At 41.3% G+C, this 57,671-nt stretch carries 55 protein-coding genes; 20 read left to right on the top strand and 35 right to left on the bottom strand.

Going from position 1 to position 57,671, the window contains the following annotated elements:
* Positions 1-12 precede the first annotated feature (12 nt).
* The 6 genes from Q4574_RS16550 to Q4574_RS16525 all read right to left on the bottom strand — a co-directional run bounded on the left by Q4574_RS16550 (position 13) and on the right by Q4574_RS16525 (position 4,758).
* Positions 13-540 (bottom strand): hypothetical protein, encoded by a 528-nt coding sequence (locus Q4574_RS16550; protein ID WP_303475472.1) that lies wholly within the window; start codon positions 538-540, stop codon positions 13-15.
* A 104-nt stretch (positions 541-644) separates the two neighbouring features.
* Complete coding sequence (locus Q4574_RS16545; protein ID WP_303475469.1) at positions 645-1,166, bottom strand: lipocalin family protein; 522 nt, start codon at positions 1,164-1,166, stop codon at positions 645-647.
* A 97-nt stretch (positions 1,167-1,263) separates the two neighbouring features.
* A complete protein-coding gene (locus Q4574_RS16540; protein ID WP_368411648.1) occupies positions 1,264-1,725 on the bottom strand; it encodes an N-acetyltransferase family protein in 462 nt (153 codons plus the stop codon).
* A 60-nt stretch (positions 1,726-1,785) separates the two neighbouring features.
* Complete coding sequence (locus Q4574_RS16535) at positions 1,786-2,649, bottom strand: S9 family peptidase (RefSeq protein WP_303475467.1); 864 nt, start codon at positions 2,647-2,649, stop codon at positions 1,786-1,788.
* A 75-nt stretch (positions 2,650-2,724) separates the two neighbouring features.
* On the bottom strand, positions 2,725-3,753 hold the full coding sequence (locus Q4574_RS16530) for a methionine synthase (protein ID WP_303475465.1): 1,029 nt from the start codon (positions 3,751-3,753) through the stop codon (positions 2,725-2,727).
* Between the two features lie 30 nt (positions 3,754-3,783).
* Positions 3,784-4,758, bottom strand: a complete 975-nt coding sequence (locus Q4574_RS16525) for a DUF1852 domain-containing protein (RefSeq protein WP_303475462.1) — start codon at positions 4,756-4,758, stop codon at positions 3,784-3,786.
* Positions 4,759-5,327: 569 nt separating this feature from the next.
* Between Q4574_RS16525 and Q4574_RS16520 the strand changes: the two genes are divergently transcribed.
* The 6 genes from Q4574_RS16520 (at position 5,328) to Q4574_RS16495 (ending at position 11,975) form a co-directional block, all read left to right on the top strand.
* Positions 5,328-5,873, top strand: coding sequence for a GbsR/MarR family transcriptional regulator (locus tag Q4574_RS16520; protein WP_303475459.1), 546 nt, complete (start codon positions 5,328-5,330; stop codon positions 5,871-5,873).
* A 109-nt stretch (positions 5,874-5,982) separates the two neighbouring features.
* Positions 5,983-7,347, top strand: a complete 1,365-nt coding sequence (locus tag Q4574_RS16515) for a cytochrome ubiquinol oxidase subunit I (protein WP_303475457.1) — start codon at positions 5,983-5,985, stop codon at positions 7,345-7,347.
* Positions 7,344-8,342, top strand: a complete 999-nt coding sequence (cydB, locus tag Q4574_RS16510; protein ID WP_303475455.1) for a cytochrome d ubiquinol oxidase subunit II — start codon at positions 7,344-7,346, stop codon at positions 8,340-8,342. Before Q4574_RS16515 ends, cydB begins: the two co-directional genes overlap by 4 nt.
* Before the next feature lie 113 nt (positions 8,343-8,455).
* Positions 8,456-9,427 carry an aldo/keto reductase family oxidoreductase gene (locus Q4574_RS16505; RefSeq protein WP_303475452.1) on the top strand — a complete coding sequence of 324 codons (972 nt, stop codon included), beginning with the start codon at positions 8,456-8,458 and terminating at the stop codon, positions 9,425-9,427.
* A gap of 18 nt (positions 9,428-9,445) precedes the next feature.
* Positions 9,446-11,560, top strand: coding sequence for an alpha-amylase family glycosyl hydrolase (locus Q4574_RS16500; protein WP_303475450.1), 2,115 nt, complete (start codon positions 9,446-9,448; stop codon positions 11,558-11,560).
* Positions 11,561-11,576: 16 nt separating this feature from the next.
* A complete protein-coding gene (locus Q4574_RS16495) occupies positions 11,577-11,975 on the top strand; it encodes a VOC family protein (protein WP_303475447.1) in 399 nt (132 codons plus the stop codon).
* Positions 11,976-12,051: 76 nt separating this feature from the next.
* On the opposite strand, the gene Q4574_RS16490 is transcribed toward Q4574_RS16495, so the two are convergent.
* The gene (locus Q4574_RS16490; RefSeq protein ID WP_303475445.1) at positions 12,052-12,474 is read right to left on the bottom strand and encodes a VOC family protein; all 423 of its coding nucleotides are present in this window, start codon (positions 12,472-12,474) and stop codon (positions 12,052-12,054) included.
* Positions 12,475-12,746: 272 nt separating this feature from the next.
* Between Q4574_RS16490 and soxR the strand changes: the two genes are divergently transcribed.
* Positions 12,747-13,184, top strand: coding sequence for a redox-sensitive transcriptional activator SoxR (gene soxR / locus Q4574_RS16485; RefSeq protein ID WP_303475443.1), 438 nt, complete (start codon positions 12,747-12,749; stop codon positions 13,182-13,184).
* A gap of 162 nt (positions 13,185-13,346) precedes the next feature.
* Here soxR and Q4574_RS16480 read toward each other — a convergent pair whose 3' ends face one another.
* The gene (locus tag Q4574_RS16480; RefSeq protein ID WP_303475441.1) at positions 13,347-13,982 is read right to left on the bottom strand and encodes a LysE family translocator; all 636 of its coding nucleotides are present in this window, start codon (positions 13,980-13,982) and stop codon (positions 13,347-13,349) included.
* Positions 13,983-14,241: 259 nt separating this feature from the next.
* On the opposite strand from Q4574_RS16480, the gene Q4574_RS16475 reads away from it, so the two are divergent.
* Both Q4574_RS16475 and Q4574_RS16470 read left to right on the top strand, forming a co-directional pair.
* A complete protein-coding gene (locus Q4574_RS16475) occupies positions 14,242-14,430 on the top strand; it encodes a hypothetical protein (RefSeq protein ID WP_303475439.1) in 189 nt (62 codons plus the stop codon).
* A 53-nt stretch (positions 14,431-14,483) separates the two neighbouring features.
* Positions 14,484-14,807 (top strand): hypothetical protein, encoded by a 324-nt coding sequence (locus tag Q4574_RS16470; RefSeq protein WP_303475436.1) that lies wholly within the window; start codon positions 14,484-14,486, stop codon positions 14,805-14,807.
* A 13-nt stretch (positions 14,808-14,820) separates the two neighbouring features.
* Here the strand turns inward: Q4574_RS16470 and Q4574_RS16465 are convergent, their stop codons facing one another.
* Both Q4574_RS16465 and Q4574_RS16460 read right to left on the bottom strand, forming a co-directional pair.
* Positions 14,821-16,014 (bottom strand): tetratricopeptide repeat protein, encoded by a 1,194-nt coding sequence (locus Q4574_RS16465; RefSeq protein WP_303475434.1) that lies wholly within the window; start codon positions 16,012-16,014, stop codon positions 14,821-14,823.
* Positions 16,015-16,064: 50 nt separating this feature from the next.
* Entirely contained in the window at positions 16,065-16,814 is a 750-nt protein-coding gene (locus tag Q4574_RS16460) for a ferredoxin--NADP reductase (protein ID WP_303475432.1), read from the bottom strand.
* A gap of 176 nt (positions 16,815-16,990) precedes the next feature.
* On the opposite strand from Q4574_RS16460, the gene Q4574_RS16455 reads away from it, so the two are divergent.
* Together Q4574_RS16455 and Q4574_RS16450 are read left to right on the top strand one after the other, a co-directional pair.
* Positions 16,991-18,055, top strand: coding sequence for an agmatine deiminase family protein (locus tag Q4574_RS16455; protein ID WP_303475430.1), 1,065 nt, complete (start codon positions 16,991-16,993; stop codon positions 18,053-18,055).
* 1 nt (position 18,056) lies between these two features.
* Positions 18,057-18,950, top strand: coding sequence for a carbon-nitrogen hydrolase (locus Q4574_RS16450; RefSeq protein WP_303475428.1), 894 nt, complete (start codon positions 18,057-18,059; stop codon positions 18,948-18,950).
* Between the two features lie 77 nt (positions 18,951-19,027).
* Here the strand turns inward: Q4574_RS16450 and Q4574_RS16445 are convergent, their stop codons facing one another.
* From Q4574_RS16445 to Q4574_RS16425, 5 genes are all read right to left on the bottom strand, one after another.
* Positions 19,028-19,636, bottom strand: coding sequence for a glutathione S-transferase family protein (locus Q4574_RS16445; RefSeq protein WP_303475426.1), 609 nt, complete (start codon positions 19,634-19,636; stop codon positions 19,028-19,030).
* Positions 19,623-20,057 (bottom strand): DUF4112 domain-containing protein, encoded by a 435-nt coding sequence (locus Q4574_RS16440; protein ID WP_303475423.1) that lies wholly within the window; start codon positions 20,055-20,057, stop codon positions 19,623-19,625. The genes Q4574_RS16445 and Q4574_RS16440 overlap by 14 nt, the downstream gene beginning before the upstream one ends.
* The gene (gene hemH / locus Q4574_RS16435) at positions 20,054-21,133 is read right to left on the bottom strand and encodes a ferrochelatase (protein WP_303475528.1); all 1,080 of its coding nucleotides are present in this window, start codon (positions 21,131-21,133) and stop codon (positions 20,054-20,056) included. The genes Q4574_RS16440 and hemH overlap by 4 nt, the downstream gene beginning before the upstream one ends.
* Before the next feature lie 99 nt (positions 21,134-21,232).
* A complete protein-coding gene (locus Q4574_RS16430; protein WP_303475419.1) occupies positions 21,233-22,831 on the bottom strand; it encodes an AbgT family transporter in 1,599 nt (532 codons plus the stop codon).
* A gap of 122 nt (positions 22,832-22,953) precedes the next feature.
* Positions 22,954-24,981, bottom strand: a complete 2,028-nt coding sequence (locus Q4574_RS16425) for a methyl-accepting chemotaxis protein (protein WP_303475417.1) — start codon at positions 24,979-24,981, stop codon at positions 22,954-22,956.
* Positions 24,982-25,241: 260 nt separating this feature from the next.
* Between Q4574_RS16425 and Q4574_RS16420 the strand changes: the two genes are divergently transcribed.
* Genes Q4574_RS16420 through Q4574_RS16405 form a run of 4 tightly spaced genes read left to right on the top strand, consistent with a single transcriptional unit; the run spans position 25,242 to position 30,221 of the window.
* Positions 25,242-25,790: a hypothetical protein gene (locus tag Q4574_RS16420; protein ID WP_303475416.1), complete on the top strand. Its 549-nt coding sequence runs from the start codon at positions 25,242-25,244 to the stop codon at positions 25,788-25,790.
* Between the two features lie 11 nt (positions 25,791-25,801).
* Positions 25,802-27,571: an OmpA family protein gene (locus Q4574_RS16415; protein WP_303475415.1), complete on the top strand. Its 1,770-nt coding sequence runs from the start codon at positions 25,802-25,804 to the stop codon at positions 27,569-27,571.
* Between the two features lie 20 nt (positions 27,572-27,591).
* On the top strand, positions 27,592-28,083 hold the full coding sequence (locus tag Q4574_RS16410; RefSeq protein WP_303475414.1) for a Rab family GTPase: 492 nt from the start codon (positions 27,592-27,594) through the stop codon (positions 28,081-28,083).
* A gap of 5 nt (positions 28,084-28,088) precedes the next feature.
* Positions 28,089-30,221, top strand: a complete 2,133-nt coding sequence (locus Q4574_RS16405; protein WP_303475413.1) for a bifunctional diguanylate cyclase/phosphodiesterase — start codon at positions 28,089-28,091, stop codon at positions 30,219-30,221.
* Between the two features lie 499 nt (positions 30,222-30,720).
* On the opposite strand, the gene Q4574_RS16400 is transcribed toward Q4574_RS16405, so the two are convergent.
* The 16 genes from Q4574_RS16400 to Q4574_RS16325 form a co-directional block, all read right to left on the bottom strand.
* Complete coding sequence (locus tag Q4574_RS16400; protein ID WP_303475411.1) at positions 30,721-32,274, bottom strand: hypothetical protein; 1,554 nt, start codon at positions 32,272-32,274, stop codon at positions 30,721-30,723.
* 504 nt (positions 32,275-32,778) lie between these two features.
* On the bottom strand, positions 32,779-33,042 hold the full coding sequence (locus Q4574_RS16395; RefSeq protein WP_303475410.1) for a Txe/YoeB family addiction module toxin: 264 nt from the start codon (positions 33,040-33,042) through the stop codon (positions 32,779-32,781).
* On the bottom strand, positions 33,035-33,289 hold the full coding sequence (locus tag Q4574_RS16390) for a type II toxin-antitoxin system Phd/YefM family antitoxin (protein ID WP_303475408.1): 255 nt from the start codon (positions 33,287-33,289) through the stop codon (positions 33,035-33,037). Before Q4574_RS16390 ends, Q4574_RS16395 begins: the two co-directional genes overlap by 8 nt.
* A gap of 206 nt (positions 33,290-33,495) precedes the next feature.
* On the bottom strand, positions 33,496-36,246 hold the full coding sequence (locus Q4574_RS16385; RefSeq protein WP_303475406.1) for a TrlF family AAA-like ATPase: 2,751 nt from the start codon (positions 36,244-36,246) through the stop codon (positions 33,496-33,498).
* 121 nt (positions 36,247-36,367) lie between these two features.
* A complete protein-coding gene (locus tag Q4574_RS16380) occupies positions 36,368-36,646 on the bottom strand; it encodes a hypothetical protein (RefSeq protein ID WP_303475404.1) in 279 nt (92 codons plus the stop codon).
* A gap of 382 nt (positions 36,647-37,028) precedes the next feature.
* Complete coding sequence (locus Q4574_RS16375) at positions 37,029-38,198, bottom strand: acyl-CoA dehydrogenase (RefSeq protein ID WP_303475402.1); 1,170 nt, start codon at positions 38,196-38,198, stop codon at positions 37,029-37,031.
* Positions 38,199-38,219: 21 nt separating this feature from the next.
* Entirely contained in the window at positions 38,220-38,738 is a 519-nt protein-coding gene (locus Q4574_RS16370) for a GNAT family N-acetyltransferase (protein ID WP_303475400.1), read from the bottom strand.
* Between the two features lie 75 nt (positions 38,739-38,813).
* Positions 38,814-39,698, bottom strand: coding sequence for a protease modulator HflC (hflC, locus tag Q4574_RS16365; protein ID WP_303475399.1), 885 nt, complete (start codon positions 39,696-39,698; stop codon positions 38,814-38,816).
* 2 nt (positions 39,699-39,700) lie between these two features.
* Positions 39,701-40,858 (bottom strand): FtsH protease activity modulator HflK, encoded by a 1,158-nt coding sequence (gene hflK / locus Q4574_RS16360; RefSeq protein ID WP_216049835.1) that lies wholly within the window; start codon positions 40,856-40,858, stop codon positions 39,701-39,703.
* A 77-nt stretch (positions 40,859-40,935) separates the two neighbouring features.
* Complete coding sequence (hflX, locus tag Q4574_RS16355) at positions 40,936-42,225, bottom strand: ribosome rescue GTPase HflX (protein ID WP_303475398.1); 1,290 nt, start codon at positions 42,223-42,225, stop codon at positions 40,936-40,938.
* A gap of 19 nt (positions 42,226-42,244) precedes the next feature.
* Positions 42,245-42,493: an RNA chaperone Hfq gene (gene hfq / locus Q4574_RS16350; RefSeq protein ID WP_008843456.1), complete on the bottom strand. Its 249-nt coding sequence runs from the start codon at positions 42,491-42,493 to the stop codon at positions 42,245-42,247.
* A gap of 86 nt (positions 42,494-42,579) precedes the next feature.
* A complete protein-coding gene (gene miaA, locus Q4574_RS16345; protein WP_303475396.1) occupies positions 42,580-43,524 on the bottom strand; it encodes a tRNA (adenosine(37)-N6)-dimethylallyltransferase MiaA in 945 nt (314 codons plus the stop codon).
* Entirely contained in the window at positions 43,517-45,394 is a 1,878-nt protein-coding gene (gene mutL, locus Q4574_RS16340) for a DNA mismatch repair endonuclease MutL (protein WP_303475394.1), read from the bottom strand. The genes miaA and mutL overlap by 8 nt, the downstream gene beginning before the upstream one ends.
* A gap of 42 nt (positions 45,395-45,436) precedes the next feature.
* Positions 45,437-46,726 carry an N-acetylmuramoyl-L-alanine amidase gene (locus Q4574_RS16335; protein ID WP_303475392.1) on the bottom strand — a complete coding sequence of 430 codons (1,290 nt, stop codon included), beginning with the start codon at positions 46,724-46,726 and terminating at the stop codon, positions 45,437-45,439.
* A gap of 53 nt (positions 46,727-46,779) precedes the next feature.
* Positions 46,780-47,238 (bottom strand): tRNA (adenosine(37)-N6)-threonylcarbamoyltransferase complex ATPase subunit type 1 TsaE, encoded by a 459-nt coding sequence (gene tsaE / locus Q4574_RS16330; protein ID WP_303475391.1) that lies wholly within the window; start codon positions 47,236-47,238, stop codon positions 46,780-46,782.
* Positions 47,235-48,752, bottom strand: coding sequence for an NAD(P)H-hydrate dehydratase (locus Q4574_RS16325; protein WP_303475389.1), 1,518 nt, complete (start codon positions 48,750-48,752; stop codon positions 47,235-47,237). The genes tsaE and Q4574_RS16325 overlap by 4 nt, the downstream gene beginning before the upstream one ends.
* Here Q4574_RS16325 and queG point away from each other — a divergent pair.
* Positions 48,746-49,900, top strand: coding sequence for a tRNA epoxyqueuosine(34) reductase QueG (queG, locus tag Q4574_RS16320; RefSeq protein ID WP_303475387.1), 1,155 nt, complete (start codon positions 48,746-48,748; stop codon positions 49,898-49,900). The genes Q4574_RS16325 and queG overlap by 7 nt on opposite strands.
* Before the next feature lie 15 nt (positions 49,901-49,915).
* Here queG and Q4574_RS16315 read toward each other — a convergent pair whose 3' ends face one another.
* The 3 genes from Q4574_RS16315 to nudC all read right to left on the bottom strand — a co-directional run bounded on the left by Q4574_RS16315 (position 49,916) and on the right by nudC (position 52,756).
* Positions 49,916-50,554, bottom strand: coding sequence for a hypothetical protein (locus Q4574_RS16315; RefSeq protein ID WP_303475385.1), 639 nt, complete (start codon positions 50,552-50,554; stop codon positions 49,916-49,918).
* A complete protein-coding gene (gene hemE / locus Q4574_RS16310) occupies positions 50,554-51,627 on the bottom strand; it encodes a uroporphyrinogen decarboxylase (RefSeq protein ID WP_303475526.1) in 1,074 nt (357 codons plus the stop codon). Before hemE ends, Q4574_RS16315 begins: the two co-directional genes overlap by 1 nt.
* 307 nt (positions 51,628-51,934) lie before the next feature.
* Positions 51,935-52,756 (bottom strand): NAD(+) diphosphatase, encoded by an 822-nt coding sequence (nudC, locus tag Q4574_RS16305; protein WP_303475384.1) that lies wholly within the window; start codon positions 52,754-52,756, stop codon positions 51,935-51,937.
* A 219-nt stretch (positions 52,757-52,975) separates the two neighbouring features.
* Between nudC and rsd the strand changes: the two genes are divergently transcribed.
* The 4 genes from rsd (at position 52,976) to Q4574_RS16285 (ending at position 55,842) form a co-directional block, all read left to right on the top strand.
* A complete protein-coding gene (rsd, locus tag Q4574_RS16300; RefSeq protein WP_303475383.1) occupies positions 52,976-53,437 on the top strand; it encodes a sigma D regulator in 462 nt (153 codons plus the stop codon).
* Positions 53,438-53,457: 20 nt separating this feature from the next.
* Positions 53,458-53,889, top strand: coding sequence for a transcriptional repressor (locus Q4574_RS16295; protein WP_303475382.1), 432 nt, complete (start codon positions 53,458-53,460; stop codon positions 53,887-53,889).
* 254 nt (positions 53,890-54,143) lie between these two features.
* Positions 54,144-54,575 carry a secondary thiamine-phosphate synthase enzyme YjbQ gene (locus Q4574_RS16290; protein WP_303475380.1) on the top strand — a complete coding sequence of 144 codons (432 nt, stop codon included), beginning with the start codon at positions 54,144-54,146 and terminating at the stop codon, positions 54,573-54,575.
* A gap of 85 nt (positions 54,576-54,660) precedes the next feature.
* On the top strand, positions 54,661-55,842 hold the full coding sequence (locus Q4574_RS16285) for an OmpA family protein (RefSeq protein ID WP_303475378.1): 1,182 nt from the start codon (positions 54,661-54,663) through the stop codon (positions 55,840-55,842).
* A gap of 403 nt (positions 55,843-56,245) precedes the next feature.
* On the opposite strand, the gene dnaB is transcribed toward Q4574_RS16285, so the two are convergent.
* A complete protein-coding gene (dnaB, locus tag Q4574_RS16280) occupies positions 56,246-57,634 on the bottom strand; it encodes a replicative DNA helicase (protein WP_303475377.1) in 1,389 nt (462 codons plus the stop codon).
* Positions 57,635-57,671 lie beyond the last annotated feature (37 nt).

Genomic DNA, 57,671 nt, shown 5'->3' with positions numbered 1-57,671 from the left:
TTTTAGAAGGATTTATGGATTGGCAACCGACACTTTACCCGCCTTTTCTCGCTGAAAACTGATGGTGGCAGGAGCGACGCCAAAGTTTTCAGGCGTTGTGTTACCTCTTAAAGATTGAATCACATTGAGTAACGAAAAATGATGAATAGCATGGCTTGATATAAACATTAACTCTCTGGCGAGCGTAGAGTGCACGTTTACCTTTTCGACCTTATTAGCATTCACTTCACTGCTTACCTGCAAATCCACATTGAGATCTTGTTGGCAAACATGAACTAGCCAGTTTTCAATTTCCTGCCATTGCTTTAATGCAGCTTGAGGGCAACTTTCAGATTCCGTATATCGGTTCCGCTTATCGTAATCAATAAGCTTATGGCTGATACCATTTTTTAAAGCTAAATAATGATCAAGAATGTGCCGCATATGCATACCCGCGCTTCCGGATAAATGGGGTTTCAAAATCTCCTGATAATCCTTATTATCAGTTTCTATTAAAAATTGCTTGGCTTGGCGCACAACTTCAAGCTGACTTTCGAGCATGTTTTTCCATCCGCGTTTTACTAGTTTCGAGTTTGCTTTTTAGCTAAGACCTTCATACATAAATATTAATTTCATTATTTATGCACGAAACCTCATATCTTTGACTAGTTATGGTCAACGAAAATTAACTTGGAAGTATCAAAACCGGCGTCACTGGCCTCTTGAATCAACATCTCTACAGTTGATTTTGGCAGTTCTTGTTCTCTACTGAGGATCCACAAATAATCTCGGTTTGGACCACTGACTAGAGCATACTCATAGCCAGTTTGATCAAGGAAAAATATGATGTAGCTGGCATAAAATGGACCAAAAAATGATACTTTTAAATGCCCCGTTGATTCCTCTCCAACAAAATAGGCCTTGCCTTCCGCTTCTTTCCACTCATTATTTTCTGGATTAAAACCACGATTAGTCACCCTCACTCCACCATCATCAAGCAGAGTGTATTCGGCAGTCACTCGCTCTAAACCTTCTTCAAAGCTGTGGTCAAAACGAGCAATTTCGTACCAAGTACCCAAATATTTATTTAAATCAAAGTTATTAACTGGCTCAATCCCTTTAGGAATTGAAGTACATGAGGCAACTAAAAAACTGACCACCAAAAGAAACAGAAGTTTTAATTTCATAAATCGTAAACCCAATAAACTAAACAAATCTATTTGTTATAACGTATAAATTGCGGTTTTGTATCACTTATTTAAACAATTTTTAGACTAAGCTACTCTACAGATTCAGCTTCATTTCATAGGTGGATTCAGCAAATCCGGCTTTTCTATAGGCTTTAATAGCCGATTCATTGGTGGCATAAACATCTAGGTAAAAATCACTCAAATTCTGCTCTTTACCCCAGGTAACTAGCCTTTGCATAATTTGTTTGTTAATTCCTAAACCACGATACTCTTGAGCTACAAACATAAAACCTAAATAAACATGATAATCATGTCTATGGGCAATCTTAGACTCACGTATTTGAGCATAGCCAGTGGCGATAATCTCACCATCAATTTCCGCTACAGCCAAATGCGAAGACTTGCTGGTAATTAAACTTTCGATATCGTAGTAAATAGCATCTTTTGTTTTTAATATGGAATTGAAAGGACGCTCAGCGGCAATCAGCTTCTGTTCTAATTCTCTTAATTTTTCAAGATCGTCTATTGTTGCTTTTCTTATACTTATATTTTCCAACGGTTAAATTCACCTAGTTTATTTTGGTTAAGTGTGCGTAATGAAACGAATAACATGAATTTAATGTAACTTTTCTAGTAACCATTGCAAGGTAATTTTTAGCAAAACCTCGTCTTCATGGGCGGCTGAGTCTAGAACATTAAATATATGGTCGGCCCCTTTGAGCACCACCGCTTGGCCATCTTCGGAGCCTACGCCTTGAATTAACCGAACTGAGGAGATTGGATCAACTATGTCATCAGCGCCACCAGCAATGGCTAAAGTGGGCCCAGTATAGTTCGCCAATTCAGTTAACGATTTTTGTTTTTTGACCTGCTCGAACCATTGCAAACTCAAACTCAAGGGGCCTCGCCAGTCAAAGGTTAATTGGGCGAAACCGTTATCTAAGGCGTTTGGGTATTTAGCTTGGAATAGACTTAAAAACGCCTCATTGCCATCACCAACCACTGATGACCAAGTTACCAAAGCAGCAAGTTCTGGATGCTCTATCACTAACAATTGAGCAATCAACCCACCTTGACTAAATCCAAGCACGGCGATGGCGTCGCTATCTATTTGTGGTTGTTCAGTTAAAAACAACCGTGCCATATTTGCATCAGCAACTGCACTGTCTAAAGTGTACTTCAGGTAATCTACTTCGCTATCGCCAGTACCAGCAAAATCGATTCTAATGGATGCGATATTATGCTCTCTTAGCTGTTTGGCAAATACTGCATATAAATCTCCCACTTCATTTTTATTCGATGCCGTTCCGTGCAATAAAATGACAGCCGGATAATTCCCGGGGCTGGAGGGGGTAGAGTAGATTGCAGGGATTTTATAAGCGCCATTATCCAATAATAATGAGGTCTCCCCACTAAAGGCATCTGTTGCTAAGAACACATACAAGCACAGCAAATACTTAATCAAATTCACAGAAGTCACGTCCACAGTCTTTTTTACTATTTAAGTAGATTAAACTGCAGACGTTAAGTTTTCCATGTTTAAACTTGAGTGTTATTAGTTTTTAAGCTCGCTTCGCAGTAATTCAGTGCCCGCGGATAATGCGGATAATTTGGCGCGAGCCACCTGTTGCGGCAAAGGAGCCATACCACAGTTGGTCGATGGGTATAGTTTGTCAGCATCGACAAACTCAAGGGCCTTTCGCAAGGTATTAGCGACTTCCTCAGGAGTCTCTACTTTATTAGTTGCCACATCAATGGCCCCTACCATCACTTTTTTACCTCTAAGAAGTTCAATAAGATCCATAGGAACTCGAGAGTTTTGACATTCCAATGAAACTATATCGATATTCGATGTTTGCAATTTGGGAAAGGCTTTTTCATATTGCCGCCACTCTGAGCCCAAGGTCTTTTTCCAATCCGTATTGGCTTTTATGCCATAACCATAACAAATGTGTACCGCAGTTTGACATTTGAGCCCTTCAATTGCCCGTTCCAAAGTAGCGATACCCCAATCATTTACCTCATCAAAAAACACATTAAAGGCGGGCTCGTCGAATTGAATAATATCAACCCCGGCCGCCTCTAACTCTTTGGCTTCTTGATTAAGAATTTTAGCGAACTCCCAAGCTAATTTTTCGCGACTTTTATAATGATCATCAAACAAGGTATCAATCATCGTCATCGGCCCGGGAAGCGCCCATTTAATGGGTTGTTTGGTTTGCTTTCGTAAAAATTTAGCATCTTCAACAAAAACTGTTTTTTGACGAGCAACAGCACCAACCACTGTGGGTACGCTGGCATCATAGCGATCGCGAATTTTCACAGTCTTACGCTTTTCAAAATCAACCCCATCAAGGTGTTCAATAAAAGTAGTTACAAAATGCTGGCGGGTTTGTTCACCATCACTGACGATATCAATCCCAGCTTGTTGCTGATCTTGAAGTGATAGACGTAACGCATCTCGCTTGCCTTCAATTAGCTCTTCATCTTGCAATTTCCATGGTGACCAAAGTGTCTCAGGTTGTGCAAGCCATGCAGGTTTAGGCAGACTGCCCGCAGTTGAGGTAGGTAGTAGTGTTTTCATAATGAATAAAATCTTATATTAGGTTGATGATTAAGCGTAATTAGCAGACCACTGTTCAAGGACACGTTGGTAAGGTTTGATGAAATGCTCTTCAGCGAATTTTCCTTGCTCATTTGCCAACTGGCTGCGCTCTTCCCGGTCATACACAATTTGAGTAATTGAATGATCCTGATTTTGTAAATTCGGTTGATAACACTGGCCAGCAACGGCATTGGCGTTATAAATCTCTGGTCGATAGATTTTTTGGAAGGTTTCCATAGTGCTAATGGTGCTGATCAGCTCTAGTGCTGTGTAATCATTTAGCAAATCTCCACAGGAATAAAAAGCCAGTGGCGCTACGCTATTCGGCGGCATAAAATAGCGTACCTGCAAGCCCATTTTTTTGAAATAGAGTTCCGTCAAAGATGAATCGCTTGCCTGATATTCAACACCTAATATGGGATGTTGATTTTCTGTCCGATAATAGGTTTTGTTATCCGAAACACTGAGACAAATAACAGGTAGCTTTGTAAAATGCTGTTTGTAGGCGTCTGAGTTAACGAAAGATTTAAATAGTTTGCCATGCAGATCGCCAAAGTTATCCGGGATGCTAAATTTCGGCTGGTTCTTATTATGTTCTAACAATAAAACACTGAAATCATAGTCTCGCAGATAAGACGAGAAATTATTGCCCACAATGCCGTCTATGCGCTTATTGGTTCTATGATCTACGATAGTGGTTTTTAATATTTCAATCGATGGAAAGCTACGACCACTGCCCTCAATGTCAATATCGACGGTGATGATATCCAACCCCACAGAATAGCGGTTTCCATTTGGATTATCCCAACACGCCATACCGTTGAAACTGTTGTCGATCATATTAAGCGCATTACGCAAGTTTGCTTGACGGCTCTGCCCCCTCGCCAAATTAGCGAAGTTGGTAGTGATACGAGTATTCTCCGATGGATGATAGTCTTCATCAAAGGCGACGCTGTTAATGGTAAATGTAAACTCTTTATTCATGCTGATCTGTATCCAATTTATCTGCGACAAAACCTAAATTTATCTTCTGCCCTGTATGGACATTCCCGCTTTAACTAACGACTTTGTTAATCAATAAATGCTTTCGCGACACTATCGCCAGAACCTAAGTCACGTAATCAAAAGGCACTGCAATTTTTATATAAGTCGTAAGTCAAAGGAGAGAGTGTTTTATACGCGGATTAACACATGAATAAAAATGATATAATTTCATTAATACATGAATTAGGCTCATGAATTCTAAAGTGGGTGGGGTTGATTTGATGTTTTCGATTTTTTAATAGTGAATTAAATAAAATTGGTACTTTGCACACCCCCCATATAAAGGTGATCGCAGCTTTTTTTAACAGACAGTTTAGTTAACCTGTAGCAGACTAACTAAACTGGAAAAGGATGGATTATGCTGTTCGTTTTTCGAAGCCAAAGAACCTATCGAGAGATAACCTTCCTGCTCCCATAATCACAAATAAACAAAATAATATTTGATCTACATCAATTAACGTTTATAATTTTCAGAAATTACTGAAACTTCAGAAAAGAGATAATTATCCATGAAAATGACACCCATGATAGAAACCTTCGTTATGCATTTTGGTGAAATGGGCAGCCGCTGGGGGTTTAACCGCACTGTCGGGCAAATGTATGCGCTTTTAGTAATAAGTGAAGAGCCTTTAAGCGCCAATGACATTGCTGAAGCTCTGAATGTTTCTCGCGGGAATGTCAGTATGGGATTGAAGGAATTACAGTCATGGCGGCTAGTACAAATGCATCATGTGCCTGGAGATCGAAAAGATTACTTTAAATCTTTAGGTAGCATTTGGGATATGGCAAACAAGGTATTTGAAGAGCGTCGTAAACGAGAAATTGAGCCCACTATGAGCGTCCTTCGAGATACCCTTTTAGTTACGCCGGCGAATCAACAAGAAGAATATGCCCAACAACAGTTAAAAGAAATTCATGACTTATTGGAAAACGTGACTCAGTGGAGTGAAGAGTTGCAGCGCTTAAGTCCAGAAAAGCTATCAACCTTAATGAAGCTAGGTTCCGGGGTAGGTAAAGTTTTAGATATGAAGGATAAGTTTTTAAAAAGTAGTTAATTCAAAAGGGTTCAGGTTAGACAGCAGATTATCGCCGTAAGTAGGGTAAATTCATCAAGTTTTAAGATTAATTAAACACGGCTAAAATCAGCGCCGCTAGGGGTTTTCAATGGCAGACGTAATGCTACTCTCTCGCATTCAATTTGCAGCAAATATTAGTTTTCACATTTTATTTCCAGCGATTAGCATTGCTATGTGTTGGATGCTTTTCTATTTTCGCGTTCGTTTTCACATTAGTAAGCACCCTGTATGGATGCGAATTTATCGATTTTGGGTAAAAGTGTTTGCCCTTACATTTGCAATGGGCGTAGTGAGCGGAATTACGATGTCATTTCAATTTGGCACCAACTGGCCTGGTTTTATGGGCACGGTAGGCAATATTGCAGGACCTCTTCTCGCTTACGAAATCATGACTGCATTTTTCCTAGAAGCAACGTTTCTGGGAGTCATGCTATTTGGCATTAATCGCGTGCCTCCCTGGCTCCATACCTTATCAACCTTTATTGTTGCTATAGGGACATCACTTTCTGCATTTTGGATTTTGGCCCTCAACTCTTGGATGCATACTCCTACAGGTTTTGAGATGCGTGATGGTGTCGCTTATGCAGTGGACTGGTTTGAAATTATCTTTAACCCATCCTTCCCCTATCGTTTAGGGCACATGCTGTTAGCATCAGGATTAACCATTTGTTTTCTAATTGCAGGCATTTCGGCTTACCGAATCCTTCGCGGTGACAACAAAAAAGCGCCTAATCTGGCTTTAAAAACCGCAATTTTTCTAGCGGCCATACTGACCCCTTTACAAGTGGTTATGGGTGATATGCATGGACTCAACACTTTCGAGCATCAACCGCAAAAAGTGGCAGCAATGGAAGGCGTCTGGGAAACAACAAATGGTGCGCCACTGCTATTATTTGCAGTCCCTGATGAAGAACAACGTACAAATCATTTTGAGATTGCCATACCGAAAATGGCCAGTGTAATTTTAACCCATGATCCCGATGGACAAATTAGAGGTCTAAACGAGTTTGAGGGTAAACATCCGCCCGTTAAGCCTGTGTTTTACGGTTTTAGAATCATGGTTGGCTTAGGCATGCTGATGTTATTCAGTAGTTGGGTGGCAAGTTATTTCTTGTGGCGAAAAGGTTCACTTGCCCCTTGGATGTTGAAATTTTTTATTGGCATGACTTTTTCTGGTTGGGTGGCAACTTTAGCGGGCTGGTACGTTACTGAAATTGGCCGTCAACCCTACTTGGTGAGCGGTATTTTAACCACCGCAGATGCGGTAACAGATATCGCACCAGAAAATGTTGGAGTGAGCTTAGCCATGTATCTGTCCCTTTATGCATTCTTGTTATTTGCTTACATAAAAACCTTGTTTTACATGGCTAGAAAGTCTGTGGAAATTGAAGAATACGATGCGGCTGAATACACACCCGCACGCACCAGAGCAACGGCGGAGGAAAGCCAATGATTTTAGATCATCAGTTACCCATCATTTTTGCTGGTTTAATGGCGTTTTCCGTACTCGTATACGCCATTCTCGACGGTTACGACTTGGGTGTGGGTTTACTGTTACCCATGGATAATCAACAACAAAGAGACAAAATGATCGCCTCAATCGGCCCATTTTGGGATGCCAATGAAACTTGGTTAGTGTTGGCAGTTGGATTGATGTTAGTCGCCTTTCCCAGTGCTCACAGTATTATTTTAAAAGCACTTTATTTACCAACAGCAATCTTACTCATTGGCTTAATTATTCGTGGCGTATCCTTCGATTTTAGAGCCAAGGTAATCGCCCATAAAAAAGACCGATGGGACAAGTTATTTAAGTTGGGTTCTTTTATTGCCGCAGCGGCTCAGGGTTACATGTTGGGCATGTTTGTTATGGGCTTTGAAATTAGTTTGAAGTCAGTAGCATTTAGCCTACTCAGTGCCGCTGGCGTAGCAATGGCATATGCATTAATTGGTGCTTGTTGGTTGATCATGAAAGCCGAAGGCCAGTTGCAACTAAGAGCAATAAAATGGGCAAAAAATGCAGGAAAAGTATGTCTCGTTGGGATTTTGGCTGTGTGTATAATTAATCCCCTCATTAACTCGTTTGTATTCGAACGTTGGACCCAACCTCCCCTAGCCTATTTAATTGCCTTGGTGCCCATATTGTGTTTTGCCTTTTTTGTCATTGGTTACTTCACATTACAAAAACTGCCCCTTAAAGATGATGCAGGTTGCTGGTTGCCCTTCGTGCTGTGTACCGCCATTTTCACCTTTAGTTTCTTAGGATTGGCGTTTAGTTTTTATCCTTTTGTTGTGCCCGGTGAACTCAATATTTGGCAAGCTGCTAGCGCCCCGGAATCTCTGCGTGTCATCTTGTATGGCGCACTGATTGTTATTCCCTGTATTTTTGCGTACACCTTGTTCTCATACCGTGTGTTTTGGGGAAAAGTGCGAGATTTGGAATATCATTAGACATAGGACGGTGTTCAAAATGGTTTTTAGTTAGCTAGGGCATACGTATTCAATGTAATCTTTATGTAAACTGATTAGAATGAACAGATTAATTGATTTTAAAAGATGCTGGCATGAAACAAATACCATTGAATTCGTATTTTCCCAACATGAGCCCAATTTTTTTGGGCTGTATGGGACTAGGTGGAGAATGGGGAAAATCACCATTTGAATCCAAACATGTTAAACAGGCCCATGATGTAATTGACTCAGCCCTTGCATGTGGAATTAACAGTTTTGACCACGCTGATATTTACACCATGGGAAAAGCGGAACAGGTTTTTGGAGAAGTACTAAAAGCACGTCCGGAATTACGGGAAAATATTTTAATACAATCTAAATGTGGAATTGTATTTGAAGATGAACAAGGTCCTAAACGTTTCGACTTTTCTAAACAATACCTTTTATCATCTGTAGACGGCATACTTAACCGGCTCAATACAGATTATATCGATATATTACTACTCCACCGACCCGATCCGTTAATGGACGCCCACGAGGTTGCCGAAGCATTTTCCATTCTAAAAAACAGTGGCAAGGTCAAGCATTTTGGGGTTTCGAATCAAAATTCACATCAAATGAAGCTATTGCAGCATGCCCTCGAGGTCCCCCTGGTCGCCAACCAAATCGAGTTAAATTTAACCCATTTAGATTTCTTAGAAGATGCCGTGCTGGCAAATAACCCCCAAGCAAAAGACCTGTCTTTTGCTACTGGCACCATGGAATATTGCCAGTTAAATAACGTTCAGGTACAAGCCTGGGGAAGCCTCTGCCAAGGCATATTAACCGGCAAAAGTTTGCTGAATCAGCCAGTACATATTCAACAAACAGCAGCTTTGGTTAACAAACTTGCAGCGGATTACCAAACATCACCAGAAGCTATTTTACTTGCTTTCTTAATGCGTCACCCCGCTAAAATTCAACCTATTATTGGCACCACAAATTCAATGCGTATCAAAGGTTGCGCCCAAGCTTCACAAATTGAATTATCAAGGGAGCATTGGTATTCACTATTTGTCACAGCTCGTGGTTGTGAATTACCGTAAATTAACAGAGAGCCCAACATGAAATTACTAAACCGTTTACTTAGGTTATTGTTCGTTAGCTCTGTTTTATCCGCTTGTTCAGACCAAAACCAACCGGTAACAGGCAGTCAAAAACCCGCCCTTGACCCCATTACCTTGTCTTATCCTGATATCTATAGTGATTACCTCAATCGAGACGTGCGCGACGATATTTTCTATTTTGTGATACCTGACCGTTTTTATAATGGCAATCCAGAAAACGATAAGGGCTCTGCCTCAATCCCCATTTCTCAAGGTGGCAATATCATTGACCATATGAAAGGTTTTCACGGCGGTGATATTAAAGGCTTAGAACAAAAATTAGATTATTTAAAAAATTTAGGGATCAGCGCCATCTGGATGACGCCGATTTTACGCAACAAAGCCATTCAAAACGACGGTTATGGCCATCACGGTTACTGGATACTCGACTTTACGCAAATCGACCCACATTTTGGTAGTCATCAAGATCTTAAAGATTTAATTAACGCTGCCCACAACAAAGGCATCAAAATATTTTTCGATATCATTACCAATCATACGGCGGATGTCATCAGTTATCGAGAATGCCATAACCCCGATGGTAGCTATACAGACGAACCTAGCTGTCCGTATAAATCTGTTGCTCAAGTTGAATCTGGGGACAAATACACGCCGTTTGTTCCCCCAGGATACGAAAATGACAAAGTCCCCTCTTGGCTAAATGATCCTAAATATTATAACAACCAAGGCGATAGTATTTGGCAGGGTGAAAGCTTAATTAATGGCGATTTCTCAGGTTTAGACGACTTGAACACAAAAGATCCACAAGTGCTTAACGGCATGATTGAAATATATAAAAACATTATTAGTGAATTCAAACCTGATGGATTTCGAATCGATACAGTCAAACACGTGGATATGAGCTTTTGGTCAAGCTTCAGCCCCGCTATTTTAAGCCATGCGAAACAACAGGCCATACCTAATTTCCATATATTTGGTGAAGTGTATAGTGCAGATCCTATTGAACTGAGCAGTTATACCACATTAGGGAATATGCCTTCAGTTTTGGATTTTGGCTTTCAAGCCGCCGCGACCGATGTGTTTTATCGTAACGCCCCTCCTTCTAAAGTATTTCAACTGGTTGAAAATGACGACTTTTACAATGACAATGATAGCCAAGCAGATTTATTAATGAATTTTTTAGGCAATCACCACATGGGACGAGCTGGGCTATTTATTAATCAGAGCTTGCCCAATGCCAGTGAAGAGGAAAAACTCCAGCGAGCTATACTTTCCCACACTTTCATGTATTTATCCCGGGGGATTCCAGTGATCTATTACGGTGATGAACAAGGTTTCGTTGGCACAGGGGGAGACGTTGGCGCGCGAGAAGACATGTTTGCCTCACAAGTAGCAGCATACAATGAATTGGACTTGCTTGGCACTGATGCCACCACCGCATCAGAGAATTTTGATCAAAATCATCCGTTATATCGCGCTTTGCAAAGGTTAGCCCAACTGCGTATGGACCACCCAACCTTGCGTCGAGGTGTTACTTTTACTCGCCCAAGTGAAGGCAGTCAGTATGCATTTGCCATTTCACGGGTGGACAAACAGCAGGCTACCGAGTTTTTGCTCGCCTTTAATCCGGCCAGCGAGCCACAAACGATTACCCTAACTGCCAGTAGCAAAGGCTATCAATGGATAGCAGGCAACAATGAGTTTAATATGGATGGCGATAAAATACAGATAACTATGCCAGCATTGAGTTATTCGGTTCTTAAAGCCAACTCGAAAGTCAGAAATTCAAATATTGCTCCCCTTGAATTTTTAGGGTTTGAACAGCAAGGGCGGGTCATTCGCTTTGATTATCAGCTATCAGAAGCGCTTTCCAACCCACTTCCGTTACTAGAAGTGACCACGGAAATGAAAAACCAACAGGGAGAATATGAAGTCATTTCCAAAGATAATACCCCGCCCTATTCGGCGGTTATTGATCACCTGAAATTTGCGGATTACGCGCCAAAAGATATTCGAGTATCCATTAATGACTGGCAAGGAAAAAGCCTTGTGCAGACGTTCTCCCTTGAGAAAAATGCGGATATAGAGCAATCACTTATCCCCATAAATTGACTAAATTGAGACAATAATGACGAGATTAAAAGGCTTTCATCATGTGGCAATTATTTGCAGCAACTATGCACAGTCTAAAGCGTTTTATACTGATATTTTAGGATGTGAAATATTGGCAGAAAACTACCGCGCTCAGCGAGATTCCTACAAACTCGACCTAGCCTTGCCTGATGGTAGCCAGATTGAATTATTTTCGTTCCCAGGCGCGCCACAAAGGCCCTCGAAACCTGAAGCTCAAGGACTTAGGCATTTAGCTTTCAAAGTGGACTCAGTAACTGACTTTTGTGATTATTTACGGCAAAAAGGTGTGACGCCGGAACCAATTCGCATTGATGAATATACCAACCGAGAGTTTACCTTTTTTGCCGATCCAGACAATTTACCTTTAGAAGTCTATCAAGATTTGGAAGCCTAGACGGTATGATGAGTAAGACAGGGGCGTTATCCATTAAGCATAACCTCTCTGCCAACTTCCCTGTCTACTTCCCTGCTTAGTCATCAGAATTATTCCGCTGACTGGGTATATCTGATAAATATTCTACAAATTCTATTTCAAATCCACTGGGATCGATAAAATAACAATTTTTTCTGAATTGGTTGTTAGCCCCAGTGTTGTGAGGTTGAAAACCAGCGCTGAATAAACGCGATAAAACCGCTGAAATATTTTTTACTTCAAAAGCAATATGCGCGAGTCCTAGTTGATCCCCCTTTAGCTGCCTATTTTCACCACTGCCATTATCATTAAACGTAAGATAATTATATTCATCACCAAAATGTAACCAATTTCTTTTGCTGCCATACCAATTGGCTTCACCTTGATTGCGAACAGTCCAATGGGGGAAAGCCGCTTGATAAAACTTGAGGGTTTCCTGCATATCTTTTACGACAATATTGATATGTTCTAAACGAATCATTCTATTACCTCACTTTAAATGCATTGTGTTGTTAAACAAATTCAAAAAATTATTTAGCCGACTGGTTGAGGCTTTTTCTAAACAAAACTTAAGCTCTGAGCCTGTTTCACTTAACTGTGATCTTCCACGGCGTTGCTTTGATTGATCTGACTGCATATGAATCTCCTTAGTTGTTTGAAGTACTGACCTTGAACATAGGATAATTCCTCAAGTTAACTTGAGGTAAAGTGTTTTTTTGCCTATTCTTAAAAAAAAATTTGAAAGGAAGTATCATGGCTGAACGAGAATTAAGTGTGGGTGAGGTGGCTAAACGTTGCGGTGTCAATGTATCCACTCTGCACTTTTACGAGGAAAAAGGGCTGATCAATAGTTGGCGAAACCCAGGAAATCAACGCCGTTATAAAGCCGATGTCTTGAGGCGGGTTTCGGTGATTAAGGCTGCGCAAAAGTTAGGCATAAGTCTACAAGATATAAAGCTCGCTTTTGCTTCCTTACCTGCATCAAGAACGCCGACAAAACAAGATTGGGTGAAACTGTCTAGCAGTTGGCAACAACAGCTAGAAGCGCGAATTCAAAGCATGATAAAACTGAAAGATTCATTGGATGCTTGTATAGGCTGTGGATGTTTATCAATGAAAACCTGCCCTATTTATAACCCTCAAGACAAGCTTGCCACCGAAGGACCTGGCCCGGTGCTTCTCGAACGCTAAGGCGCTAATAGACAGAGGTTGCTGGCAGCGGAATGAGGCTAAAAGGTAACTGGGATTATTCACATACAATTTTGAACAAGCCTATTCATACATGGCATTTATTCATACCTCTAAAGATTGCCCTAGCTTCTAGTTTGCTCAACTAAATTGTAAAAAGGTGAGTTAATTGGTTATTTCTTGCCAGCCAATATAAGCCCCTAAACCAAATAGAATAGAACCGGCTAATCTATCCTGCCAGGCCACAAATAACGGGTGTGACGATAGCCACTTTCCTAGTTTTTTAGATAACTGCACTACCATTAAGTCACTGCAATAGGCAATTAGCGTATACACTGCTCCTAACAAACCAATTTGCAATGCCACCTGACCAATCTCTGGATCAACAAACTGCGGCAGAAACGCCAAAAAAAAGAGTGCGGTTTTAGGGTTGGTTAGTTCTACTAAGATACCCTGTCTAAATACTTTAGGAATACTGATTAAGCGTACTTTAGGTTTTTCCGCGTGCTCAGAGCCTGCACCTTTGAAAGCTTGAATACCTAAAAAAATCAAATAGGCCGCCCCACATAGCTTCAACATAGTGTAGGCAGTTGGCGAATAACGGAACACTGTCGCCAATCCCAATGCGGTCAGTAAAACATAAGTCATGGAACCTATCGCCATGCCAGATGCTGCTGCTATACCCGACTTATGACCATCCGCCATGGTCCTGGCCAAGATGTAAAGGTTAGATGGGCCAGGAGAAACACTCATAATTATTGACGCAACAGAAAACGCAAGGAAAGTATCAATTGTTGGCATTTTATATTTTCTCGTTAAAAAACATCAGCGGATTCAGGTTAGCATATTTTTAAATCACAACGCCGTTGAAAAGGGCTAAGAAATCATATGCAATCCTAAATCGGTAGGTTTATTTCACTGCCGTTTATTTTACTTACCCTGACTGAGTATAAATTCAACAAAAACACTTGCATCCAGAATAAATACCGTCAAAATAAGCACGCAGTTAGTTTACTGCTCTGCGTTACCTAGTATTTCAAAGACAAAAGGAATGTCATTCATGATTAAAACAGAAGCTTCACTGGAATGTTTATGTCCAATTTGCTTATCAGCAAATGCCCTCGATAACCATCAAAAACAAATCATGAATCAACCCCAAATCATGCGTTGTCAAAAATGTATGTCGAGTTTTGAAATTATCATTGCCAATGGCGTGGATAATGTTAAAAATGTGATAGTAATGGGGTAACAGATTAAGATGAGACTTTTATGATATACGTTTTTCACGCGCAAGATAAACTTATGAGCTTATTAAGCAATGTGGAAAACGAAAGAGTTCTTATTTCTACTGTTATTCAACATATCGATTTATATCAATTGGCAACACGGGTAAAACACTCAGAACTAGATATTGCTTTTGCCGCATCAGGGGGACCAACCGCATGGGTTAATGTGGATAATTTGTCTGTCGACTATGCCCCACAACCCAGCAGAAAGTCTAAGTTTGGTGATGTCTTAGTGGAAATGGCTAATGGTTATGCAAATTTATCTACGCCAGCAGGTTTTATTCCACTCATTGATGTAATTGAGCGTAACGGCCAGTTATTGAAGAAACAGCTTAATTAGCGCATTTCAAAGGCTAGTCTTTTTTTACGGCCAATACTTTTAATTTTGCCTGATACAAGACTTTGTCTTTCGGTGTAAATGCCAATTCCACTGCTTTATCCATATTCTGCTTAGCGGATTTTACTCGACCCAATTGATAGTAGGTTTTTGCTAAACCAAAATACCCTTCGTGTAAATAAGGGGCGGCTTTTATAGATCTTTTAAAGTAACGTAACGCTTTGAAAAGCTCGTCCTTATCAAAATGTTGATTGGCTATATCGTACCAACGATAGGGATTATCATCCTCTATGGACATCAGCTTTTCTTGTAAAGTTGATAACTCCTCTTGTCGGTTTTGCTCGGTTAAGAGCATTGCGTAATTACTTAAAATATTGACTGAGCCCGAGGTGTTATTTAACGAGTAATCATAAATTTGCTCGGCCTTGGCCAAATCACCGAGTTTTTTGTATAGGACCGCAAGCGTATTTAAAGTTTCTGGATCTTCACTGCTTATTTCCATGGCTTTTGCTAGAAGTGCATAGGTAAGGTCATAATCTTTTGCGACTAAGCTATCGCCAGCTAAGTTCTGATAATACATTGATAAAAATTGTGACTTATTCAGGAAGTCACCTCTTACGTTACCTTTTTCTGGAAAGTAGTCGATTATCATTTTTTTTCTAGCGACGACAATTTCATTTTTCTTTAGCGGTGTTTCCGGCGCAAAAACATGGCTTCTAACATGGGAGGATAACGTCATTACGTTATGGAAACGTTGATAAATAGGTGCGGTATTTACACGCTGGTAACGGACATCTAAATCCACTAAATTTGCTAATGCCGTAGTCACGATGGCCAAAGACAGACAATTACCACTGTGTTTAGAGAGGGCATCAGATGCTTTATAGGTATCTCCTTTGTAGTCGAAACCATATAGAATCATTTCTAAGTAATTGTAGAGACGTTCATGCCCTTCAATATGAGCGTTTCTTTCAGCAAAATAGTAAGTATTGAAATCATTTTTCTGCTTTACAGTCAATTGAAAAATATCATCTACAGAGGCAACTTCACGGGGGCTAAATAAGCTAGAGCGCCAATTCAAAGACACCTTAGATAGACTTTCATGTTGAGACGAAACAACTGGTGTATTGGGATTCGATGTTTGACAGGCTCCCAACCCAGCTAACATTGTGACCAATCCGATAGCCTTAATGATTGGCTGTGTATGCATTACTTTACCCTTGAATTTCTATTGTTGCGCGTTAATTCGATACGGGCAACTTACCAATACCGTTCTAAACTAATGTGCCCAGGCGAACGACGCAGATGTTTTTTCAGACCAAAGGTGGAAAGCACCTCTAACGTATCTTTAATCATCTCTGGATTTCCACACAGCATAACCTGACAAGTTGTTGGCGCAAACTCAATCCCGCACTTTTGCTGGATTGCCCCGGATGCAATTAATTCAGGAATACGTCCTTTCAATGCATTAGGGTTAAATTCACGGCTAACAATAGGCACAAATCGAAATTGCTCAGGCTTGTCACTTAACCATGTTTGAATTTTGTCGGAATAGGCGAGATCACTATTTTGTCTTGCACCGTAAACTAGCACGACATTTGTGTATTTGCTCCAAGCTTCTTCACTTTCTAATATGGAAATAAAAGGCCCTACTCCTGTTCCCGTCGCTATCAAAAACAAGGTTTCGCTTTGTGGAACTTCTTCTAAGACTAAAAAACCGGTGGCCGGTGACATAATTTTCACTTCGTCGCCGATCTGTAGTTCGTGTAGCTTAGGAGACAGACTACCATTTTCCACTGGCACAGCAATAATTTCTAAAAATTCCGCATTTGGCGAGTTCACCAATGAATAAGGGCGGGATAACACCTTATTATCGTCTTGGATAAGGCCGACTTTTGTAAATTGGCCGGCTTTGAATTTAGGAAACGCAGTACATTCGAATTGCAGACTAAACAAATGATCATTCCAATCAACTCGATTGACAATTTTTCCATCATGCCATTGCGCCATAATATGCTCCAAAGTTGATAATTACCCTCTTACGTTAACATGCCCACTGCTAAAGTCCATTGACTCATATCATCAAAAACGTGAGCCTTGGGAATATTCTTCGACACATAAAAATCTACCCCTACCTTAGGGGGAAGGGTATAATTGCCGCTGAATCTGTTTAACTAAATAGTCTAATGAAACCAGAATTAACATTGCTACCAGAATGGTATGCACAAGACGCCGTAATTTTAGCCTGGCCTGATGATAAAACCGATTGGAAACCATGGTTAAAGGAAGTCAGGCAAACCTACAAGCAACTCATTGATGCCATCACTCGTAACAATACCGGGGTGATATTGTTGATCAAAGAGCAAGAGGTTGAGGCGGCTAAACTGTCTCTGAAAGGGTCCAAAAAATTGATGTTTGTAGTGACTAACTACAACGATACCTGGTGTAGAGACTATTGTTTTCTGACGCTTAAACAAGGAAATGTCATGCAACCTATTGAATTTAAATTCAATGGGTGGGGAAATAAATTTGACGCCCAGTTAGACAACAAAGTGAATGCCACAGTGTTAGCGAACCTGTGTAAAGCCTCTCTTAAAAGTGTTGATTTAGTCGCTGAAGGTGGCGCGCTGGAGATAGATCAAAATGGCCACTTGCTTTCCACCGCCATGTGTCTACAAAACCCTGAACGTAATGGCCAGATGACGTGCGCTTCTTATCAATCTCTATTTGCTGAGCATCTAGGTGCAACCCGCGTCAGTATTTTACAAAATGGTCACCTAGAAGGTGACGATACCGATGGGCATATTGATACCATAGTGAGGTTCACTGACAACCATGGGGTGGTCATTCAGTCTTGTTTTAATCGCCCTGAAGATAGTCATTTCAACGGGCTAGGTGCGTTAGTTGATGAGCTTAGAGCCCTCTTGCCTAATCATGATATTTTTGAACTTCCGCTACCACACATAGTGAATGAGGTTGGTGAGCGCTTACCTGCATCTTACGCTAATTTCTTAATTTCAAACCATCAAATATTGTGCCCTGTGTATGCTCAACCTGAAGATGAATTAGCCTTGAATATCATCGCTGGCGCATATCCAGATTACACAATCGTGCCCATTGATAGTTTGCCTTTAGTACAACAATTTGGCAGTGTGCACTGTATTAGCATGCAGGTTCCTGTGGGAACATTGAAAGCTGAGGTTATCGAATACCTTAGCAATGGCTTAACTGTTTATGGATGTGAAGGGTAAAATGAATAAAAACACATTGAAAGTTGGCTTAGTACAACAAGCCATTAGCAGCAATGATAAATCTGAAAACTGGGAAAATAGCGCGAAGCAAGTTGCCAAGCTTGCAGCCGATGGCTGTGAATTAGTGCTATTGCAAGAACTCCATAGCACCCTGTATTTCTGCCAGGAAGAAAACACCGATTATTTTGATTTAGCCGAAACAATTCCTGGTCCTGCCACAGATTATTTCGCCGATTTAGCGGCTAAACACAACATAGTGTTAGTCACCTCATTATTTGAAAAGCGCGGCTCTGGGTTATACCACAATACGGCGGTCGTATTTGACCGACAAGCAGGTATGGTTGGTAAGTATCGTAAAATGCATATACCGGATGATCCTGGATTTTACGAAAAATTTTACTTTACCCCAGGGGACTTAGGGTTTGAACCCATCGATACTAGTGTTGGTCGATTAGGCGTTCTGGTTTGCTGGGATCAATGGTATCCAGAAGCAGCTCGATTAATGGCGATGGCAGGAGCTGACATGTTGTTTTACCCAACAGCAATTGGTTGGGATAACACAGACACAACGGAAGAAAAGCAGCGCCAATTTAACGCTTGGCAAACCATTCAACGCTCACATGCTGTGGCGAATTCAGTACCTGTTATTGTGGCCAATCGTACAGGGTTTGAAGCCTCTCCTGTGGCAGGCGATCCTGGCATTCAATTTTGGGGACAAAGCTTTATTGCCGGCCCTCAGGGGGAAGTCCTTGCCCAAGCGAGCAGCGATAAACAAGAAAACCTAATGGTAGAATTAGACTTAGCTAGAACCGAACAGATAAAAAGAATATGGCCCTATTTTAGGGATCGTCGTATTGATGACTATCAAGATATCACACGCCGCTGGCGAGATTAGCCACTACCATAGCCACTAACCCCTCCCTTAAACTTGAACGGCAATAACCCGGTAAGACCAATAGGTGCGAAGGCTAATTAAGCACTCGCACTAGGTCTAGCACTCACAGCCTTGTACCAGCGCTGTAGATTAACCTGTTCATCGTTAACTTTTATTTGTACTACTCGGGCAAAATCTATAGCACACATAGCGGTAATGTCTGCGATTGAGAAATTGTCACCGGCAATAAACTCGTTAGATTGCAGGCGCTTTTCAAGAACATTTAAATACTTACTAGCAGATATCCCAGCAACTTTACCGTACTCAGGTACGGGAGTCATACGGTCTTTAAAATAGCCGGTGGAATGCTGAAAACACATCCCTACTTGCATAAATAAGGCAAACTCAACTTGGCGCTGCCACATTTCGATTTGAGCCTGTTCAAGTGGCGTCGTTCCCATCAATGCAGGCGCTGGTTGCAACGCTTCAAAGTAACGACAAATAGCGACAGATTCGCCAATACAAGTACCGTCATCTAACTCAAGAACAGGCACCTTTCCAATGGGGTTTTTCTGCCGCATCTCAGGGGTCATATTTTCGCCCTTTTGTAAATCGACTTGTACATAGTCCATCTCTATGCCTTTTTCGGCTAGAAATATACGTACTCTTCGAGGTGTGGGCGCTGTATGGGTGTCATAGATCTTCATTTTTGGTTTCCTGCCAATTCGCTAATTGTTGTTGAGTATGCGCATCTATAGCTGCTTTATTTTGACTTAGCCACCAGCGCTCCATAATACGAACATTTGCTTGATTCGATTTATAAAATATATCTGCAATATCACCGACAAAAGGCACTAAACCTAATACAAAATCGATCAGGCTATTTTTCAACATTTTCAAAATTAACGGGGTTGGCAAGCCAATGGTTTTACCCATAATGATTATCACCGCCCCTACAATTAACATAATCATATCACCGACACCTGGTATTAGACCGATTAGAAAATCGAGGCCAAATTTTACTTTGGTAAAGGGGATACGGACTGCAGTATCAGACATATTGCCCAGTTTTTGGGCCACCACTAAAGCTTTGGGAGCGGCGATAGAAGCCGTTGATTCATCACTCATAACGTTGCGCCCTTCGCTTTCGCTAATTCTGCTCTAACTGAATTGTCTGACGCTGACGTCCAGCCATGCAGATTGGCAGTTAGAATTGATGCCATCATTTCAATATGCTCAGGATCATCGTTGAGAGCTGGAATATATTCATAACGCTTACCGCCCGCTTCTAAAAAATAATCTCGATTCTCAATACCTATTTCTTCTATTGTTTCTAAGCAGTCTACGGAGAATCCCGGGCAGACAATTTGCACAGACTCAACACCTGTTGCGGGAAGCCCTTGTAAAGTGTGATCGGTATAAGGTTTTAACCACTCTTCTCGTCCAAAACGGGATTGGAAACAAACTAGAAATTGATCTTGTTGGAGGCCTAAGTTTTCGGCGATTAAGCGGGCTGTCTTGTGGCACTGACAAAAATACGGGTCGCCGTTAGTTAAATAACGCTCGGGAATACCATGAAAAGAAAAAATCAGTTTGTCAGCTTGTTCATGTTGCTGCCAATGTTGCCGGATTTTATTAGCTACAGCTTGGATGTAATCAGGGTGATCGCAGTATTGTGATATGAAGCGTAAATCGGGTATCCAACGTCGCTTTTGAAAATCATCAGATAGCGCATCAAATGTAGAGGCCGTGGTTGACGCACTGTATTGAGGATACAATGGCAAGACAACTAATTTGCGCACGCCTTGTTGCATCATGCTTTCTACCGTACCTGAAATGCTAGGCGAGCCATAACGCATGGCAAAGTCTACAACCACTTCCTCGCCATGGGTTTCTTGCATTTTCTGCTTCAAAGCTGCAGCTTGGTTTTTTGCATGGATCATTAACGGCGAGCCTTCATCTTCCCAAACACTAGCATAGGCCTTTGCAGAACGTTTAGGACGAATATTTAGGATCACTAAGTTCAGGATCATCCACCAAAGCAATCTAGGTATCTCAACGACACGGGGGTCTGAAAGGAATTGTTTTAAATAGGTTTTAAGTGCCTTTTTTGTTGGCGCTTCTGGGGTACCTAAATTGGTAATCAATACACCAATTTTATCTGCTTGCTTATGTTTGAAGTTAGGGCTGCCTGAAAATTTCATTAATGACTTGGTCTCAATTTTATAAGTTCTACGCACTATTCCCCTAATTGGATTAGTGCGTGGAACTTAATGCTAAACAATACAAACCGTTAACGGTTATCAGCCTCCATTATATAGGGTTTCTACATTTGGTCCTACCGGCATTCCCAGCCAAAATACCCAAATATAGAACAGAAGCGTCCAACCGACAAAAAAGGTGATTGAATAAGGTAACATAGTGGCGATTAACGTTCCCATACCTAAATCCTTTTTATAACGAGCTGCGATAGCTAAAATCAATCCAAAATAACTCATCATTGGGGAAATAACGTTGGTTACTGAATCACCAATTCGATAAGCAGCCTGGATCACTTCAGGAGAATAACCAATTAACATGAGCATGGGTACGAAAATAGGCGCAGTAACTGCCCACTGTGCAGACGCACTGCCTAAAGAAAGGTTCACTAAACCACACATAAAGATGAACAAAATAAACACTTCTGGTCCATCTAGGCCAAGGGCTGTGAGTAAGGAAGCGCCTTTAACCGCAAGCACGGTTCCCAAATTCGTCCATTTAAAGAATGCTACAAACTGCGCGGCAAAAAACACTAAGGTAATGTACAAGCCCATTGACCCCATGCTCTTTGACATGGCGTTGATTATGTCTTTATCATTTTTCATAGTACCTACGATTTTGCCATAGACAAACCCAGGTACAGCAAAGGTAATAAAAATGAAGGCAACAATGCCTTTGAGGAAAGGCGAGCCCGCTACCAAGCCCGTTTCAGGGTGGCGCAAAATGCCATTTTCCGGCACAACTGTAAGGGCTAACAGGGCACAGACAATCACGAAGGAAAGGCCGGCCATTTTAAGCCCCTTCTTTTCTTGCGCGCTAGGTGCTGTCATCTCTTGTTTTTCTAATTCAACCGAAGCTTCACTAGGGTCATACTTACCTAGCCTTGGCTCTACTATTTTTTCCGTTACAAATGCCCCCATCGCGGCAACGGCAAAGGTGCTAACAATCATAAAGTACCAGTTTACCTCTGGACCAACGATATAATCTGGCGCAATCATATGAGCAGCAGACTCGGTAATGCCCGACAGTAATGGGTCAACTGTACCTAATAATAAATTCGCACTATAACCACCAGAAACCCCGGCAAAAGCCGCAGCTAACCCAGCTAAAGGGTGACGTCCAAGGGAATGGAAAATCATCGCCGCTAGCGGTATTAACACCACATAACCTAACTCAGATGCAGTATTGGATAAAATACCCGCTAAAACTACAGTTATAGTAACCATGCGTTCAGAGGCATTCATCACCATTGCTCGCATGGCGGTTGAAAGTAAACCAGAATGTTCCGCAACAGAAACCCCCAGTAATGCAACTAACACCGTCCCTAAAGGCGCAAATCCAGTAAAGTTAGTTACCAACCCTGTCACAATCCGTTGCAGTCCCTCAGCATTGAGCAGCGACACCACTTCAATCCAACCATCGGGATCACGGCCTTTAGCCCCTAAAGGACGCGGGTCTAATACCGCAACATCAAAATAACCAAGAATGCCACTTAGCACCACAATGAAAAGCGCTAATATGGCAAATAGAGTAATGGGGTGTGGAAGTAAATTACCTAGCCATTCTACGGTTGCTAGAAACCTCGAAAACCATCCTGAATTCTGTTCATTTGATGGCTGATTGCTTGTTTGACCTTGAACCAAAACTATTCCTCTGTCTTTACGGACTTTGTTACCAACTCCGTTAGCTATAAGTCCTTATTATTTTTTGGCATATGATAGCGAAATATATCTACAAAGTGCAGCCTAGGGCTAAAATAAGCATTTTAGGTTGGATTTTTGGATTCAGCGCCCTCAACAATGAAACTTTCAATCATCTGCTGCTGGGCTTTTTCATTAGCCGAAAGGCGGCCAAATATGCTTTCTAAATCCTTCGCAATAGACAAACCTTCATTCGATGAATCAAGGACTTCGGTGGTATCTTCGGCAATTTGTTTGATGGTAACTGCTTGCTCTTCTGCAGCAGTAGCAACGGTAATGGATAGCTGTTCAAGTTCACTGACTTGCTCGATTAGTTCTGCAGATAAGACTTCTACATCGGCTGCTCGCTGTAACGAATCTTGTGCAGTTGAGACATTTTCTTCAATGGACAAGACCACATCATTACTTGCGCCTTGTAAATCTTTGAGTAATTGTGAAATAGAGTCTGAACTGGATTTACTCCCTTTAGCCAGCTTTCTGACTTCATCAGCAACAACGGCAAAACCGCGCCCAGCCTCACCGGCTCTGGCTGCTTCAATGGCAGCATTTAGGGCTAAAAGATTAGTTTGATCTGCTAAGGAATTAATAGTTTCCAGAATACTACTAATAGCAGTAACTTGCTGTTCCATATTGTTTGCTTTTTGTCGAACCGCCAACATATTATGCGACATGGTTTTTAGGGCATTACTGTTGGATAGATTCACTTCTATATTTTGACTATTTTTCTCCTGCAACTTATCGCTGGCCTCAAGGGTAATAGTTGCAGATTTCGCAATCTCTTCGCTAGTTTGAGACATTTCTTCAAGAGAAGTGGCAATATTACTCGCCAGTAAATGGTTATGCTCACCGTTGCGTAATACTAATTTACTGGCGGAGTTTAACTCTTCCCCTAACTTTTGACCTGACTGTATCGAGGATATTAAATTGATAATCAAATTTCGAAATGCTGCGAAAGTAACATGCATTGAGTTTGAAATAGCCCCTAGCTCATCTTTTCCTTTCAGTCTGATATCAACGGTCAAATCCCCGTTATCGGCTATTTTCTGCAAATCAATGGTTAATTTTTTTAAACGTAAGCGCATCGACCTCACTAAATAAATGTTTAATATCGCCAAAAGAATCATGACTATGGCTAAAATTACCGATTCTAAGACTAACAAGAACATAGCTTGAGAACGCATATCTTGGGATAGTTGGTGTTGCAACATCCATTGCTGGTCGAGGACTTTTTTCAGGGCGACAATTTGTTGAGTAGCCAGCTTAAACCATTGTTCAGACGTATATTCGGTTTCAATATTAGTCGTTTTGCTCTGCAAAATTTCGGATTGTATCTGCAACATTTCTCGATACGAAGGTGAACTAAAAATGCGGTCTATTTGTTGTTGTAATGGCAACGACAAAAAAAGCGGTAAGTATTGACTGGTGATTTGGAAATTGGTGACGTAGCCTTCAATTTCAGATTTAGCTAAATTTGAAACTTGTTTTTTAGCGATAGCACCGTTTATTTTCCCTCTTGATTGCCCTGCGTATTCTTTTAACCAGGCCAAATAGAGTGCTCCACTCACACCTTGGTAAACATCTTGATTATTGATCTTGCCGCGAAGATTCTGCACGGCGTCTAAAGCAAATCGATTCAATAGGCTGTAATACCTAAAAGCCCTAGCCGCGCTACCTGCATCCACTTGTTTGCGAATAGTGGCCTGTTGCTGAATATGCTTGGTATACAATAATAAAGCAGCATTGAGTTGTTGTTTTTCTGGCCATTGTCGATTTAGGGTATTCCGTAAATCATCTGCTGCTATGTCAGCTTTCAACCGTTGCTGTTTTAATGCCGCGTATTGAGTATCACTGCCAGACGCTAAAAAACCGGCGGTTAACCCTCGCTCAACTGCATGATGATGGGCAACTTTTTCCAATTTATCCAAAATATTTAATAGATACAGGTCCTCATCACTTTGTTGTACCTGTTGCCATGCACTGTGCAAGCTAACAGACGCAAAGAAAACCACTAAGATCGAAAAGACAATAAGACTTATGAGGGTTATTTTAACGACATTGAAATGCCTTAAAAAATTAATAATTAATCGCGTCACTAGGTACCCTTATTAACGTTGTAAAAAATAACAATACATACTTTAATTTTTTGAATACCAATCATAGAAAACAGCCATATTCGAATAATCGTAGAAGACAGCCATATTGGAGCAACGAAAAATTAATCGTTTTGAAAGCGAGTTGTTAGCCTGTATCTTAGAGTAAAAAAACTGATTAGTGTCAATTATTTCCCGTGCATTTAGTCGTTTTTTTAGGCTATGATTGTTGTACGGTATATAAGCAGAAGGAAGTGATAGTGGTGAATAAAAAATCAGACGACCGAACCAAGGAAGATGCTCCTGCCAAAAGCGACAGTAATTCCCCTTCAGAATTGGCTACTTTACGACAAATTGTGTTTGGCGCTGCACAAGCGGATATTGAACTCAGGTTGTCAGAGTTAGAGCATAAAATGCTCGAACGCTTTCAACAGTCCGACCAACAATTGTCAGCCAAGGTTAACGAGCTAAACAAGTCCATGCAAAGTGGTTTCGATGAGTTGCAGTTGAGAGTTAACTCGATGGATAAAGTGTATGACGATAAAACCGCTGAACTAAATGCCTATGCGAATAAACTTTCTTCTGAGTTAGAGATGTCTGATAACAATGGGCGACAAGAGACGGATGAACTCCACACAAGGGTAGACAAAGAGGTTGCCATGCTCACTGAAAAATATGACGCTCGATTCGCTGAAGCGCTAGAGAGGCTGGATCAGGTAACCAAAGAACTCAGTTCAACTAAAACCGATAGAAAAACGTTAGCAAAACTACTTGCTACCATGGCGGTTAACTTAGAAACCGACGAAGAATAAAGCCAATTTTCATGGCAGATTGTGGCAACTCGAATATACCTAGTGAAGATGATGTGGCTATGCAGCAGCTACGGGAAATTATACTGGGTAAAAATCAGGAACTGGTTAAGCAAGTTATTAAAGACAACGCCAGAGAAATGGTTAGCGAGGTAGTAATAGAGGCGATTCATGATCGTCAGAAACACAATGACGAGTTCAGCAAAATACTCACCCCCGTGGTTCAAAAGTCTGTGGAAACCTCAGTCAAACAGCAAAGTGAACAATTCGTTGGCTATTTTTATCCCCTTGTAGGGCGCTTAGTGCGTAAATCCGTCACCTCTTTCCTCAGTGAATTTCTAGAAAAAACCAACGTTTTAATTGAAAATAGCCTGACATTTAAAGGTATTAAGTGGCGCTTTAAAGCTTGGCAATCTGGTGTCAGTTTTTCTCAGTATGTAGCCAGTCAAACCTTCATATTTAAAGTTGAGCAAGTGCTGTTAATCCATCAGGAAACCGGAATTTTACTCAATTCGGCATCTCAATCAGTTCATGAATCAGCCGACGGAGACCTAGTTTCGGCAATGTTAACGGCGATCAATGATTTTGTGTCTGATTCGTTCAACCCGCAACAAGAGTCTCCAGAACAAAACTTAGAAGTCATCAAAACAGAAGACTTTTCATTAGTCATAAAGCGCGGTCCTAAGCTACTTTTGGTGGCGGCTGTGACTGGCAATATTCCTCAAGATATCTCAACCAAATTTCAAATAACCAACGAATACATCCATAAACTATATGCCAAAGAAATCGCAAACTTTAATGGCGACACTGTACCTTTTGAAGCAACGTCTCAGCAATTACAAGAGTGCTTACTCGCTAAGATGCGCCCAGAAGCAATAAAGAAGAAAAATAAAAAGCCGATACTTGCTATTTTGTTAGTGTTGATTTTATGCATTGGGTTGGGTTTCTTAGGGTTTCACGATTATCAACAAAATCAGTTAGTAAATCAGATTACACAAATCGGACAACAACCCGGAATTGTTTTGGGGAAAGCTGAACGAGTGGGTTGGCAAGGAATTGAATTATCGGTATTGCGTGATCCCGATGCGATTTCTGTGGAAGACTGGCTGCTTGAACAGGAAATGGATGCAAGCAACATTTTAGTCTTTGAAAAACACTATCTGTCACTAGAAGAGCCCTTAGTGAAAACTCGCCTAAAAACGATTTTAGCGCGATACCCACAGGTGAATGTTGATTGGCAGCAAAGAATCCCAGTGTTACAAGGCGTATTACCAAATGCCCAACGTGTGGCTTTAGCAACAGAAATATATGCGATTCCGGGGTTAACTTATTCAAATGAGTTAATCTCTGGCGTAAAAGCTGAAGAATTAGCTACTATTAATGAGGATAGCCCAGAAATATTAACGGCTCTTTTCGAAATCAATACGGCGAAAATAGACAGTACACAAATTGAATTTGAACAAGGACAGAGTACCTTAAACGAAAAAGCCCAAGAGCAATTACGGGCACTAGCTGGTTATCTGAGTAGCGCAATTGAATTATCCAAGAAACTAGAGTTAAATGTAGGTCTGATTATTATGGGCGCAAGTGATTCAACGGGCTCTAAACAGTTTAATCAATCCCTAAGTCGAAAACGAGCCATCGCTGCTCGGCAATATTTAGTTGAGCAGGGAATTGAGCCCCAATATTTAAACGCCATAGGATTGGGAGTGGTAGAGATGAAAGCTTCTGGCTCAGGTTTGCGTAAAGTCATTTTTAATATTATTGATTTCAAGACGGATTAAATAAGGACATCAACCCGATTATGTTCCAAAAAAAGATTTGCTTACTCGGACCATCAGGAGTAGGGAAAACCAGTTTGGTAAAGCAATTTGTGGAAGGCACTTTTTCTGAAAAGTACCTAACCACTATTGGTGTTAAGGTTGATAAAAAACTAGTCGATTTAGCCGTCGAACAAGTGCAACTTATGATTTGGGATTTAGAAGGGATCGACCGTTATTGTGGATTCCAGCCTAAGTACCTGCGAGGGGCTTCAGCCTACGCAATAGTAACCGACCATACACGCTCTCAAAGTCTTGTAGAAGCCATGGAAATTCATCGCATGGTACGAGAAGTCAGTGATATCCCTGCAATTCTGATTATCAATAAGAGCGACCTTGATGTGGCCTGGCATTGGACGGAAAGTGAACTGAATGGCTACAGTAAAGAATTTGTTCGCAGTTTTTCCACTAGCGCAAAAACCGGCGAACAAGTTGAAGACATGTTTAAGTTTATCGCCCAACTAACGTTGAATTAATCAATATGCAACCATCACTTATTCAAGCACTAGGCATCATAAACTGCGCTATTTTAAAACGAATAGAGGGCAAACAATTTCGGGTTATCCATTGCGATAAAGATTGGTTTTATTCTATTGCTCCTGAAGCAAAAGATAGCGAAGTTTTCGAGTTTGCCGGCAATTCAGCCTATTTGGACGACTTTTTTATTGATGCTGAAGAGTTCTGGCGAAATAGTAGTGAAGGACAAATTCACTCGGGTATTTGGTCAGAACAAACTGAAGATCAATTATTGCGTTTGGAAGCCCTGGCCGCGGTTTCAAATGGTGACTCATATTTGGTTATCAACAATTTAGAGGGGGAGTATCAAAAACAACGAAAAACCCTTCAAGCGGCTCGAGAACTACTAATTTCCAATGATAAAGTCCTCGCCCAACATGAGTATATTCATGAACGCCTCGATCAAGTGTTGCGAGAGAATCAGACGTTACAAACGCTGCAAAAACCCATAAAACGGGTGATAGAAAATGCTGATATTGGTGTGGTGATTACCGATGCACAACTAAATGTAATTATCCAAAATCCAAATTCATACAGTGTATTTGAAACATCCGACTTACCCTCTGAGGCATCACCATTTAAGAAGTTACTCGAACTGTTTAAGAATCAATGTGTCGAGTTTGAGAGAGTGATAGGAACGAGTAGTCGTTGGCATGGTGAACTATTCTGGCATAACCCGCCTTATTCAAGTAAATGGCTGAAATTAGCGTTATACCCAGTGACCGACGAAAACCAAAACCTACAACATTGGATATTTATATTCAGCGATGTCAGTCGTGTTAAATATTTACTCCAAAGAAATGAAAAATTAAATCTGTACGATAATGTCACTAACTTGCCCAATCGCCAATTTTTCTGGCAAAAACTAGAATACCAAATTGAAAAAGCCAAACCATTTTTCATAGTGTACTTGGATGTAAAACATTTCAAACAAATCAACGAGCTACACGGCCATCAGGCGGGCGATCAGATATTAGTCACCCTAGCTGAGCGGATACAGCAATGTATCAGTACAAAGGATTTGTGTGCACGAGTAGGTGGCAATGAATTCGGCATCATATTAACCGATTGTAAAGAGCAAAATGATTGTGTTGAAGTTGCCAATCGTCTAATTGAATCCATTCAACCGCCGTTTTACACAGCTTCCAAACAAAAGGTTCAGATCGGCCTCAATCTAGGTGCTGCGCATTTTCCAAGTGACGCCTCAAATTCCGAGGATTTAATGAAGTTTGCTGATTTAGCCATGTTTTCAGCGAAAAAAGAAGATAAAAGTAAATTGTGCTTTTATTCAATAGAACTCAAAGAGGCTTCCCAATACCGACTTGAATTAGAAAGCGCTTTGAAAGATGCCATCAGTAAAAACCAGTTTGAACTTTTCCTACAGCCAATAGTTGATTTGAATACTGGGCAGGTTGCCAAAGCAGAGGCGTTAATCAGATGGCGTCTAGCCGATGGTAATCTTACTAGCCCCGACAAATTTATCCCCATAGCTGAACAAACGGGATTAATTGTCCCTATTGGTAAATGGGTAATTAGTCGGGCAACGGAAATGCTCAAAGTGATTATGCAATATGAGCCTGAATTGAAAATTTCGGTAAATTTATCTCCTAGACAAGTGGCAGATAGGCATTTATTCGATTTTGTAACCCAAGCGATTGATCACAGTGGAGTGCCAGCTAAGAATTTAGAGCTAGAATTAACTGAAGGCGTGTTAATCGATAACTATGACAAAGTAAAACTCTTACTTGATCAGGTAAGAAACATTGGTATTTCCACCTCAATCGATGATTTTGGCACTGGCTATAGCTCACTGTCATATTTACAAAAACTGCCAATTGATAACCTTAAAATAGACCGATCATTCATTATCGACCTAGAGCAGAACGAAAATGACAAAGCTATCATATTAGCAGTGATAGCTATGGCCCATAGTTTAAAGTTAGGGGTAGTAGCCGAAGGGGTTGAAAACCAATACCAAGCAGACTTTTTATTAGACAACAGATGCACCGTAGCTCAAGGGTATTTGTTTAGCCGACCATTACCATTTGATGAATTTTGTGAGCTACTCATTGCCAAGAAACACGCTAATAAAAACTAGTTAATTTGTAGTGGCGTTTATCTGTTTCAGATACTTTCTAAGAAGGTGCGAGCTAGCCTAACAGTAACAAAGAGCGAAGAGCAGAATGGCAAAACAAGCGCAGTATGTCATCCCGTTATTGTTCCAGCGACCGAGAGGAGCAAGTTTAGAGCCTTGTTAGGTGCCGGTTGACCATTTTTCGGTAAACTTGATGAGTTCTTGAAAATACTAATTTAGCTTTTTGTGGTGCCGAGTCTGAAAAGCTATGAGTGGCCCCATCTATTTCATGGTAAATAAACTCATGATTTATTTCTGTTAATTCCGCTACAAACTCACGGCTCATATCCACAGGCACTAATGGGTCTAGGCTGCCAAAGAGCTAGCGACTACTGAAGTTTTTTATCTCTGTGAGAAGGAACCCTATTTTCTGTTCATTTTCATCTGCCTAAACTCTTAAAGCGTATAACCCCTGTTAAGATAGACAGCTAAACAAAATGGAAAGGCTTCACTGTCACTCAATTCACCGATAAGCTTTATCTGCGAGCATTATCAAGTGCTTCTCAAACTTTTTCACCATGTCACTTTGACAATCAAGCTCCCGAATCGCTGTTTCTAAACCGGCCAAAATTAAGCCCGTTTTCTCCAGTCCAAAATAACTATCCATAAAGTCGGCAATTTCGCCGATCGCAGCACCACAAATTTTGTCACACAAGGCGTGAAATTCAGGATTCACTCGGTACTTTGTGCCTAGTTGGATCCCCCCAACAGAACCAGCATAATTCCCATAAAGATCTTCATAATCAAGAACTTCAGTTGTTACGCGGGTATCATAAAGCTTAGTGCCTTTGCGAAAGCAGGCGGCAGTGCGGTCACCAGTAAGTTTAGTCGGGGTTGTCGCCCAAAGACTATAGTTGTAAATATATTTACCCGCCAGAAAAACAGGAAGCCGTAACCTAAAGTCGGTTTTATTCGCACCTGGAATACCCGCCTGCAAAAGGTAGCTTGTAAACTGTTTCAGGGCTGGGGTGCCCGCACTTCGCGCGTACTCCTCCTCCAGTTGTTGGTCAATGCGTTTCAACACTGCGGTATCGTTACGATAAATGGCATCTAAATACACCCCGCCCAACATTGAACAGTAGGGTGATGAAGTACAGGTCCCAAACACACGCTCGTTTATTCTTAGCGTTGCATACTCTTTTGCTTTTTGGCTCATGTGGTGCGCTTTGAGGCTCATGCCAGCACGGGGCGCCAGATGGAATGTCATTCTTTCCCATGCTGCTAATGAGCCTTCTTTATAAAAGTGAACTTGAATTGCTGAGGCTCGCTTACAGCTTTTTCGCACCAAAGGCAGAATTTCTTTGGCGACAAAACCCTCAAAGCCAATTTTATCTTTCCCTTCGTAATTCGCAGTTACCCACTCATCTCTGTTTTTGACAGACGTGTTAAACACGGCATCAATGTGCGCAAAGCCGCTATAGCAAAAAGGGTCATGGTGAGGATACAAATTGAAGGGCCCGATATTGCCAAGCAACCTGTTGACACGATCTAACTGCGGCTGAGGCGTCAAGGCTAATATTGCCTCAGCTGGCATCGAGGCCTTAGCTTGGCTATATGGCTTGTATTCGTATCGTGTGACTTGGCCATCTCGATACCTGAAAATAAAAAAATCCCAATTCTGGTAACCAAATTTGGGAGACCAATTCATCATCTCTAAGCGAATATCGTAATTCGTCTGAAAGCCAGTAACCTGCCCGCAAATATTTTCAATAACAGGTATCAGTTTTTGTTCTACAAATGTTTCATAATTTGGCGTGAAAAGCGTAGCACGCTCAGCAGGGCTAAGCTTATGTTCCGCTCGTAACCTAACGTACTTTGGGAATTCGTGCTTCCGCTGCAACGTGCACCACGACTGTAAGCTGCCATTGTCATCTGGCATAATTTTTAATTTATCAGTCTGATAAAGCACATGATCAACGGCTTTTTCTTGAGCCAGCGCAGCGTTGGTGAACAGACCAAACACTATCAAGATTGCGCTAAAACAATATTGCAACGCTTTGCATTCATTTAATTTCAAATCACCGCCCCCCGAAGAACAAAAGGCTAAACCCATTGAAAGCTGCGCCTTTTGAGTGATTAAAGATTATTAAATTCACATTTAGAACAAACCAAACAAGTAGAAAGAGCTTATACTTAGACGAAAAGTATAGCACAGGGAAGCATAGATAGGCTTATGTCAGCCCTGTAACCTCAGCTAAACGCTCAGGTAACATTACCATCTTATACCCACCATAATGTTCTTTAGCAAACGCCTCCGCATTTGAGCAGATAGCAGACTACCAAGCTGTTTAATACCTTTTTAAGACTCTAGCTTCCGAAAGGTAAGATACTGTTGCTTAAGACCAAGTTACAAGAGCTACCCTTAGCTTAGGAAGGAAGGATAAATCACTCATAAACCCTCTTTGGCGCTTAATACTTAAATATGGACGACAAACTGGCTGGCTATAATGGCGAAGCCGCCAGCCTGTTTGTGTCCCAGCGCGCCTATGGGTAACAAAATTTTTTTGTTCGCCGCCACTTACTAGTAATGGTAACGACACGAGATAACCGTAATTGCTGTATCATCCACGGCGTATACCAAACGATTGGTATCATCTATTCTGCGAGACCAGAAGTCTGATAGGTTTTCTTTAAGGGCTTCCGGCTTGCCAATTCCATCAAATGGAGAACGCTGGACATCGGTAATTAGTTTATTGATACGTTTCAAAGTTTTCTTGTCTTGAGTCTGCCAATAAACGTAACTATTGCAGGCCTCATCAGTCCATGACAATAACCTGTTACTCATCAATAAGTTCACGCTGAGTCGTTTTTCCCGCTTTAAACTGCGCAATTGAACGATTTAAGTGTTCAGCGTTCGCTGGCGAACGAAGCAAATGAACAGTTTCCATAAGACTGTTGTAGTAATCCAATGACATCACAACAGCATCTTCAGAGTCACGACGAGTGATTACAGTGGTATCGGCATCGTTAATTACATTGTCTAGCACGTTTTTTAGACTATTTCGGGCTTCGGTAAAAGAGACGATTCTCATTTTGCACCTCACTTGTACATTATATAGTACAAGTCTAGCTTGCAAATGAGCACATGAACAGAATGTTGTGCAGAACTTCGTCGTGGCAGTTAACGCCAAGCTAAGCCGCCGGAACGGAGTTGATTGTTTTATGCGAGCACAGCGCAAAAGCACACTAGTACCTATTGACTAACCGGAGGCTCATATGTGTTAGCACTTTGCTTAAGTTAAACATTGAACATTCTCTTGTAGCGTTGTTGGAGTGCTATCTCACCACCTTCCATAATTTCACATACATTCTTCCTAACATTTACTTCTTGCAATGCGCCAGATGCGACTGGATTTATTTGGCCTCGATCTTCTAGCGCAATAACATACTCTGAATCACCGTTTACTACGATATTAGGGTTGTGAGTGACGACAATTATTTGTCTGTCTGCTTTGTTCTCATGCAATTTCGAAACGATCAAGCTTGTAATCAAGCCATTATCAAGGTCATCTTCTGGCTGATCTAACACGAGCGGTTCAGTTCCATAAGATAATAAAAATGACAAAATAGCCGAGGCTTTTTGTCCAGCCGAACCTTGTGAAACATCCTTAAATCTATTGCCGTCATTAAATTTTATGGACAATTTATCCTCAGGAAACCAAGTATTTATTTGATCAAAGCTTTGGGGCTGCAAGTTAGCCATGAATTCAGAAAACCGTTTTCCAATCTTAGTTCCTTGGATTTCACCAGACCTAAAGTTAAACACCTGAGACTTGAAGTCATGAATTTTAGATAGCCAAGGCTCTAGGTTGTTTGAATTGCCAGAGCTTGTTGTAGCCAATAATTCCTTGTTTAAACCATAAAGGAAGCCACATTCGCGATCTAAATCAAAAATATCAGCTGTAAAAGCGTTATCAGAACGCCCAATGACACCTCTAAATGATTCTTCCATATGGTCTATATCTGAAAAAGGATCTAAATCAACTTTAATGGACGAGTTTCCGGACAAGTGTTGCTTTAAGAATTCTAAACGATTTACTGATAATTTTTTCCTGCATTCTATAATTTCATGATATGCAGAATTGATTAAAGAATCCACCTCGCCTATCTGAGAGGTTACCAACTCCATTGCTTTTAGTGATTTATTAATGGTATCCCGCTCATCAATTAGTCTTGCATAATCAGAGGGGTTATCAATTCCTTCGCTACGCAACCTTTCAATCAACTCTTCGTATTTTTTAATAACCTCAAGATGAGACTTATTGAAGTCAGACTCAATATACCAGCCTCTAAACTTTGTTAATTCATTCCCAAGTGAAGCCACTGCTTGCGCAATAGACTCTTTAAAAGATTGTGCTGCCCTATTCAAGTTTTGTAACTTGGTAAGAACTTCTGATTCACTTGCCGACTGCGTATCAAATGCAATGTCATCTATTGTAGGAATCGCAGATGCGTTGGATATTGACTCAATTTGGTTCTTCAGATTTTCAATACCAATTTCATATTGCGAAACATTCGTTCGCTTTTCACTATATGCTTGATAGTTTTTAAGGATGTCCGTGTGACCAGAGTTCTCTATTGTTTTTATCTTCTGCTCAACATCAGAAAGCTGTCCTAACAACACACTTTTATTTGCTAATTTTGATTGAAGCTCCCTTTTTTGACTGCACAATGTTTGAAAATGGGAGTGTTTTTCAGACCAATCCATCTTCCATTGCTGGTAACCAACAGTGGAAGACTCATCGATAAGACGCAGAAGCGTATTAGGGTTTTTAGCTAAGTCGAATATCTGCTTTTGACTAAATATCTTTATTGGGAAGCGAGAATGTGCTTCACCCTCTTCGGGAATCCATTGCTGACCATCATAACGAGAAATTGAAACGTGGTTGCTTGTACTAGTCCACTTCAGGAGGTAATGAGTTTCATCTCGCGAATAGACACAACTGATTTTCGTATTATCAAGCATTACTCCTTCCGAATCTCTAGATGCAGATATTTTAGTAAAACTCTCGAAAGATCTACGAATTTCATTGTCGCGATCCAGTACATCAAAGTCTTTCGCTCTGTCCATACCTAATCGTATAAATTCAAGGACGGACGACTTTCCGCTACCACGACCTCCAATGATAGAATTCAACCAAGGGTTGAATTCCACTTTCAAAGGAGTCGAACGCCCTGCATATTTAGCATTTTCAATAGTCACAGAATGTAACAGTGTGTTGGAAGAAGTATTTGGATCTGTTGTTTCATTATCTGAACGAATTATGGAAGATGAACCATCAACTAAAGCCAGTTTAAGTCCTTCTATCGAAGGTGTAGACATTTTCACCCAAGTATAAGCCCTCCCTATATCATTAGGGTGATGGGCGTCAGAGCCAATTATTGATGGTAAGTCGACATTTAAATTTATGTATCTTGATAAAGGGGCATCATTTCGCTCTTGATCAGGGAAAATTATTTCAACGGCATTTGCATGTTTGCAGACTTGTCCTATTGTGTGAGAAGAGTGCTGCTGACAAAGCCCTGCCTTCATATCAATATGAGCTGGTATGGCAACGCCACCAGCTGATATGACTTCTTTTATTACATTCTCAGCACTTTCCTCGGCTACTGAATCACTATCTCCTTTTGTCCCACGAAACTTTGATGCTCCAATAACAGCACTAATATCTGCGGAAGTGGCACAAGGGTCAAAAATACCCAGAATATGTATGTTTGAGTTGGCTGTAACCTCAACACCAGGAAAGACGAAAATTGAATAACCTTCTGCTCTTAAGTTTTCTGCCGCATCTTTAAGATTATCAATCCAGTCGCCAGTATTGTGATCTGTAACTGCTACACACTCTATGCCCTTGTTGATATAGTCCAGCAGCCAATCTTTAGCGGTCTTCGATGCCTTTAAACTACTATCTTTTTTTCCATAATCAAAAGAAGCTGGTGTGTGTGTATGAAAATCGAACTTCCACCATCTTGCCCCGACGAAACTCATTATTTACATCCTTATGCTCGAATTACCCAAGAGAGTGCTAACGCTTTGCTAAGCGGAAAATAATGGTTGGCTATAATTGCGAAGCGATGGCCAGTTGTTATTTTTCCGTTTAAGCAATTTGTTACACATTCTTTTCGCCTGACTCTGTTTCTTTTGCATTAACTTCATCAAGAATTGAAAAACCTGTTTTTTGAAAGTGAATTGCCGTTAAAAATAAAACTAGACCAATCACGATATATGGACCAATCCTATCACCTTGTAAATATTGACCAGCATCACTTTTTGCAAGATAAGTTATAGGAACAGCTAAAACACCCCAAACAATTTTCTCACTTAAAGAGATCATTAGGTTCGCATGTTTTTCATTTGCGGCTTTAGATTTATATTTTGAATACGGCATGTGTGCTAATTCCTCCATGAATGTATAACAGTATTAATAACCCGCAAAAAACTGTGTGCCAACACAGCCTTTTACCGTGTATAAATTTTACCTATTTTAATCATAAAATGAAGCTTAAAACAAGATTTAGGTTTTTTCAGATAACCACTTTTCCCTTTGTGAGAATGCCGCAATTACAGGTTAACTTGCAAATATAAGGCGTTGAAGTTAAGACAGTTTATAGGTGGGGCGGTAACATTGATTGACTCAAAGCTTGAATGCCTGTAATTAGCACATCAGAAGCCTCTTAGTGTTAGCCAATGTCTTATAAGAAAAGTGCCAGTTTGAGTTTATATGAATTCAGTTAATATTTTACTGAGGATTATCACAGACTGGATTAGCTTTAACTAAACGCTTGTAAGCCAGTTTGCGCACGCCCCAAAATCAATGCATGGACATCGTGTGTGCCTTCGTAGGTGTTAACCGCTTCTAGGTTCATAACATGACGAATTACATGGAATTCATCAGAAATACCATTGCCACCATGCATATCGCGCGCAGCTCGAGCAATATCTAACCCTTTGCCACAAGAATTACGCTTAATCAAAGAGATCGCCTCTGGTGCCAGTGCGTCTGCATCCATTAGTCTTCCAGCTTGCAAACAGGCCATCAACCCTAACGCAATTTCGGTCTGCATATCTGCTAATTTCTTTTGAATCAATTGAGTGGCTGCAAGTGGTCGAGAGAACTGCTGACGGTCTAAACAGTATTGTCTCGCTGCGTGCCAACAAAACTCTGCTGCCCCCATTGCTCCCCAAGCTATGCCAAAGCGAGCCTTGTTTAAACAGCCAAATGGACCCTTTAAGCCCGAAACATTTGGCAGCATATTTTCTTCTGGTACAAAGACGTTATCCATCGCCACTTCGCCGGTAATGGATGCCCTAAGAGAAAACTTCCCTTCAATTTTAGGGGCCGATAATCCTGCCATTCCTTTTTCTAAAATGAAGCCTCGTATCACACCATCTAATTTAGCCCAAATCACAAATACATGGGCTACAGGTGAATTTGTGATCCACATTTTGCTGCCATTTAAAACGTATCCACCGGATGCTTTTTTAGCATGGGTTCTCATGCTCGCGGGATCAGAACCTGAATCAGGCTCAGTCAGGCCGAAACAACCAATCCATTCACCAGTCGCTAGTTTAGGTAGGTATTTTTGACGCTGTTGTTCACTGCCGTAAGTATAAATAGGATGCATTACCAATGATGATTGGACACTCATGGCACTTCGATAGCCGCTATCTACTCTCTCAACTTCCCGAGCAATTAAACCGTAGGAAACGTAGTTGACATTGGAACAACCGTATTGTTCAGGAAGCGTCGCGCCCAACAAGCCTAACTCTCCCATTTTCTTCATTATATCGGTATCAAAGTATTCATTTCGATTGGCATGCAAAATCCCAGGCATCAGCTTTTGTTGGCAAAACTGATGAACAGAATCTCGCAATATTCGTTCGTCTTCATTCAACAAAGAATCTAAGTCTAAAGGGTCTTGCCAATTGAATGTTTTCATTTTGATTATCCCAACTTGAATTTAGCTTGTTAATTCTGCCATTTGCATAGAGACAACTTTACTGCCGTCTTCTGACTGCAAACTACCTACCTGACAAAACCCGAAGGAATGATGGAAATGTGCTGAAGCAAAATTGACTGGCTTTAAGTTATATTCACAGCAGATGGAAGAAAAACCTTGCTCCTTTGCGGCACGGAATAAATCGTTATACAGATCTTTTCCCAGACCTCTTCCCTGCAAAGAAGAATCAACGACGATACGGTCAACATAAACAAAATTCTTATAGCGTTGGTCAAACCATTGGTAGTTTTCACTGGCATAATCCGCTTCAGGTGCCATGGCAAGTAAAAAACCAACGATGGAAGTGGTCGACGTTTGATGATCATGCTGTTCTATTACTCGATGATAACAGCTAAGTTCATCCAGTTGCTGTATACGCGGTAAATCCATAGGACTGGTAAAGTGAACAAACTTATCATTTAATCGTTTGATTGCCGAAAAATCTTCCTCGAGGGCATCTCTAAATTGGAATTCCAACATAATTCGGATTATCTCCAAAAGACGAATTTAGTCATAAAAAAAAGCGCCCTAAGGCGCTTTGTAAATTATACGAGTTTAGTTTTTGCTACCAGAGATATTTTTCATATATTTGAAGAAATCACTATCAGGTTCAACAACTAATACATCTTGTTTGCTATCGAAACTAGCTCTGTAAGCATCCATACTTCTTAGGAATGCATAAAACTCAGGGCTTTTCGAATAGGTCTCAGCATAAATTTGAGCGGCTTGGGCTTCACCTTCACCTTTAATCTTACGTAGGTTCCGTTCTGCGTCTGCCAGCATAACCGTCACTTTAGCATCAATTGTTGCCTTAATGATTTCGGCTTGCTCTCTACCTTCTGAGCGGTGCTCTTTTGCCACAGCTTCTCGCTCTGCTCTCATTCGTTGGAAAATAGAATTACTCACTTCAGGTGGTAGATTAATTTGTTTAACTCTTACATCAACAATCTCAATACCAAGCTCATCCGAACTAGTTGACGCTTGCTTCATGGCTTCATCCATCAATTCTGAGCGCTCACCAGATACGATTTGAGAAATAGTACGAGTACCAAATTCAGAGCGCAAACCATTATTAACTTTTTGTTTTAATAGTGATTCTGCTTGTAATTTGTTAGCACCAGTTGACAAGTAGTAAGTTGCAAAATCTTTAATCCGCCACTTTACATAAGAATCAACGATTAAGTCTTTTTTCTCTGAAGTAACAAAACGTCCAGCAGGATCATCCAGCGTTTGAATTCTGGCATCGAGCTTAACAACGCGGTCAATCAATGGAATTTTAAAATGCAAACCGGGTGAAAAGACAACAGTTTCACCTGAAGCATCTCGCTCAACTTTTCCGAATTGAATTTTAATTGCTTTTTCGCCTTCAGGCACAACAAACAATGAAAGAAAAACTGCGATGATAACGAGTACTACGACTCCAATACTTAGATTTTTCATTATCAATTTCTCCCTGTTCTAGTTCGATCACTACGTAACGTTGTGCTCGGAGTGGAATTACTACTTTGCGAAGAGGAAATACTATTTTGTTGTAGTCCTTCAAGCGTACTGCGAGAGTTCTCTTTAGGTGCTTGACTATTTTGGCTCTCTAGAATTTTATCTAAAGGCAAATACATCATATTGCCACTTCCCTCATTATCTATCATGATCTTAGTAGTGTTTTGATACACCTGTTCCATTGTTTCAAGATAGATACGCTGACGGGTAACTTCAGGTGCCGCATTGTATTGAGGTAATAACTCTTCAAAACGTGCGATTTCACCGCGCGCTTCTAAAGTAACACGCTCTTTATAAGCCTGTGCTTCTTCTGCCATTCTATTCACTTGACCACGGGCGCGAGGCTCGATTTCACGAGAATAAGCTTCTGCTTCGCGGATGAAACGCTGTTCATCTTCTTGTGCAGCAATAGCATCATCAAAAGCCGCTCTCACCGCATCTGGTGGACGAGCATCTTTAAAGTTAATGTCGACAATTGAAATACCCATATCATAAGGATTAATAATGCCTTCTAACTCTTGCCAAACTTGTTGACGGGCTGATTCACGACCGCGGGTTAACACATCGTCCATTTTTGAATGTCCGACCACGTAACGAATGGCACTATTTAACGCCTGACTAAGGCTTTGTTCTGGGTTAGTTACCGCAAAGCTATATTTGAAAGGCTCTACGATTCGATATTGAACTTCCATTTCAACGCTAACCACGTTTTCATCTTCTGTGAGCATGCTGCCCTCTGAAGACATCGACTTAATAGATTGCACGTCAATTGGAATGACTTCATCTACGAATGTTGGTTTCCAACGTAAACCAGGCTCTACGAATTGACTGAACTCACCAAAACGTAATACCACACCACGTTCTGCTTCACGAATAGTGTAGAAACCGCTAATAAACCAAACGACAACTAGCAAAACTGCGATCACAGTTAAGCCAACTCCACCTAAGCTTTTACCGCCAGATGAGCCGTCACCGCCGCCACCTTTGCTGAATTTACCAAACAAATTTTTGAATATATCATCCAAATCAGGCGGGCCTTGATCACGTCCCCCCTTATTTTTCCAAGGGTCGTTATTCTTTCCACCGGGCTCATTCCAAGCCATCATCACTCTCCGTTAGGTTAAGTCTAAATCTACGCAACCCCGATACTACCATCAGAAGTTAACTTAATTTGCATATACTAATGCTTTACTACCAAACTGGATAAGTCTATCTCTGATCTTTTTTCCAATCGGTTCCAATCACTGGTTGGCATTCTGACATCCACCAGCCAATCGCCGTCCTCTGCATACGATTCTGCAGCGATACAGTTCATTCCAAATAATGCGCCTCGAAGTTTACCTTCTTTAGGCGGAATGCGTAATGTAAATTGCACTATGCTTTGCGATAAACATTCAGTGAGGGCATTAAATAATAAATCAATGCCCTGATCTTGTTGAGCAGAAATCCAGACTCGAATGGGAATTCCTTCATCATTGCGGTCTATATGGGGTTCAACCCCTTCCATTCTGTCAATTTTGTTGCAAATCATTAGCTGTTGAATATCAGATGCATCAATTTCTTCCAAAACATCGTTCACTTGATCAATATTGTCTAAATATTGGTCATCTGAATAATCTACAACATGCAATAATAAGTCTGCTTCTTGAGTTTCTTGCAAGGTTGCCTTAAACGCCGCCACTAAATCATGTGGTAAGTGCCGGATAAATCCAACTGTATCAGCCAATATAGCGTTACCAACATCTTGTAACTGAATTTTTCGCAAGGTTGGATCTAGTGTGGCGAACAATTGATCTGCCGCATAGACTCCCGCATCAGTAATAGTATTAAACAAAGTCGATTTACCCGCATTGGTATATCCCACCAGCGAGAGCGTTGGCATTTCCGCGCGTTTACGAGCTCTGCGGCCTTGTTCACGTTGTTTTTGTACTTTGGCTAAGCGACGTTGAATACTCTTAATTCTGACTCGCAAAAGTCGTCTATCGGTTTCCAGCTGAGTTTCACCGGGACCGCGTAGGCCAATTCCACCTTTTTGACGTTCCAAGTGAGTCCAACCTCGAATTAATCGAGTTGAAATATGCCGAAGTTGCGCTAACTCTACTTGTAATTTACCTTCGTGAGTACGGGCTCGTTGCGCAAAAATGTCTAAAATCAGACCGGTACGATCTAACACGCGACATTTGCACAATGCTTCCAAATTTCTTTCTTGAGAAGGCGATAGAGGGTGATTAAAAATAACGACATCTGCGTTATTGGTACGCACAGCATTAGCAATCTCTTCAGCTTTGCCACTACCCGTAAAGTATTTGGGATGAGGTGCTTGCCGTGAAGCGGTTATCACTTCAACTGCATTAACACCGGCAGATGACACTAGCATTTGTAACTCTTGCAGATCTTCTTTGCTAGAATCATCAGAAAAATCAATATGAACTAAAACAGCCTGCTCGCCTGCTTCGTAACGGTCAAACAAGCTTTTCTCCTATAAGGTTTTATTCACCGTTATCAGAGTCAGGTTGTGCGCCGGTTGACATATTAATGGCCCGAGAAGGCACAACAGTTGAAATGGCATGCTTGTATACCATCTGACTAACAGTGTTTTTTAACAGAATCACGAACTGGTCAAACGATTCCACTTGACCTTGTAACTTGATTCCATTGACTAAATAAATTGAGACAGGAATACGCTCCTTTCTTAACGCATTCAAAAACGGGTCTTGTAAAGATTGCCCCTTTGCCATCACTATTCCTTATCCTTTTCTTTTTATTATGATTTTCACCTGATATACAAATTATACAGTAAAACATGGGGCTGTATAGCTGCCTATTAGGGTACAGTATTGCTGACATTCAATATGGTAGTCAAATTGTCTTTTTCAATACCATCTAAAAAAGTTATATTTTTCCAGCTTCTTAGCCAGGTTATTTGTCTTTTTGCCAATTGACGCGTTGCCGCCACACCTTTAAATACCATTTCCTCGTGATTATAGTCACCATCGAGATACTGCCACATTTGACGGTAACCCACACACCGCATGGAAGGCAAATCTAGATGTAAATCTCCGCGACGCTTAAGATCTTCGACTTCTTGTTGAAAGCCTTTATCAAGCATAACATTAAATCGTTTTTCTATACGCTCATGGAGTATACCCCGATCACTGGGCATGATGGCAAATTCTTTTACCGAATAAGGGAGGCTACCGGATTTTTCCGCAGTTAACTCCGTCATCGTCTTTCCGCTCAATACGAATACTTCTAAAGCCCTTAACAAACGCTGAGGATCATTTGGATGTATACGTTTAGCTGAAATTGGGTCGATTTGTTCTAACCTGTTATGCAGCTCTTGCCAACCATGGGTATTCGCCTCGTTTTGCAGATGCTCCCGGATTTCCTCACTGGCAGCCGGCAACGTTGATAAGCCATCTACTAGACTTTTAAAATACATCATAGTTCCACCAACTAACAAAGGAACTTTGCCAGCTTCGGTAACTGCGTGCATCGCATTGAGTGCATCATGTCTAAAATTGGCCACTGAATAGGATTCTTTCGGATCGAGGATATCAATGAGATGGTGGGGAACTTGAGATAATTCTTCAGCGCTGGGTTTAGCCGTACCTATATCCATGTCTCGATAAATTAAGGCAGAATCAACACTAATGATTTCGCAAGGTAGCCTTTTGCTTATTTCTAATGCCAAATCAGTCTTACCAGAGGCAGTTGGCCCCATTAAAAAAATCGCTGGCGGTAAGTTCTCAGTATGTTTTTTATTCATCAAATTGTGACAACCAATGGTTTAATGGAATTATTGTAGCGCAAGATTTAAGAATTTCCGTGGCATTGGCCTGTTTGTGTAACCATTCAAAAAGGTCGTTAAAATTATGACTGTTTGAGTTCAAGTTTTTGATTTGATAGTCAGCCACAGCCGAGTAAAAACAATCAGGTAAAGAGGCAGTCGTACTTTCTTGAGCGGAACCTTCCTTTGCGTCGATGTGGGGTGTGTTTCCCTTTTGTTTATGGCTTGCATTAAGTGCATCAAAAAAACTAAGTAAAACACTTGCCCAATCTAAGGCTCTTGTGCCCGAAGGAACTTGCTTTAACAACAGACGCTGATTGACTAGCGAAAGATCAATACCTAACTGTTTAATTTGCGTTAATAATTCGTCGTCTATGGTTAATTGAACCTGCTCTAAAGTAAGGGAAATGGGCATGAGAAGCGGTTGCATCACCGGCGGCGTAAACTCGGCATCGGCCTTGAGTTTTTTAGCCGCTAAGTCTGGTGCCTTGCACAAATAAAAGACCTCTCCCCATTCAATCAGTAAGCGATTATCAGCAACCAGCAAATGCCTAGGCAAATTGGCCGATGACTGCTGCTTAGCTTGCGCCGTCATTAGGCTACCATAGTGCTTTGCTGCCGATTTCGAATGTGGCGCTGGCGCACTATAGTTAAAGGCTTTGGGCGTTCGATTTACGCCATGCTCCTGAACTTCCGCCCGTTGTTGGGATGATGTCTGATTATGGGATGACGAATCAACTGCGCTACTCAAGGGGCGAATATATTGGTGGGTCGGAGCCACCTCTTCCAAGGTTGTATGGGTGACTTGCGTCAGGGTCTCTTCATTTTGGGTATTGTCATTACAATCTGTAAAGGATTCACTCAGTGATTTAGATACTGAACGAAATATAAGATCGTGGACAAGCCGCGATTGATGAAACCTCACCTCATGTTTAGCCGGGTGAACATTCACATCCACTTGGGTAGGATCTAAGGTCAAGAAAAGCACGAAAGCGGGGTGAGTATTGGGTTCAATTAACCCTTCATAGGCTTGGCGTATGGCATGGTTAATGAGCTTGTCTTTCATTACCCGCCCATTCACATAAACGTACTGTAAATCATTTTGCGCTCTGCTCGCACCGGCCGCACTCAACCAGCCTTTGAGACAAATTCCTGCATATTCACTGTCGATAGGGATGGCGTGATCAGCAAAATCACTACCACACACAGCTGAAATCCGTTTGAGTGCAGATTGCCCCTCTTTGATTGCAGGATATTTCCTGACCGTTTTACCATTGTGTTTAAGACTCAAAGCCACATCAAATCGACTCAGCGCAATACGTCGTATTACCTCATCAATATGCGTAAATTCGGTTTTTTCGGCCCGTAAAAATTTACGTCTCGCGGGCGTGTTGAAAAACAAGTCGAGGACTTCAATACTAGTACCTTTGGGGTGAGCGGCGGGTTGCAGAGTCACTTTCATTTCGCGGCCTTCAGCACAGGCTTGCCACGCCTGGGATTGGCTTTCTGGCTTGGACGTTAGGGTTAATCGCGATACCGAGCTAATACTTGCTAAAGCTTCGCCGCGAAAACCTAGGCTGCAAATATTTTCTAAATCATCTAGTTTGGAAATTTTACTGGTTGCATGCCGACTTAACGCCAATTCTAGTTCTTGCTGGGGAATGCCTTTACCATTGTCACGGATTAAAATTCCCTTGTGGCCACCTCTATCGATCTCAATTTCAATACTAGTTGCCCCTGCATCTAAGCAGTTCTCTACTAATTCTTTAACCACGGAAGCTGGACGTTCTACTACCTCACCAGCGGCAATTTGGTTGGCAAGTTGTGGGGATAGAATTTGAATAGACACAGATAACCTTTAAAATTTGGAGAGCGGGAAAAACGCGTTTATTTACGTGCTTGGAATGGTGAGTACCTGACCGATTCTCACCGTATCATTGCGCATATTATTTGCTTCTTTTATGGCGCTAATGCGCACTTTGTAGCGTTGCGCCAATAATGACAAGGATTCGCCACTTCTAACTTTGTGAGTGCGTTTTTCAGAGCGCGCATTGCTAGCCCATAGAGTACCATCGGGTGGCAGTTTTCTGAAATGTTGTTTAATGGCAGAAAAAACCGAGCTCGCAAGCTTTTGACGATGCTGGCTCCAATTTAAGTTCTTTTCTTCTTTAGGATTGGAAATAAATCCTATTTCCACCAGAATTGAAGGAATATCAGGCGAAGTTAACACCGCTAAACTTGCCGCTTGAGGCAGTTTTTTGTGCAGGCTTGTAACTTGTTTTAATTCAGATATGACCATTTTGCTAATGTCGTAACTGGTTGTTAATGAGTGATCCATCGACATATCTAACAATGCTTGGGCGAGATAACGTTCGCTTGCGGTATCTTGTATGACTTCTGCCGCCCCACCTAACAATTCGGAGTGTCGCTCGGTTCGTTCCATCCAGCGACCTAACACTGAATTTGCCCTGCCCATTGATAAAACCCAAACAGAGGCCCCTTTAGGCTGTGGTGTGGTGAATGCATCAGCATGAATGGAAACAAATAGATCCGCTTTATTTTTACGCGCAATATCTGGTCGCGCATTTGGCGAAATATAATAGTCGCCGGTGCGTGTCAACACAGCTCGCAGGCCAGACTCCCCATTAATGAGCTGAGCCAATCGTTTGCTTACGCTTAGGGTAATATTTTTTTCGTATGTACCCGCCCGACCAATGGAACCAGGATCTTCTCCGCCGTGGCCAGCATCGATTGCAATAATAATATCGCGATCACGAGTCGAGCTTTCTGAGCTCATTACAACTTGTTGCGAACCTTCAGACTGATCACTTAAATCTATCACCAAACGATTTTTGTAAGGTGCTGTTGGCGGTAATGCAAAGATTTCTGTATTTAATTTTCGCTTGAGTTCCAAAACAACCCGTACTGACGACGCCTCTTTAGGCGTGCTATATCGTACTTTTTTGACTAAATCTGATGACTTGGCCAGATTAGCAAGATCGATATTGCCCTTGGTATTTGCTAAGTCGATAACTAAGCGTTCAGGGTTGGAAAGGGTGAAATAAGAATATTCTGGTGGTTTAGTGAGATCTAACACCACACGCGTGTTATCAGGAGAGGGCCACATTCTAAGTGCTTCGATTGCATTTTGTGCTAAACACAAATGACTGACAAGCAGCATAAAAATGCCGCTCAATAATTGAATTATCAGTCTAGATACACTTTTCATCATTATTATTTTTGTAATATCTCAACAATCTTTTGCCCGACATCTGACTGGGACTCTAAGTGGATGCGCCTTCCACCTGCTTCAAATTCTATACTAATCTCTAAATCAGCTGTTGCCAATAGACCAGCGCCTTTATCAGGCCATTCGATCAAACAAATACAATCATCTGCAAAATAATCTCGAATTCCCATGTACTCGAGTTCTTCAGGATCGGCTAACCGATACAAATCAAAATGAAAAACTCGCCAAGGTGACACTTCATAGGGCTCAACAATTGTATAGGTGGGACTTTTTACATTTCCCTTGTGTCCCAGTCCATGCAAAAAGCCGCGACTAAAAGACGTTTTTCCAGCCCCAAGATCCCCGGTTAAATAGATAACTAAGTGACCGGTGGTGAGTTGTGCAATTTGTTTAGCAATACTGAGTGTAGCTGCCTCGTCTGGCAAAAACTGGGTATATTTCATTTTCTGTTTACTAGTTGCCTTAAATAATCAAATAAATCACTGGCAATCATACCACGTTGCCCAAAGTTATCTGCCACTAAATCAGCCGCCGCAGAATGAATGCAGACCCCAAATAAACTAGCCTCATCCGCCGTCATTCCTTGTGCCGCTAGTGAACCTAACACTCCCGACAGCACATCGCCCATACCAGCCGTGGACATTCCAGGGTTTCCATTTGCACAAACATAAGTGCCTTGTTGACTGTGCACAATACTGCCTGCGCCTTTTAGAATACAATTGCCGCCATAACGTTCAACCAGCTTTGTTGCCGCTCCATAGCGGTCGTTTTCTATCTTTTCCACATCTGTATTTAACAACCTTGCAGCTTCTGCGCTGTGAGGGGACATAATCAAATAAGATAGTTGTAGAGCATGCAATTGATGACTCAGCAAATTTAAACCATCAGCGTCAATTATCAATGGCTTATGATGATGAATGAGGTAGCTAAATAATTGATTAAAGGTTTCTTGGCTCCATGAGGTTTGACCTAATCCTGGCCCAAAAACGATACAATCTGCCCACTCTAACAATTGCGCTAAATTTTCACTACTGGCCATTATCTCCGGCCGGCCTTGGACAATGGATGAGGTGGAATTGGCGTGGCAATAGACTTTTACCAGCCCGACTCCGGTGCGCAAAGCAGCTTCGGAAGTCATACGAATAGCTCCCGCCATGCCATTGTTTCCGCCGATGCAAAGCAGTTTGCCATTATTCCCTTTGTGGCTGTGCAAGGCTCGCGGCGCTAAAGGAGCAAAATCTGCGTATTCAATCAAGCGCCCTTGCGCTTCCATTAACTGGCCAAAAGTTTCGCCAATATTGAGCGGTTTGAAAATTAAATTGCCACTTTTTTGTTTGCCGTTTCCGGTCACCAGCCCCGTCTTTAAACCAACAAAAGAAATCGTGGTGTCTGCATTAATACTAGCCCCCAGTGATGCGCCAGTATTGGCGTCCAGACCCGAAGGAATATCGATGGATAGAATATGTGCGCTAGATTGGTTTATCCGCTGAATAACAGACTGATAAGCGGAGGTTACAGTGCCTTTCAAGCCCGTACCTAATAAACCATCCACGATGAGTTCAAAATGCTCGGTGTCGACCAGCCGTATGTCAGCAACTTCTCCGCCACTGGCTAACCAACTTTGCTGCGCCAACAAAGCGTCTCCGGATAATGGTCGCGCGGGATCAATAGATGCAAGGGTAATGGTATAACCATCGGCTAACAATAAACTCGCAGCAACATAGCCGTCACCACCATTGTTGCCGGTTCCCACCGCAATTAGAATATTGGTCTGATGATCAAAGTGTGTTTGAATCCAATCAAAAAGTGTTTCTCCAGCAACTTGCATTACGTCGTAAAGGGGAATCGACAACTGTTTAGCTGCTTCCACTTCCCCTTCTCTTACGCACTGCGCTGTGTAGAGATTTTGTGATAACCTTTGTTCTAACAATTCTGCTTTTAAGGAACGCTGTGACACAATTATCCCCCCATTTTCTGAATACTTTAGCCAAAAATATCAAGGAGTGGGGCAAAGCGCTAGGTTTTCAACAAGTGGGAATTGCAGATACCGATTTATCACAACATCAAGCCCACCTGGAAAGCTGGCTAGATAAGGGCTTCAACGGTGACATGCAGTTTTTTCAACGAAACCAGGAAAAACGCGCAGATCCCGCGAAGTTACTGGAAGGTACTTTGCGTTTAATCAGTGTTCGCATGGATTACTTGCCACCAGATGCAAGCTTTGCAAAAGATTTAAAGCGCTCTAAAACCGCATATATAAGCCGCTATGCCGTAGGGCGGGATTACCATAAACTGGTGCGCAATCGCCTGAAAAAATTGGGTGAAAAAATCCAGCAACAATTTGTCGATTTAGAGTTTCGTCCATTTGTAGACTCCGCGCCTGTGTTAGAGCATGCAGTTGCTGAAAAGGCTGGAATTGGCTGGACAGGAAAACACTCGCTAACCATTAATAAAGAAGCAGGCTCATGGTTTTTCTTAGGGGAATTATTCGTCAATATTCCATTGCCCGTCGATCAACCTGTGGAACAAAATTGTGGTAGTTGCACTGCCTGCCTAACCATTTGCCCTACCCAAGCCATAGTAGAACCTTATGTTGTTGATGCTAGACGATGCATTTCATATTTAACCATTGAGTATGACGGTGTTATTCCAGAGCACTTTCGAACGGCTATGGGCAACCGTATTTATGGCTGTGATGATTGTCAGTTAATTTGTCCGTGGAATCGTTATGCCCAGTTAACCCAAGAACAAGACTTTCATGGTCGCAAAACGATTAAGGGAGAAGACTTAGTCAGATTGTTTTTATGGGACGAAGCTGAGTTTCTGGCCAACACTGAAGGCTCGGCTATCCGTCGAATTGGCTTTCAAAAATGGCAACGAAATTTAGCCATCGCCATGGGCAATGCTGAATTCGACCCCGCTATTTTAGAAAAACTAAAAGAAAGGTTAACCAGTAGTAGTGAAATGGTGGCCGAGCACATTCAATGGGCTATTGACCAACAACTTGAACGCAAACAAAGCTTACCTGACCCAACCCAAACCACCTTAAGACTGAAACAACGCTTAATCAGAAGTGTAGAAAAAGGCCTGCCAAGGGACGCATGATCTCAGTATTGGAGCTTATTTATTTAAGAAAATATGGAAGTAAGTTTTGCCATCTTGGGTGGTCGTTGTGGATGATGTTCCAACATACTCCCACCAATCCGAATCCCGCATGGCAGAAAAAACCTTAGACCAATTTTGATGTTCACCGGCATATTCGCCTATCATCTGACAACGCGTAGGGTCGCAGTCAAGGCGGTGTAAGGTAATTAAGTCTGCTTGTTGATGTAACATTAGAAAGTCACTGATTTGGTTTTGTGACCTTAAGTCCGCGTCATTTGCAGAGTAATTTTGTTCAAACTCCGCTTCGTTTGCTAACTTTTGTTGTCGAGATAGTTTTGAATGTTGAAACGCGTCACCTAACTCTGCGAGATGTTGAGCTTGCTGTTTTGGATCATTTCCATTTTCCGGGCTATCACTTTCATGGTTTACAATCTGTATCTCAACATTTTCAGATTGAGTGGGCTTAGAGTGAACAGAATTAAGCTCGTTTAATGAAGGTTGGATACTCCCCTCGTCCACTTCAATATGCACTTCTTTGCTTAATATAGCTTGTTGCTGCTGATCACCGCTATTTTCAGCCTGAAGAGTGCCTAACCAATATCCAATACTGAATATTGATAATGCACTCAAGGATAAAAATAACGGCTTTCTCATTATTTTGATGTCTGGTGATATGGCTTACTGAATTTATGTACGGCTTCCACGAAAACTCCGGCGTTTTCCGGTGGCACATCTAGATGTATACCGTGACCAAGATTAAACACATGGCCAGTGCCTTCGCCATAACCTGCCAATATAGTTTGCACTTCTTCTTCAATACGAGGTGCAGAAGCATACAGAATTGACGGGTCCATATTACCTTGTAGGGCAACCTTATCTCCTACCCGACGTTTAGCATCGGCAATATCAATGGTCCAATCGAGCCCAACGCCATCACACCCAGTGTCAGCAATCTTCTCGATCCAAGCTCCACCATTTTTAGTAAACAACGTAACGGGAATACGCTGCCCTTCATACTCTCGGATTAAACCATCTACAATTTTGTGCATATATTGGAGTGAAAACAATTGGTAATCTCGTGGCGTAAGAACGCCTCCCCAAGTATCAAACACCATTACCGATTGTGCGCCCGCTTTGATTTGAGCGTTAAGATACAAAATTACCGAATCAGCAAGTTTATCTAGCAACAAATGTAATGATTTAGGATCCGCAAAGGCCATTTTCTTGATCTTGGTGAAAGCCTTGCTCGAACCGCCTTCAACCATATAAGTGGCTAATGTCCAAGGACTGCCAGAGAAGCCGATTAAAGGTACCTCACCTTTTAAATTACGTCGAATCGTTCGTACAGCATTCATTACGTAAGCTAACTCATCTTCCGGATCGGGGATGGGTAAGGCCTCAATTTCAGAATAACTGGTCAATGGACGTTCAAATTTAGGCCCTTCTCCCGTTTCGAAATACAAACCTAAGCCCATGGCATCTGGAATCGTTAATATATCGGAAAATAAAATAGCGGCATCTAAGTCAAAACGTCGTAGCGGCTGCAAAGTGACTTCACAGGCCAATTCTGCATTTTTACACAGTGACATGAAATCACCGGCCTCAGCACGAGTCGCTTTATATTCAGGTAAATAGCGTCCTGCTTGTCGCATCATCCATACTGGAGTGACATCGACGGGTTGACGAAGCAAAGCGCGTAAATAGCGATCGTTTTTTAACTGCATGATTTATCCGTAGTATAAAGGAGTTAATTAATACCGACTGTCATTTATAATTAGCCGGTGAATAACCCATTGAATTTAAAATTGCGGCATAGTTTAGTAAAAAAGTGGTCTGGAGGGTATATTTATCGGTTTTTAGTTCACTAATTTACTTTTTATAACATGTTTTCGAAAAAACACCTTGATTTATGTTATCTTGTTTTGCTATAAAATAATGGCTTTACAACATATAAATACAAAGAAGCTCGTTTAACGGGACCTCTACGCTAAACATTACAACCCTGCTCCAGCAGGGTTTTTTATTGTCTTAAGTTTAGTTTTCTTGTTGTGCTATCAGCCGTAAGGTCTCTTCAATTAGTTGGCCAGCAATCGATATTTTCGGTGGTATAATGGGTAAATTGCTCGGTTCATACCAATGGGCTTCAATAATTTCATCACCATCAACCTCTATCTCGCCACTTTCGTGTTCGGCTAAATATCCCATCATCAAAGAATGAGGAAATGGCCATGGTTGACTACCAAAATATTCAAGATTTTTTATTTTAACCCCCACTTCCTCAAAGACTTCTCGATGCACTGCTTGCTCGAGGCTTTCGCCACTTTCCACAAACCCAGCCAAGGTAGAAAACATCTTCCGATCTCGGTGTGCCCTGCCTTGTGCTAATAAAATCTTGTTGCCTTTACGAATCGCAACAATAATGCATGGGGAAACACGAGGATAGCAGCGATGATTACAATTGAAGCATTGGGTAGCCATTTCCCATTTCACTTGCTGCATGGCGCTACCGCATTGTCCGCAGTAGCGATGAGTTCGTCGAAATAAAATCCATTGCCAAGCACGGGCGACAGTCTGAAACAAGGGGAAATTATCACTTAAGTATACACCGCGTAAGCTAATGGTTTCATACTCATCAATACTTAGCTGTTCATTGCCCACATCAACGGCTAAACAAGGAATGCCATCAAATTCACCTAATGAAATGATTTGATCATCATAATGGTGAATCATCGCCAGATCTTGCCAGCTTGCTTTAAGCAATTCCTGCTGTTCCTTATTTGCGACAATCCTGTCCCCCATAAAAATGATCCACTGAACTTCAGTATTAACGCCGATTTCTTTTATATTTATTAGCATAAGTCACACACATGTCGTCTATAAGAGACACCAAAACAAGGTATTAAGTACCACTATTTGAGGTCAGATTGATTAAATTAGCTTAACACGATTTATCGTCATTCTTGAAAGTCCGATGTTACTATTGATCTACGTCAATAGACTAAAGCATAGTTTAGTTAAACTAACGGTGATGATATACTGCGATCATTATAAAAAGCACTCTTTTGAGGATTTGCAATGCTGACCAAAGTCGAACTCGCCAAACAGAAATGGAGTGGCTACCACAAATCTGTTGATATCTGGCTGCAAGAGCGACAAAAGCTATTGGTTCAGTATTGTCAATTAGCTGGGTTACCTCCTTTTGAAAAGGCCTCTTCTGGTTTGCCGGAGTTGAGTGAAATAAGATTGTTTTGTGAAACCTTAGTAGACTATGTTTCGACCGGTCATTTTGAGGTTTATGATAAACTGGCATCGGATCCTAAACAAAATACAGATGACCAGAGACTTGAAAAATCAGTTTTTCCTCGCATATCTGAAACAACAGAAGAAGCGCTAGCCTTTAACGATTTATTTGCAGAAATTAATTCAGATAAAGGTTTGGCTAATTTTGACCAAAAACTTTCGTTATTGGGTCAACAACTTGAAGCACGATTTGAATTGGAAGATCAGTTGCTTCATTCTCTGAGTAATCAGAGTTAATAAGGAAATATTTAGCAATAATGAACATCGATTCGCAATTATCTAGAGCTAAAGAATACTGTGAAGGAAAAGGAGCTCGATTCACAAACCTAAGAGAAAAGGTATATGAATTGCTGTTGAATAAAAGCAGTTCAGTGGGCGCATACGAATTGTTAGACGAATTAAAAGTCACGGAAAGTGGTGCTAAGCCAGCCACGGTCTATCGTACTTTAGACTTCTTACTCGAGTTTGGGCTTGTACATAGATTGGAGTCTACTAATGCCTTCGTTGCCTGTCATCATTTTGATTGTAGCCATCCTGTCCAGTTTTTAATTTGTGACAATTGTGGTTTAGTGAAAGAAATACAATCTGAAGGTTTAAAAGAGACCTTAGATAAACAAGCTAACTCTGTTGGATTTAAAGTCAGCAAACAAACAATTGAGGCACATGGCACCTGCGCCCTTTGTCAATAATTATCCGCTCATGTCTGTTTGGTTGTTTCGAAGAGATATCGGTTATATTTGAATAAATAGCTTGGGTGATTAAAAGACATAAGCATTTTAATCACTGATTTAATCGTGCAAAAAGGCAAGAATAACAAATTAAGTTAACAAAGTTTCAACTTAGGCTTTGAAAGTGAGGCAATCTGGCGGTAAAATCGCGCGGGAAATGCAAAGGCGGGGTTTGCTAAAACATTTTAATCTATATTTTGATAACTAGTGTCGCAATGTGGATACAGAAAAGAATAACAATAAGAGTTAAAGCAAGAGGTTTTCATTTAATCACCAATGAAGTTCTCGAACAACTTCCTGAAATTAGAGAATTGTCTGTTGGTATGCTGAATCTATTTATTCAACATACCAGTGCGAGCTTAACCATTAATGAAAATGCTGACCCTACAGTAAGAATTGATCTAGAAACTCAAATAAATCGTATGATTCCTGAAGGTCCGGAACATTACTTGCATAACATTGAAGGTGACGATGATATGCCAGCACATATTAAAGCGAGTATTTTTGGTAACAATTTAAATATTCCAATTGGCGCTGGCAGGCTAGAAATGGGAACTTGGCAAGGGATATACTTAGGTGAGCATAGAGATCATGGGACACCAAGAGTTATAGTGGCAACACTTCAAGGACTCGATAACAACGTGTAAAAACTTCTGTTTTGACGCGTAAAAATGAAAATAATTTGAATATTTTACTTTTAATTTAGATAACCACTACACACGGGATGGAAACATGAAAAAATCATTGATCGCAGCAAGTCTTTTAGCTGCTATTTCAAGTAACGCGTTCGCCGCTGAAGATTCTTCAGACAAATACTGGATTGGCGGCTTTACTGAGATTTATAAGCCAGATGAAGAAAAAAGCTTCGACTTTACTTCATTCGATGCTGGCCTAGGACTAGGTGCTGAAGTTGGTGTAAGAGAAAGTGAACACTGGGGTGGTCGTTTCGAAGTTGCTAAAGTTAGCCTAGAAAATGATGCTGACTTAGACGACGACAGTGCGACTCGTTTTGGTATCGATGCTATGTATTTCTTAGAAGACGACCTAATGTATATATTTGCTGGTCTTAAGCACATCGATATGGTTGACTCAGGTAGCATGGCTAACCTTGGTCTTGGTAAGCACTGGGATCTTTCTGAAAAAGTAAAACTGGTTACTGAAATTGCCGCATACCATGACTTCGGTCAAGCGTACAATGATGTAAGTGCTAAATTAGGTTTGGCCTACACCTTTGGTTCTACTGGTCCTAAAGCTCCTGGCGATGCTGACCAAGATGGCGTAAACGATAACCTTGACCAATGTCCTGATACTGCGATTGGTGCACGTGTAGATAGCAAAGGCTGTAACATCGACTTAGACGGTGACGGCGTATTAAACGACATTGATCAGTGTCCTAACACTCCAGCGGGTACTCCTGTTGGCGCTAAAGGTTGTAGTTTAGAGCTAGATAGCGACCAAGATGGCGTTCTTGATGACGTAGATCAGTGTGCTGATACTCCGCTTACAGACAAAGTTGATTCAATGGGCTGTAGTGTTTTTGAAGAAGTAGAAGTACGCGAAACCTTAGAAGTATTGTTCGCGAATAACAGTAGTGTTATCGAAAACCCTGATTCTTCTAAATTCCAAGAATTTGCAGATTTCATGAAACGTTTCCCGAATACACAAACTGCAATTGAAGGTCATGCTTCTGCTCCAGGTAATGCTGATTACAACATGATGATTTCTCTTAAGCGTGCAAAAGCGGTAAGAAAATTATTAATTGAAGAATACGGTATTGCCGCAGACAGATTGAGCGCTGAAGGCTTTGGTGAAACTCAATTATTAGATACAAGCAATACAGCCGCTGCACATAAAGTGAACCGTCGTATTGAAGCTGTTGTAACAGCTAAGAAGAAAGAAAAAGTATTACGTTAATAGGTAATATGAATACAAAAAAGCGGCTTTAGAGCCGCTTTTTTTATGCTTAATTTCCATAGACCGTGAAAACCCCAAAACAGAAACACCCTGTAGCACGGTCTTTAGGCCGTATAACTCATAAGATAATACACCCTGTGGCACGGGATTTATCCCGTAAAAATCTCAAGATAATACCCCCTGTAGCACGGTCTTTAGGCCGTATAAATCATAAGACAATACACCCTGTAGTACGGTCTTTAGGCCGTAAAAATCTCAAGATAATACACCCTGTAGTACGGTCTTTAGGCCGTATAAATCATAAGACAATACACCCTGTAGCACGGTCTTTAGGCCGTAAAAATTATGAGATGCCTCCCTGTGGCACGGGATTTATCCCGTGGAAATCTCAAGACAAGACAATTTATTCGTCAGAATAGGCAGGACCAGCGTAATTATCAAAGCGTGAGAATTGCCCTTGGAAGGTCAGGCGCACGGTTCCAATTGGACCATTACGTTGTTTACCCAGAATGATTTCAGAAATGCCCTTTAGATCGGTATTTTCGTTATAAACTTCATCACGATAAATAAACATAATCAAATCGGCGTCCTGCTCTATAGAACCAGATTCACGTAAGTCTGAGTTAATTGGACGTTTATCGGCCCGTTGCTCCAAACTACGGTTTAACTGTGATAACGCCACTACAGGAACATTGAGCTCTTTGGCGAGGGCTTTTAATGAACGTGAGATTTCAGCAATCTCTAAGGTCCGATTATCGCTTAAAGACGGCACTCGCATGAGTTGCAAGTAATCTATCATAATCATACTGATGCCATCGCGTTCGCGGGCTAACTTGCGGGCTCGAGTGCGCACTTCCATAGGCGTAAGACCGGAAGAATCATCAACAAAAAGGTTATCTTTATCTTTCAACATAGCCATTGTATTGGAGATCCGCGCCCAGTCTTCGTCGTCGAGTTGTGCCGTACGAATTTTAGTCTGATCAACCCGACTTAAAGATGCCAACATCCTCATCATAATTTGTTCTGCGGGCATCTCTAGGGAAAATACCAATACCGGCTTTTCTTCCAACAACATTGCATTTTCGCACAAGTTCATGGCGAAGGTTGTTTTCCCCATAGACGGACGAGCAGCAACAATAATTAAATCAGAGCCTTGAAGGCCACTGGTCTTCTTGTCTAAATCTGTATAGCCAGTAGATACACCTGTGACTTCTTTATTGGTTTTGATTAAGGCTTCAAGACGGTCAATCGTCTGGCCCAAAACAGACTCTACGTCTTTTGGACCTTCGTTGTTTCCCATACGCTTTTCAGCAATTTGGAAAACTTGTGTTTCTGCGAGGTCGAGGATCTCGCTACTGTCTCTGCCTTCAGGGTTGTAACCAACATCTGCGATAGAATGAGCAACGCCAATCAATTCCCGGGTAATTGCCCGTTCTTTAATGATCTCTGCATAAGCCACTACGTTCGCTGCACTGGGGGTGTTTTGTGCTAATTCGCCTAAATAGGTAAATCCACCAGCCTCTTCAAGCTCGTCATGGCTTTCCAATTCTTCAGAAACGGTAATAATATCAACAGGTTGGTTAGCAGATAACAAACGCACGATGCTACGGAAAATAGTCCGATGAGAACGGTTGTAAAAATCTTCTTCTACTACCACTTCTGCAACTTTATCCCAAGAATCGGGCGCAATTAACATACTCCCTAGCACCGATTGCTCAGCTTCCATGGAATGCGGTGGTATTTTCAGTTTCTCAACTTTATCGTCTCTGTTTTTATCCGGAACGGCTTTCACAACACTTAAATCTTTTAATAATGGGTCGAGTATTATG

The sequence above is a fragment of the Aliiglaciecola sp. 3_MG-2023 genome (assembly GCF_030548205.1).
Taxonomy (GTDB): Bacteria; Pseudomonadota; Gammaproteobacteria; order Enterobacterales; family Alteromonadaceae; genus Aliiglaciecola.
This window is presented reverse-complemented; position numbering and strand designations above follow the sequence as displayed.

Excerpts from the sequence above, each read along its gene's own strand:
- Q4574_RS16315 (WP_303475385.1), bottom strand. The coding sequence starts at position 50,554 with ATGAGAAAGCCGTTATTTTTATCCTTGAGTGCATTATCAATATTCAGT.
- Q4574_RS16520 (WP_303475459.1), top strand. The coding sequence starts at position 5,328 with ATGAAAATGACACCCATGATAGAAACCTTCGTTATGCATTTTGGTGAA.
- Q4574_RS16390 (WP_303475408.1), bottom strand. The coding sequence starts at position 33,289 with ATGAGAATCGTCTCTTTTACCGAAGCCCGAAATAGTCTAAAAAACGTG.
- Q4574_RS16375 (WP_303475402.1), bottom strand. The coding sequence starts at position 38,198 with ATGAAAACATTCAATTGGCAAGACCCTTTAGACTTAGATTCTTTGTTG.
- tsaE (WP_303475391.1), bottom strand. The coding sequence starts at position 47,238 with ATGAAATATACCCAGTTTTTGCCAGACGAGGCAGCTACACTCAGTATT.
- Q4574_RS16335 (WP_303475392.1), bottom strand. The coding sequence starts at position 46,726 with ATGCTGCTTGTCAGTCATTTGTGTTTAGCACAAAATGCAATCGAAGCA.
- Q4574_RS16545 (WP_303475469.1), bottom strand. The coding sequence starts at position 1,166 with ATGAAATTAAAACTTCTGTTTCTTTTGGTGGTCAGTTTTTTAGTTGCC.
- Q4574_RS16470 (WP_303475436.1), top strand. The coding sequence starts at position 14,484 with ATGAGCTTATTAAGCAATGTGGAAAACGAAAGAGTTCTTATTTCTACT.
- Q4574_RS16410 (WP_303475414.1), top strand. The coding sequence starts at position 27,592 with ATGTTCCAAAAAAAGATTTGCTTACTCGGACCATCAGGAGTAGGGAAA.
- Q4574_RS16290 (WP_303475380.1), top strand. The coding sequence starts at position 54,144 with ATGTGGATACAGAAAAGAATAACAATAAGAGTTAAAGCAAGAGGTTTT.
- Q4574_RS16385 (WP_303475406.1), bottom strand. The coding sequence starts at position 36,246 with ATGAGTTTCGTCGGGGCAAGATGGTGGAAGTTCGATTTTCATACACAC.
- hflC (WP_303475399.1), bottom strand. The coding sequence starts at position 39,698 with ATGAAAAATCTAAGTATTGGAGTCGTAGTACTCGTTATCATCGCAGTT.
- rsd (WP_303475383.1), top strand. The coding sequence starts at position 52,976 with ATGCTGACCAAAGTCGAACTCGCCAAACAGAAATGGAGTGGCTACCAC.
- Q4574_RS16395 (WP_303475410.1), bottom strand. The coding sequence starts at position 33,042 with ATGAGTAACAGGTTATTGTCATGGACTGATGAGGCCTGCAATAGTTAC.
- hemH (WP_303475528.1), bottom strand. The coding sequence starts at position 21,133 with ATGAAATTTTCAGGCAGCCCTAACTTCAAACATAAGCAAGCAGATAAA.
- Q4574_RS16495 (WP_303475447.1), top strand. The coding sequence starts at position 11,577 with ATGACGAGATTAAAAGGCTTTCATCATGTGGCAATTATTTGCAGCAAC.
- cydB (WP_303475455.1), top strand. The coding sequence starts at position 7,344 with ATGATTTTAGATCATCAGTTACCCATCATTTTTGCTGGTTTAATGGCG.
- Q4574_RS16285 (WP_303475378.1), top strand. The coding sequence starts at position 54,661 with ATGAAAAAATCATTGATCGCAGCAAGTCTTTTAGCTGCTATTTCAAGT.
- nudC (WP_303475384.1), bottom strand. The coding sequence starts at position 52,756 with ATGCTAATAAATATAAAAGAAATCGGCGTTAATACTGAAGTTCAGTGG.
- miaA (WP_303475396.1), bottom strand. The coding sequence starts at position 43,524 with ATGAATAAAAAACATACTGAGAACTTACCGCCAGCGATTTTTTTAATG.
- Q4574_RS16445 (WP_303475426.1), bottom strand. The coding sequence starts at position 19,636 with ATGAAGATCTATGACACCCATACAGCGCCCACACCTCGAAGAGTACGT.
- hflK (WP_216049835.1), bottom strand. The coding sequence starts at position 40,858 with ATGGCTTGGAATGAGCCCGGTGGAAAGAATAACGACCCTTGGAAAAAT.
- Q4574_RS16475 (WP_303475439.1), top strand. The coding sequence starts at position 14,242 with ATGATTAAAACAGAAGCTTCACTGGAATGTTTATGTCCAATTTGCTTA.
- Q4574_RS16500 (WP_303475450.1), top strand. The coding sequence starts at position 9,446 with ATGAAATTACTAAACCGTTTACTTAGGTTATTGTTCGTTAGCTCTGTT.
- Q4574_RS16415 (WP_303475415.1), top strand. The coding sequence starts at position 25,802 with ATGGCAGATTGTGGCAACTCGAATATACCTAGTGAAGATGATGTGGCT.
- Q4574_RS16450 (WP_303475428.1), top strand. The coding sequence starts at position 18,057 with ATGAATAAAAACACATTGAAAGTTGGCTTAGTACAACAAGCCATTAGC.
- Q4574_RS16460 (WP_303475432.1), bottom strand. The coding sequence starts at position 16,814 with ATGGCGCAATGGCATGATGGAAAAATTGTCAATCGAGTTGATTGGAAT.
- Q4574_RS16370 (WP_303475400.1), bottom strand. The coding sequence starts at position 38,738 with ATGTTGGAATTCCAATTTAGAGATGCCCTCGAGGAAGATTTTTCGGCA.
- Q4574_RS16455 (WP_303475430.1), top strand. The coding sequence starts at position 16,991 with ATGAAACCAGAATTAACATTGCTACCAGAATGGTATGCACAAGACGCC.
- Q4574_RS16380 (WP_303475404.1), bottom strand. The coding sequence starts at position 36,646 with ATGCCGTATTCAAAATATAAATCTAAAGCCGCAAATGAAAAACATGCG.
- soxR (WP_303475443.1), top strand. The coding sequence starts at position 12,747 with ATGGCTGAACGAGAATTAAGTGTGGGTGAGGTGGCTAAACGTTGCGGT.
- Q4574_RS16405 (WP_303475413.1), top strand. The coding sequence starts at position 28,089 with ATGCAACCATCACTTATTCAAGCACTAGGCATCATAAACTGCGCTATT.
- Q4574_RS16505 (WP_303475452.1), top strand. The coding sequence starts at position 8,456 with ATGAAACAAATACCATTGAATTCGTATTTTCCCAACATGAGCCCAATT.
- Q4574_RS16490 (WP_303475445.1), bottom strand. The coding sequence starts at position 12,474 with ATGATTCGTTTAGAACATATCAATATTGTCGTAAAAGATATGCAGGAA.
- Q4574_RS16295 (WP_303475382.1), top strand. The coding sequence starts at position 53,458 with ATGAACATCGATTCGCAATTATCTAGAGCTAAAGAATACTGTGAAGGA.
- Q4574_RS16525 (WP_303475462.1), bottom strand. The coding sequence starts at position 4,758 with ATGAATAAAGAGTTTACATTTACCATTAACAGCGTCGCCTTTGATGAA.
- Q4574_RS16440 (WP_303475423.1), bottom strand. The coding sequence starts at position 20,057 with ATGAGTGATGAATCAACGGCTTCTATCGCCGCTCCCAAAGCTTTAGTG.
- Q4574_RS16550 (WP_303475472.1), bottom strand. The coding sequence starts at position 540 with ATGCTCGAAAGTCAGCTTGAAGTTGTGCGCCAAGCCAAGCAATTTTTA.
- hfq (WP_008843456.1), bottom strand. The coding sequence starts at position 42,493 with ATGGCAAAGGGGCAATCTTTACAAGACCCGTTTTTGAATGCGTTAAGA.
- Q4574_RS16480 (WP_303475441.1), bottom strand. The coding sequence starts at position 13,982 with ATGCCAACAATTGATACTTTCCTTGCGTTTTCTGTTGCGTCAATAATT.
- Q4574_RS16465 (WP_303475434.1), bottom strand. The coding sequence starts at position 16,014 with ATGCATACACAGCCAATCATTAAGGCTATCGGATTGGTCACAATGTTA.
- Q4574_RS16530 (WP_303475465.1), bottom strand. The coding sequence starts at position 3,753 with ATGAAAACACTACTACCTACCTCAACTGCGGGCAGTCTGCCTAAACCT.
- Q4574_RS16515 (WP_303475457.1), top strand. The coding sequence starts at position 5,983 with ATGGCAGACGTAATGCTACTCTCTCGCATTCAATTTGCAGCAAATATT.